Here is a 57671-nt window from a genome sequence, read left to right on the forward strand (position 1 = left end):
AGCATGCTAAAAGGTTTTAAATTAATGGTACCTGGGCAATAGACTAAACCGTCAATAACATCAGGAAGATCAACATCTGCAATTGAGTTTATAGTAGCGTCAAAAGGAATGTGTGTAATGGCTTCAGGCAAATCATCATTAGTTCTGGAAGCAATGATTACATGATGATCGTTCATTAACTGCTTGGCAATTTCAGCACCAATACCGTAGGATCCACCTATTAAAAGTATATTTTTCATAGTTTTTTAATTAAAAAGTGAGGTGATATGTTTTGTTCTGTATTCAAAAATTTTAGCCAATTTAGGCTTGATAATTACTGGATGAAGCAAACGCCCTAAAACTCCAAATGGTACTTGATAATGAACAATATCGGTAACTAATGTGCCATTAGGTATTGCTTCTAAATAGTGTTTATGATGCCAAAGTTTGTAAGGCCCCTCTAGTTGAGTGTCAACAAAAAAATTGGGCTTTTGGATATAATTAATTTCAGATAACCAAGTGGTATTAAAAAAAGGTAACGGAGTTACTGTGTACTGAATTACCTGGCCACAATATAATGGCAGGGTAGCTCCATCAATCACCTTAAATTTCATGCTCTTAGGCATAATTTTAGAAAGATTGTTTGGATTTGAAAAAAAATCCCAAGCTTCATCGATTGGAATAGGTAATTCTAACTTTGCTTCTAATTTATATGTTTTCATCAATTCAAAAATACTTTTATTTTGTTTAATTATTTAATCTTTTTTGTTAAACAAAATAAAAATAGTCAAAATGATGGTAGCATTTTCATTGAAAAAAAGTATTTATTAATGAATTTGCGTCATTTAACTACAAGTTTTTGATGGTAGTTATTTTTTCCATTAGTTATTTTAAGCAAATAAAGTCCACTTCGCAAATCATCAATTGGGTGCGTTTGTGTTTTGGATTTTGTTAAAGAAATAGTCTTAACTAAATTTCCAGTAGTATTATAAAACTCAATAGTAAAATCGGAATTGAAATTTTTAGTGGTTACAATTAATTGAGCAAAAGCAGGATTAGGAGCAATTTTAATTTCGGCTTGATTTTTAGCTATGGATGGTGTATTTATAGAGGTAAACTTTAAGTTAAAATCTTTAAGAATAATCAAATTTTCGGCTTCAGTTGATGCAATAGTGAGTTTCCAGTTCCCTTTGGGGGAACTATTGATTAGTTTTATTAAAGATTGATGTGGTGCTCTAAGTCCCATCACTTTATCATCACAAACACCATTTCCAAGTCGCAGTGGATCCATTGGGATTTTTTGTTCATCATCTTTAAAAGTAAGATCAATATGTTGTTCATTGGAGCAATTACGATTCCATAACAATATTTTTTGTTTGCTAGGATTTTCAAGACTAATAGTAAGGTTTCCAATTTTAGAATGTGTTAATGACAATGCTACCTCAAGGTTTTCAACAGTAAAATGATCATCAACTACAATAGTTTTTTCTATAATTCCTTTATCTTTTATTAGAGAAGACATGTTGGGAGTAAATTTTTTTATGCTTACGTCTTGATTTATAGAAAAAGGCGTGGTGTTTAGTGCATAAAAAATATTGCCTATAGCTTTTATTTTTATTCGGCATTGGTTTGATGATATGTTTGCAGGAACACTAATGGTTGCTTCTCCGGTATTGGGAGTGCTTTTTACAAGTGTTTGAAATGTTTTACCGTTATCTGAAGAAAGTAGTATTGCAACTTTTTTGGTATGAATAGGGTAGGCTTTTGTATGCCCTACGTTCCATGTAATTTTTTCTAAATTAGTACTTTGCCAGCTTAAATTTTTGGTATTTTGGGAAGTCACTTCAAATTTAGGACTTTCCGTTACAGCTACTTCAAATTTTTGTATTGATGCTCCTAAGTTTTCGGGATCCGTACTTCTTGCGGAAGCAGCAAAAGAATAAGTACGCGGTACAGCTGCTAAAACACCTTGCTTGGAGGCGTTATTGTTGTTTATGACTAATTCTTTTTTGGGGAACGAAATCACTGCATCATTTTTCGGAAATTGCGAGGTGAATACAGGCCCTACTTTAGCATTCTTGTTTGGTGGAAAAACACCAATTTCAGTGTCAATTTGTTCACATGTAAAATATAAAAACTTATTTGATGGAATGGTAGTATGCAACGCTATTTCAAAAGGGGTGTTTAAAGGAATTGAATAGTTAGGAATTGACATTAAAATATTTTTTTGTTGGGGGAGTGTAGCTATTTTAGAAGATAAATACGTAGATATTTGTTCAATACTTTTACTATGGAAATAAGGTTTTGATGTATTGGAAACATTACTTTTTGGTAAATTACAAATACCTGCGTAACTCATTATAGTATGTCCGCTTCCAGGTTCAACGGCACTTTCGCTATTTCTGGAACAATTACTATTTTGAGTGTGCGAGGCACCAAGCTGATGAGCAATTTCATGGGCTAAATAATCAATATTAAAAACCTTACCTTCGGGAATAGGGTGGCCTGTAATTCCATTTGCTTTCCTGTTGGAAAATGCCACACTGCACGAACTTGTTCCTCCTTTAAAAGTACCTAGTGTTTGTGCAATATCATAACTATTTTGATCAATTAAAGATTTAATTTTTTGAGGAGCTTCATAAATTAGCTTTTTCAAATCATTATTGGTAAGTCCGTCTGAAACAGGGTCAATAAAAATAAGTTGTTCATTATTTTCAACAAGCTGAAGATGTATACCTAAGTCTCTATTGAAAATTTTATTAACACTTTGAAGGCTATTTTTAAGCGCATTTAACACCACTTTTTTTTGTTGATTAATTGGTAGTAAACTAGCCTTGTTTTTTTTATATGATATTGGGCATATTCCCCAGTGGTCATTAATGCAATTTTAACTTTGATTAAGGATGTAGCTGTTGCTTTAAATTTTTGATCAGAAGTTGTAGTGGGATTGATTTTTTGGTAATCAGGTTGCCTGATAATGACCTTTTTTTTATTCGAATTTGATTGACTTTTAAAAAGGAATTTGCTTTGAGTGATTTTTATTTTTTTAAATGCTTCTTCTGTAATACAATGGTATTCAAAATCTTGTATTTTATTTGTTATAAGTTCAAATTTATCAAGAGTTGTCCTTGTCCAGTTTTTAAGTAGCCCTGGATTATTTGCGCTTAACGCAAAAATGATAACCATGATATATTGAAGCATTTACCCCAGTTTATAAATGGAGATCTTTTTTAAGCGATGAATTCATAACATTCATCCATTATGTAGATTTCCATTTAACGTTATATTTCAATTTTATGGTGTTTCCTATTTCTAATTTGCTTTGTTAAAACATAAAAATCTAATGCTCTTTTTATTTTATATTAAAATAAAGATTAAAAATTTTGTGTAGGAACATTCATAAATATAAATAAAAGATTTAAAATTCTAACACAAAATTAATTTTTTTAATCTGTAAATCAATTAGTTATAAAAATTTGAAATATCGTTTATATGAAATAAGGCTTATTTTGGAGGGGGGATATAATAGAATTAATATGCATCTAGGTTTAAAATTAATTGGTTAAAGCCAGTAGTTAATAGGCTTCAGGCCGTAAATTAGTTATTTAAGCGCTAGGATTATGTTAGAAAAAATTTTTTTTAATCTGATTTTCAGTGAATTAATTATAAAAAATATAAATAAGTTATTTTTTAATGCTTAGAAATTGTAAGAAATATAGTTTTGTACGAAATTTATGCTTAAAATTTTGTGAATTTACTGAATTACAATTTTTCTAACTGCAATTTCACCATTTATAAATACACTTAAAATATAAAGTCCAGGGGATAAACTAGTCAAGTCAATAGACTCGATTTGAGTTAAAAATGAATACTCAAAAATAGGTTTACCGTCTAAATTATATAAAACAGCTTCGTAACCGTCGAGCGGAATAGTTAAAATTTCAAGGGTAATATTACCATCTGAAGGGTTAGGGTAAACAATAATATTCTCTTTAATATTCAATTGTTTTTTTGCAAGTGTACCTATGCTAGTCAGGTTGGGATTACTTACACCCTCAGGAATATTTAAAATAATCTTAATTTTATCAGCACCACCACTATCGGTATTTGAATCTACTAATGGAAGGGCTATAATAACTTCGTCATTATTTGCAGGAATGGTTACAAATTCTTCTATTGCAGTTGTGTAAGTATCCCCACCATCAATAGAAAAGGTTACCTTACCGCTAAAATCCAAAACTGCGCCCGAAGGTTCAGTTTCAAAAGAATAAAATACATTGGTATCATCTTTTACAGGTTCGGATGTTTTTACTCTAAAAATAAGTAAATTATCATTTTTCCTTTGTCTGCTAGACACTCTAGCTGCAGGAATCAATGGTAAAACAACATCACCAATATTAAAATTACTTTTATTTACCGCATAAAATATTTGTTTTAATGCACTTACTCTTATTCGCGCTTCTGATGTAGTGATGCCCTCAGGAATTCTAATACTTTCTGAACCATCGTTTGGTGTTTCTTCAATTAATACAGTAGGATAAGTTTCTCCACCATCAAAAGAAAGTTCAATTTTAACATTTTCTACATCTATATCATTAGCATCAGTACCTGCAACATTCCAAGTGACATCCTGTACACTATTTTGATCGTAACTAACGCTTGAACTTTGTGAGGTAACCTCAAAAAAACCTTCGCCAGTATCTATGGCATTTATTTTCACTTTTGAAAACGAAACTCCACCTGGTTTTCCATCTCGCACGGTATGGGCAAAATTCATTGTTCTTGGGACAGTAGGTAGTACTTCCCATTTTGTACTTACACCTAATTTAGCAGGAAAATCTCTTCTGGGCGATGCACTAGGAGGGAAGGATCTAAATAAAGGACCTACCTCAGAGGTAGATTCTGGAGGTGCTATAGCACGTTCATTATCAATTTGCTCCCAGGTATAAGTTAAGTCATCATTATCCCTATCATTTACAATAGTTTCTAAAGCAAATGCAGTACCCAAAGGAATGTTTAATTCGCGTAAAGGTTCAATTGAGGGTAGTTCATTTGTAACAGCCTCGGTAGGTATACAACTAGAATTAAATTCTAAAAATGCTTTCACTTCTAAAATACTCACGTAATGAAAATAAGCATCACTTGAAGGTTGAATGACAACACTAGGCACTCTACACGGTCCACCAGCATACCCCATTATAGTGGTTCCTTCACCAGCTTCAACAGCGGTTTCATCAAATCGTTGACAAGGGTAATTTTGAGTATGATTTGCACCTAATTGATGTCCTAATTCATGTGCAAAAAAAGTAATATCGAAAATATCACCCTCGGGTTCTCTAAATCCAGTAAAACCTTTACCTTTTCGATTACCACACAAACTTCCGATTAACGCTAATCCGCCATTAAAATGAGTAGTCAGTAAGTGTCCAATATCATAGTTGTCTTCGCCAACGATACGGTTGATATTTTGATTAGCTAAGTCACTCAATTCTTCAGAGTTTCTCGAATCAAAAGGATTAGCCTGTGATTCAAGAAAAATAAGCTCATCGTTGTTCGGAATTAGCTCAAGACGGATGCCTAAATCCCTTTCAAAAACACTATTTATACGATTTATTGATGCAACAATACCAGCCAAAGCTGCCCCTTTTTTTTCGGAATCAGTTCCTCTTATGACACCTGCTTTAATGCTAAAAAATCGGGTGTAGTTAGATGAAACTGCTATTGCCGCACGTAATATTCGGAGTTGATTGTCACCAACTGCGGCTTCGCTACGTAATTGTCTTTTGCTAGACTGATATGATTTTAATCCACTGGTACTAGTGGTATGCTTATGGTCAGTTGAAGTGCATTCAAAAAAAGAATCTACGGGAATTTGATCTTTATTGGCTACAATTTTATATTGATTTTTTGGGGTATCTAGGGAGGAGTCTAGATGCCAGCTTTGGTTGTTTTTAAGCAGCGTAGCGTTAATTCCGTTTGCAGCGCATGTAAAAATTACCGAAAAATTAGGGTCGTTGATGGCTACACCTTTATAAGAATGTATTTGAGGAAATTTTTGCTGTAATTCCTTAGGAAGTATGGCATTGTCCTTGATTTTGAAATCAATTAATTCTCCAGTAGGGGAAGGAAAATTGATGATTGTTGTAACTTTTGTATCTTTTGAAACGTCTTTTAAAGCTTGATTAAGTTTTTTTGTATTTAAAATAAAAATTCCTTCAGATTTTTTGGTCCAAACAATTTGTTGTGCATTTAAATTTACACCAAATGCAAATAAAAAGCAGGTAAGTATATATATTCTTATATTCATTCGAAGCAATTTTCTTTTTAATTTTAGCAGTTGTCGCAACAATTATCAGCCTTAACCCATTTACAACTTAAAACTGCTGTAAGTGCGCCTAAAATAGGTGCGATTAAATATAACCATAAGTTAGCAAAATTTGTACTAACCAACGCTGGAGCTAATGATCTTATAGGATTCATAGATGCATTTGTCATGGGGCCTGCAAAAAGCGCTTCTAACATAACAACACCTCCAATAGCCATTCCAGCCATAATTCCTGTTTCTTTTGATCCTGTTGAAACGTTTATAATGACTAACATTAAAAAAAATGTTAGTAAATACTCCAGTACAAACGCTTTAAACGGGGGTAAAATTGTTTGTGTACCTCCAAGTGTTTTGCTTTCAGGAAATAAATACCATACTAGCAAACTCGCTACAATGGCTCCAACAAATTGAAATGCGATATATTTTGGAACCTCTTTCCAAGGAAATTTTTTAGCATATGCAAATGCAATAGTTACGGCTGGGTTGAAATGTGCACCAGATATTTCGCCAAAGGCATAAATCATTGCAATGACAATAAACCCCCATGTAATTCCAACACCAACATGAGTAACAGCACCTTGGGTAATTTCATTTACCGCCATTGCTGCTGTTCCACAAAAAACTAATGAGAATGTGCCTAAAGCTTCTGAAATATAGTTTTTAGTATTCATTTAAATTTTTTTTCTAAAAGTTTTTCGTTCTTTATGTTGTTTGTGAACATAATCCTTCCAAAGTGCTTGAATAGCTTTATTTTCTATCAGTTCAGGGTTAGTCTCCACTTTTTTAATTCCATTACGAAGAAATATTTCATTCATTTCTTTAAAAATTAAAGCAGCAACTCCTTTGTTTTGATATTCAGGATCTACACCAATCAAATAAAATGCAGCAGTATCGTTAATACGTTGAGCCTTTAAAATATGTAAAAACCCAAAAGGGAATAATTTTCCGCCTGCTTTTTGGAGTGCTTTAGAAAATGAGGGCATGATAATTGAAAATGCAATGACCTCATTATGTTCATTTGCCACACAAGTTATGTAATCAGGATTTACAAAAGGCAAATATTTTTTTTTGTAATGGTCAATTTGATATTGTTGTATGGGTACAAATGTTTGTAAGGAATCGTATGTTTTATTCAATAGTTCAAACATCCGATTTACATAAGGCAAAATTTCTTTATTTTTTTTAAATTTAATGATTTTGAGTTTGTAGCGTGTTTGTATAATATTAGCAACTTTAACTACCTTTGGTCTGGTTTCTGTTGGAATATCAATTTTAAATTCCACCCATGTAGCAGCTTCTTCAAAACCAAGTTGTTTTAGGTGTTCGCTATAGTAGGGGGCATTGTACCAAGTGATCATTGTATTTAGTTCATCAAACCCTTTTGTTAACATTCCTGCTTTATCCATATTAGAAAATCCTACAGGACCTTCAATAGTACTAAGGTTGTGTTTTTTTCCGTAAGTAACAACCGTTTCAATTAAAGCTTTTGTTACATTAATATCATCAATAAAGTCAAACCAACCAAACCGTACTTTAGGCTTATTGAGTTCTTTGATTTCTATCCAATTTGCTATTGCAGCAATCCGACCAACAATTTTATCATTTTTATAAGCTAAATAAAAAGCAGCATCGGCATTATTATAAACGGGGTTTTCCTCTTTTTTAATAGCGTTTAGTTCCTCCTTTGTAATGGCAGGAACGTAACAAGGATGGTCTTTATATAGTGTATTTGGGAAGTTTACAAAGTCTAAAAATTGTTTTTTAGATGCTACTTCAATTATTTTAATCATATTATAATTAAACTACGGATAAAAAAAATTTTATCAAAAATACCAAAATTATGTGTAGTAAGGTAAATAAAATAGAGAGTAACTAATTAGTTACTCTCTATTTTTAATGATACGTTTTATTACCAATCTTCATCGTCATCTTTCTTTTTCTTCTTTTTTTTGCCTTTTTTCTTTTTCTTGTCTTTTTTTCTCTTCTTTTTAGGTTTTTCTTCTTGTTCTTCTTGAACTTGTTTTTCTAAAAGTTCAATTTCAGCTTCAAGGGCTTTAAGTTCCTCAGCTTCTTTTTTGAGACGTTCTTTTTCTTCTTTTTCAGCATCAGATGAAATATCATCAAATAAATTGTCGATGTTATTTTCTTCTTTTTTAGAATTGCCATCATTTGAAAGGTCGTTTTGATCAAAACCATTGTCTAAACCTTTAGATGCATCTCCTTTATTTTTGTTTTTCTTATTCTTTTTACGAGCTTCTTTTTCCAGTCGTTTTTGTTCCCTCTTTTTATCCCTGGCAGACTGTTCTGCTTCAATTTCATTTTCAAGATCAGAAATTTCATCTTCAAAGCTTCGTAAAAGTTTTTCTTGTTTTTTAGCCGCTTTTCTTTCTTTTTTAGTCATTCCCGTATAATCAGGTTCAGGATAGGGTTCACCTGTTTCAGGATCAATTCTTGGCTCATTCTTTTTACGCCTTTTCTTTCTTTTCTTTTTAGAATTGCGTTCTTCAATTTCAGCTAATTCTTCTTCCGTTCTTTCTTCAGGCGTAATTTCTTCTTGTTTGGATTGAATAAACTCGTCATCCACAAAGTCGCTCATCCTGCCGCCTGAACCTAAAACAGGTTTGGATGAAACTGTAGTTGAAGTGGAATCATTTAACTCCTCTTTGCTTCTTCTTTTAGCATCACGACGAGCTTTGCGCTTGCCGCTACCTTTCCAAAATTGGAACCATTTTTTCTTTTTAGGAATTTCAACATCCTCAGAATCTTCAAAATCTTCATCAAAATCTTCTTCCTCTTCAACTTCTTCTTCAACATACTCTTCCAAATCAACTTTACCATCAAGTTTTCCAGTCATGGTTTCAGGAGGGAGGAAGCCCTCTTCTATATCTTTTTTAATTTGCTCAATGGTTTTGTCTAAATCTCTTTGTTCGGCAGTCTGTATACGTTCATAATCTTCTAGTTTATGATAGTCTAATCGATATGAAGCTCCTATGTTTACTGCAAATAAAGACGGTGTATCTTTTACATTATTTACTGCATGTGCATCAATTGCAAAGTCCTTACTAATTAAAAAAGATCCTCCAATTTTAAGTAAGTGATCTTTATAAATTTTGCTATTTGCAGCTTCATATTCTCCAAATATGGACCACTTGTCGTTTAAATTATAGGTAGACGTTAATATAAATCGATAATCAGGAAATTCCGAAGTGATACGATCAGCAACAATATTAGCAACAAAAACCCAATTATATGCCCAATTATTTTGAGCTGCAATAATTACTTTTGGAGTGATGTTGGCTTGTGGTTCTGTAGCTCGGTTATCGGGATTATTTTGAAAAGCAAAATCACTAGATGATGAAGAAAAATTGGCTCCCACATAAGCGGATACAGCAGGAATCAATTTTTTCCATTGAAAACTGTTATTTTTTTTCCAACTGTATAAATTTTCGCTTTTTTCACGCTGATATTTATAAGGATCGTAAACTAAATACTTAGCACCAATAACATTTGAAGGAAAACCCTTATCAACAAAAGAGGTTTGATCCCCCACTAATTCCGAAACATTATTGTTCAAATAGCTTCCCTGAATGCTAAATTCAAGCTGTTCTTTAAATAATCCTGCTCTAAAATTATATTCAAAAGCTGTAGATCGAGTTTTATTATTAAAAATACGGTGCCTTAATCTGCCAAAAGTTAGACCACCTTCTATTTGTATTACATTTTTTCCTACAGAAAAAGCGCCTTGCGAAGTACCAGGCCTGTAGGTGTTTATAATTTCTGTATGTTGTGATTTAACACAAATACTTACAAAAAATAGGATTAAAAATGTTAGTATTTGGGGATACTTCATTCGTAATTGATTTATGCCAAATATAGCGGATTTTATCATTTTTTTTATTTAGCAATCAAATAATCTTGTGAGTTCCTTATTTTTGGTTCAAGTTATTACTTAAACAAAAATGAAAACACTTCTCATTATAATAGCAATTATATACCTCCTAAAGCTATTAACGAGGTATTTGGGTCCCTTATTGCTTTTATTTATTTCAAAAAAAATAGCAGCAAAATTTGGGGCGCAATTTGAAACCAAATTTAATCAGCAAGGTACAGAAAATCAAAATAATAATACAAATTCTACGACTGAAATCCCAAAATCAAAAAAAGTTGTAGGGGAGTATATTGATTTTGAAGAAATAGATTAAACGCAATAAAAACCTATAAAAAACACTATCTGGTGAGCATTAACTTAAAAAAAATAGTCCCGTATTTTGCAGCTATAATTGGCTTCATTTTAATTTCTCTAGCGTACTTTTCACCCGTTTTGCAAGGTAAAAAAATTGTTCAGAGTGATATTGTACAATATATCGGAATGGCAAAACAGCAAATTGATATTCGGGAGCAAACAGGCGAAGAAATGTACTGGAATGATCGTGCATTTGGAGGGATGCCTACTTATCAGTTAGGGGCCAAATATCCACACAATTATATAAAACAGTTAGATCTTTTTTTACGTTTTTTACCTAGACCTGCTGACTATTTATTTTTATATTTTGTTGGATTTTTTGTGTTGTTACTTTGTTTAAAAGTGAAACCATTGTTAGCCTTTTTTGGAAGTTTAGCATTTGGCTTTTCTACCTATTTAATTATAATCATAGGAGTGGGGCATAATGCTAAAGCTCATGCTATTGGGTACATGCCTTTTGTATTATCAGGTTTTTTATTGGTGTATGATAAAAAATACATTAAAGGTGGGTTGCTTTTTTGTATTGCCATGGCGTTGGAGTTGGTAGCCAATCACTTTCAAATGACCTATTACCTAATGTTATTACTGCTTGTAATTGCCATAGTTTATTTAAAAGAAGCTATTATTACAAATACTACCGCAACATTTTTCAAGTCATCAGGAGTACTTTTAGCTGGAATAGTATTGGCGGTTGCGTTAAATGCTACTTCAATTTTAGCCACGCAGGAATATTCAAAGTTTTCTACGCGAAGTAAATCAGAAATTTCTATTACTCCTGAAGGAAATAAAATAGAAAGAAAAGGATTAGACAAAGACTATATTTTAAGCTACAGTTATGGTTTTGCCGAAACATTCAATTTGTTAGTACCTCGATTTATGGGCGGTTCCAGTGCCGAAAATGCGGGCAAAAATGCTGCAATTGTAAAAGAGTTGGTGCGTATGGGATATCCACTCAAGGAGGCTAGAAATGTTGCTAAAAACGCACCTACTTATTGGGGCGAGCAACCCATTGTAGGCGCACCGGCATATATAGGAGCGGGCGTTATTTTTCTTTTTGTACTAGGGTTATTTTTAATTGATCATAAACTGAAATGGGGGATTATTTCAGCAATTATTTTGGCACTTTTCCTTTCGTGGGGAAGCAATATGGAGTGGTTTTCGGAATTGTTTATAAACTATTTTCCGTTATATAATAAATTTAGGGCAGTAACTTCTATTCAGGTAATTATTGAATTGTGTTTTCCTTTAATAGCTATATGGACGCTTCATTTGTTTTTTAAAGGGAATTATACTAAAGTTATTCAACAACAAGCGTTATTAAAAGCTACCGTAATCACAGGAGGATTACTTTTAATATTTGTATTGTTTAAAAAGATATTGTTTTCATTTTCTACTTCAAATGACGCACAATTAATCGAAAGTGCAGGAATGCGTTTTGTGAGGGCTTTACGCGAAGATCGTGTCCGTATGTTTACAACGGATACGTTGCGAAGTTTATTTTTTGTTTTAGCTGTTGCTGGAATTTTGTATGCTTTTACTAAAGATAAATTATCAAAAAAGCTGAGTGTTGTAGTAATTGGTGTGTTATTAACAATAGATTTGGTGAGTGTTGCTTGGCGTTACGTAAATACAAGTGATTTTGCACCCAAAATTACTATGGAAAAACCATTTTCGCCAACTGATGCGGATAAACAGATTTTGAAGGACACTTCCCACTATCGAGTATATGATCTTACGGGAAGTCCGTTCAATTCAGCTCGGGCTTCCTATTTTCATAATGCTATTGGTGGGTATCACGGGGCAAAACCAGCAAGAATTCAAGATTTATTTGATTTTTACATCGCTAAAGGGGAACAATCTATTTTAGATATGTTAAACGTTAAGTATTTTATTTTTAGTGACAAAGAAGGACCTAAAGTACAAGAAAACCCAAAAGCGTTAGGAAATGCTTGGTTTGTATCAACAATTGAAAAAGTACCTACTGCTAATGATGAAATTTTGAAACTGAAAGATTTAAAAGTTGCCACTACTGCTGTTGTTAATGAACAAACGGAAATAGAAGCTACTCATTTTGCATTAGATAGTTTGGCTACAATAAAATTGATTTCTCAAAAACCAGATGAGCTGGTATATATTTCAGAAAATTCAAACGCTGGTTTCGCCGTTTTTTCCGAAATGTATTATAAAAACGGCTGGAAAGCATATATTGATGACGTAGAAACACCAATTTATAAAACAAATTACGCGTTAAGGGGTATACAAATACCTAAAGGAAAGCATCGAGTTGAGTTTGTATTTAAGCCTCAGGTAGTAAAAACAGGAAGTACCATTGCGCTTTCAGCCTCATTATTATTTGTACTATTATTTGGATTCGGTATTTGGCAATCCATCAAAAAGGATTCAATAAGCATTTGAAAAAGGTACTCATAATATCATATTATTGGCCACCAGCAGGTGGTCCTGGTGTACAGCGTTGGTTAAAATTTGTAACTTATTTACGTGATTTTGACGTGGAACCCATTGTTTATGTTCCCGAAAATCCTACTTACCCAATTGTTGATGATGCGTTATTAGGTGAATTGCCTAAAGGGATTCAGGTTTTAAAACATCAAATTTTTGAACCCTATGCCTTAGCAGCAACATTAGGAGGTAAGTCCACCAAAACCATAAGTAAAGGAATTATACCGCCGGAACAAAATCAAAGCAGTATTCAAAAATTACTGCTTTGGATTCGTGGCAATTTGTTTATTCCGGATGCACGTAAATTTTGGATTGCGCCTTCAGTAAAATTTCTCACTAAAGTAATACAACAGGAAAATATTGATACCATTATCACCACAGGGCCACCACACAGTCTCCATTTAATTGGTAGGCAGTTAAAAACAGATTTAAATATTACATGGTTGGCCGATTTAGAGATCCTTGGATTAGTATTGGATATCATAAAAAGTTATTACTTTCTGGCTGGGCACAAAAAAAGCACGAACACCTGGAGCTTAGTGTATTGCAGCAAGCTGACAAAATAATTGTAACTAGTAAAGGGACTAAAAACGAATTTAAACAAAAAACGGTGCAGCCAATTTATGTGGTTACAAACGGTTTTGATACAGTTGAATTTGAAAATGTAATATTGGATGAAAAGTTTAGTGTTGCGCATATTGGTTCATTATTATCTGAACGTAATCCAATAAATTTATGGAAGGCTATTGCCAGTTTAATTGAAGAAAATAAAGATTTTGAAACAGCTTTTGAATTAAAATTAGCTGGGACAATTAGCGAAACTATTTTAGGTAGTTTGTACAGTTTGGGTTTAAAAAAGTATACCAATATACTGGGCTATGTTTCCCATAAAAAAGCACAAGTTTTACAGCGTCAGTCACAATTATTATTACTTATTGAAATTAATAGTGCCGAAACAAACATGATTATTCCAGGTAAATTGTTTGAATATTTGCAATCAAACAGACCTATATTGGCAGTAGGACCAAAGGGTGCAGATTTTAAAGCTATATTAGAGGAAACTGAAACTGGTGTATTTTACGAATATCATGAGGTAGAACTTATAAAAACACATCTTTTACATTGCTTTAATCTTTTTAAAAAAGGAAATTTAATAGTAACCCCAAAAAATATTAATCAATTTACACGTAAGTCGTTGACAGGACAATTAGCCGCAATTATTAAAGAATAACTCTCGCATGGGCATTGTAGCAAAACAATCAATTATAAATACTTTAATTACCTATGCTGGATTCGCTTTTGGTGCGGCAAATACTCTTTTTTTATTCACCAACATACTTGGCGAAGCGGAGTATGGAGTAGTTTCCTATTTACTGGCTTCATCAAATTTATTGTGGCCACTATTAGCTTTTGGTTTGCCAAATACGCTAATAAAATTTTATAATCAGTATAATTCTAAATCAAATTCAGATAATTTTTTTAGTTGGTTGCTGCTGGTTCCTTTAGTATTAGTAGTTTTTGTTTCGTTACTATATACATTGTTTTATGAGCATTTGATGGAAAAATTTACCCAAACCAATCCAATAGTAATACCTTATTTATGGATGGTAATTTTTTTAGGGTTGACTTCAGCTTATTTCGAGTTATTTTATGCCTGGGTTAAAGTGCATTTACAAACAGTAAAAGGGAATTTGATTAAAGAATTTTTCAGTAGAGTATGTATTACTTTACTGTTAATACTAGTGTATTTTAACGATATTACTCCCGATCAATTTATTTATAGCTTAACTATGGTCTTTTTAATTAGAACTTTGTTAATGATTTGGATCGCATTTGGAGTTTCAAAGCCCAAATTTTCATTTCAAAAGCTTGCAAACGTACGATCCGTTGTTTTGTATTCATGTTTGATACTTATTTCAGCAACCGTATCGGTGTTTTTATTGGATTTAGACAAGGTAATGATTGAACGTTTGGCACCGCCAATTTCAAATGTGGCCAAATACAGTATTTGTGTTTATATCGCTTCGGTTATAGGAGTACCCATACGTGCTATGTTGCAAATAACGAATCCTTTAACGGCACAATTGCTTGCAAAAAAGGATATTAAAGCATTGTACCAATTGAATAAAAAAAGTAGTTTAACTGCTTTAATTGCAACACTTTGGGTAGGTTTGGTAGTAGTGTGTAATGTACATTCAATTTTTGAAATGGTCCCTTCAAATTATCAATTGTACATCGAAATTGTATTTTTAATCGGTTTTGTAAAATTATTCGATGCCAGTTTGGGCGTAACCAATGCTATTTTATTTAATTCCGACAGTTACAAATGGATTTTATTTTTTGGTATAGCCATTTTGGTTTTGGCATACATATTCAATACTTTTTTTATTCCTACTGAAGGTATTATTGGTGCTGCTTTTGCTACATTTTTAGCTTATACACTTTATAACGTTGCTAAATTACTATTTGTGTTTTATAACTATAAAATTCAACCCTACAGTAAGCAGTTATTAGTTGTTATGGGAGTGGCTGTCTTAATTTGGATTATTTTTTATTTTTGGTACATACCAAGGGTTCACGCAATAGTTAGTATTGGGATAAAGGGTAGTTTAATTACATTAGTATATTTTATAATTATTTATATGTTTAGGCTTTCGCCAGAAGTGAATTCGGCAATCAATAGCATTATAAAAAGGAAAAAATAACATCACTTGCAGTAAATTTAAAAGAAAAACACTCTTAAATTTCGAATTTAAAAGTGTTTCAAATTTAATAAGCAGGTATTTTTAATTTCCCATACTGGTAGCATTTATTATTTAATACTGTTACCTTCTGCGGTAAGCGCCACCAGAAGTCCTTGTTGAAGCAACTACCTTTTTGTTTTGTGTAGTTTTTCGGTAGGCTGAATTGCTATTATTTTGTGCCCTAGATGTATAAACCCGACTACTTTGACTACGACTATTTGTAGTGTAGTTCCTATTTGATGAATTTGATCTTGGTATATAAGTTCTTGTATTGTTTTTGGAAGTAGTTCTTGGTGTATAACTTCGGTTAGATATATTTGTTTTTGGAGTATAAGTCCTTGTGTTTGCTACGGGTCTTCGAATAGTATTGTTGCGCGTTTTACCACTATTTGTTCTATTGCTGTAGTAATAATTTTTGTTTTGGTACCTCTTATCAGTATACCTAGTATTAAGATCCTTACCGTAATAGTGCGTTGAGGCTATACGTGTACCAGGTTTGCGATATGAGCGAAACTTGTAAGGACGGGTATAATATCCTGGGTAATAGCTACGTTGATGCGTAGTATAACTACAGCGATTAGGATTGTAAAATTGACGGTATGGATTTCCATATACAATACAATGATTTGCTGGAGGAACCCTATAATAGCGATGATGGGGTCTATATCCATAATTGATATTATAAGCATTTACGTAACCAGAACAATGATCAAATACACCATAATTAGTATAACTAATATTTAAATTTCCAATACGGTAGGCCAAACCTATTTGATTGTAATATAAACGAATATCACCTATCCGATTTACTCGACCGTAGTAATCATAATAAACGGGAGTGTTTTCAATTTGCACCACAGCACCATAATGATCATACTGTACAAAAGCATCGTAATTGTGTCCTGAGTTAAAACTGAAATTGATATTTCTGGTATTTATTTGAATTCCTACATTTGGTTGAATGACATTAAAATCAAATTGTCCATTTTTAAAAACAGCAAACTCAATACCTGATTCTACAAAAACAAAAGGGACATTATTACTAGCGTAATATTTTGAATTTGAAGCAAGTATTCCAAAGTTAATCAGCATTGTGGCTAATGTAAATAATATAAACTTCTTCATAATCATAAATTTAAAGTGAATCTTCAATCATTAAATAACCAAAGAGTATGCCATAAAAATAGTAGTATTTGCAAATACAGATGAATTTAAGGATATTTTGTTTGTAAGTATCAGGTTACAATATTTATATGTTAATTTTAATCGTTAAAGTACCATATAAATTATTTATTATGTAGTATTGAATGATTTATTAAATATAAAATTCTATTATACAGCCTGTTGAGATCAAAATTTATTATTTCAAATGGTTTTAAATACATTATTTCTTATTACAGGCTTTACAGTTTTGAAGATGTCACTTTTATAAAAGTTTTATACTATGTAAGAATAAAACTGTAGTATAACAATGATCAAAAGCAACTCATCGAAAATAATATGCAATTGGCAATATGTACTTAGTTTAAATTGTTTTATAATGTACAAAAAACAACTAAAATTAATTATAATGTTTAAAATTGACACAACGAAAAAACTGCTCTGTCTGATAGCATTTTTTACTTTTTCAGCTTCCTCTATATTTTCTCAGACCTATTGGGAGGATAATTTTGATAGCGCCGACTGGAAGAAGAATTACAATTTGGGATCAGGTAAGCAAAATATGAAATTTTTACCCTCAGGAGGATATTCAAAAGGTGGTATTCAAGTTACTGTTAAAAAAGGTTCACACCACGGGGGGTCTATCAAATATATGCTTAAAGAAAATTTGGGCTTTGAACCAGAAGAACTATATGCAGAATATAGGGTAAAATATGATAGAAGTATGGATAAATTTGGAGGTAAAGCGCCAGGTTTTGATGGTACTTATGGGAAAGCAGGATGGGGAAACCGCCCAGGAAAAGGAACAAACGGTTGGTCAGCCAGAGGAACACTAAACACATCCAGACAATCTAATATCAGAAATTCATTTTATGTTTATCATACCAATACAGGTAACAATGGTAAAACGTGGGGTGATGCAGTTTGGTGGGAACGTGGAGGTAATATGGATTATGATAAATGGTACCACGTAAAACAATATATCAAATTAAACACACCAGGTAAAAAGAATGGTATTTTGAAAGCTTGGGTAAATGGAAAATTGGTATATGAAAGATCAAATTGGAATTTTAGAACAGTTGATCGTTTAAAAATATATGCATATTGGTTCAATTATTACAACGGAGGTAGAGATACAGCAAAAAAAACAGGAACACTTATTTTAGACGACTTTAAATTATATGGCCCCAATGGATTGACAGGAGGTAATGTTAAGCCAGTTGGACCAAAACCAGTTCCTGCTCCAGCTCCGAGTAAACCAGTTGCATCTACAAGCAATGTTAGTTTTAATCAACCAAAGAATAATCAAAATTTTAAGGTTGGAGAAACAGCTAATGTGTTGGTAAAAATGTCTAATAACAATGATGTTAAAGAGATTAAGCTTTATGTTAATAATGCTTACGCAGGAAGACAAGGAAGAGCCCCTTATCGTTGGATGGGAATAAACCAACTAAAAAATTTGAAAAAAGGGAGTTATACCTTAAAAGCCGAAGCTACCTTAAAAAATAACAGGAAAGTTGAGAGTACCATCACTATAAATGTTGGCGATACCAAACCAAGTAATTCATCAAATAGTAATGATTCGGTGATTAGAGGTACATATTACATTCAAAATGTAGCTAATAATCAAAACGTCATTTCACCAAAATGGGATAATTACAATGTGCGCATGTACAACCAAGGTAAATACAAAGACCAACAATGGAGTTTTGAGCATATTGGAAATAATATTTATAAAATCAAAAATGTTGGTACAGGTAGGTATTTAGAAGTTACTAAAGGTCAGTGTGCTAACAGGGCTAATGTAAAAACATGGGCAAGTGCTGGTTCAAAACATCAGCAGTGGATTGTTAAAAAGCAAGGGGATATTTTTCAATTCATACCGTCGTATTGTACAAATAAAGCCTTAGATAAATCAGGAAAAAATAGCGATAATGTATATTTATGGAGCTATTCAAAAACTAACAAAAACCAACAATTTAGATTAGTTGGAGTGAGTGGAAGCAAGGAACTTGATTCTTTTAACGATGCATCATTAGTACTTTATCCTAATCCAGCTAAAGACTTGACTAATTTAGACCTTACCAAGTATTTAGATCAGTCGGTAGCTTACAAAATACATTCGCTTGATGGTAAAGAAATTTTATCAGGTGATTTTGGATCGAATCATAGTTCATTAGAAACAATTGATGTATCAGGATTAACTTCGGGAGTTTATTTATTAGAGCTAGTGATTGATGGCACTTACTCATTCGTAGAAAAATTAGTTGTAGACAACTAGTTTTTTGATACCGGATTGTATGTTAAATTATTCAACCAAAAAGAATCATTTTTAATGGAAAATTTAATATCGAAACAAGAGGTATATGAATTGCAATAAAGCAGTTCGTAAAAAAGCATTGTTTCTAAAAAAGTTTTAAAAAAAGATCGTCTAGAAAATATATTTCTAGGCGATTTTTTATATCTATTTTAAACTTATGTTTTTAAGTTCGTTTTCCGATTGAGTTTTGGCTAAGATAGTAAAGGCTATTCACGTTTATTATCCAAACCTTACCTTTTAATGCTAATCAATTTACCTTGTGTTTACATATTCTGAAAATTTATGATAAAGATAAAGTCTATACTCGTAGATTTGTAAAACAATAATTCATTTTTAATTTTACAAAAAATGTCAGACGATAAGAAGATCATTTTCTCCATGTCGGGGGTTACAAAAACGTACAAAAGTGCCAATACACCGGTACTGAAAAATATATACCTAAGCTTTTTTTACGGAGCTAAAATTGGAATTTTAGGGCTTAACGGTTCCGGGAAGTCCACTTTATTAAAAATTATTGCAGGTCAAGATACCAATTACCAAGGTGATGTTGTTTTTTCGCAAGGTTATAATGTAGGGTATTTGGAACAAGAACCGCAGCTTGATCCCGAAAAAACAGTATTAGAAGTTGTTAAGGAAGGTGCTGCTGCTACGGTGGCTATTCTTGACGAGTATAATAAAATCAATGATCTTTTTGGTTTGCCAGAATATTATGAAGACGCTGATAAAATGCAAAAGTTGATGGACCGTCAGGCGGAATTGCAAGATGAAATTGATGCTGCTGGTGCATGGGAATTGGATACTAAGCTTGAAATTGCTATGGATGCGCTTCGTACCCCCGATGGCGATAAAAAAATTGGAGTGCTTTCAGGAGGGGAAAAACGTCGTGTAGCTTTATGTCGTTTATTATTACAAGAACCTGATGTATTGCTATTGGATGAACCTACCAACCATTTAGATGCAGAGTCCGTGCATTGGTTGGAGCACCATTTAGCGCAATATAAAGGAACAGTAATTGCTGTAACACACGATAGGTACTTTTTGGATAATATTGCAGGTTGGATTTTAGAATTGGATAGAGGCGAAGGAATTCCTTGGAAAGGAAATTACTCTTCATGGTTGGATCAAAAATCCAAACGTATGGCTCAGGAATCCAAAACAGCATCAAAGCGTCAAAAAACACTGGAACGAGAGTTGGAGTGGGTGCGCCAAGGAGCAAAAGGACGTCAAACCAAGCAAAAGGCACGTTTGAAAAACTATGATAAGTTGATGAGTCAGGATCAGAAACAGGTAGACGAAAAACTAGAAATTTATATTCCTAACGGACCACGTTTAGGAACTAATGTTATTGAAGCGGCTGGAGTTAGTAAAGCGTTTGGAGATAAATTACTTTATGAGGATTTGAATTTTAATTTACCGCAAGCCGGAATTGTTGGAATTATAGGTCCTAATGGAGCGGGTAAAACCACTATTTTTAAAATGATTATGGGCGAGGAGCAGCCAGATAAAGGAGCCTTTAATGTAGGCGAAACAGCTCAAATTGCTTATGTAGACCAATCACACAGTAACATTGACCCTGAAAAAACTATATGGCAAAATTTTTCAGATGAACAGGAACTTGTAATGATGGGAGGGAGACAGGTAAATTCCAGAGCCTATTTAAGTCGTTTTAACTTCAGCGGAAGCGAGCAAAATAAAAAAGTATCCACCTTATCTGGTGGGGAGCGTAACCGTTTACACTTAGCCATGACGCTAAAAGAAGAAGGGAACGTATTACTATTGGATGAACCTACCAATGATTTGGACGTAAATACACTGAGGGCGTTGGAAGAAGGTTTGGAAAATTTTGCGGGTTGTGCCGTAGTCATTAGTCACGACCGCTGGTTTTTAGATCGTATTTGTACTCATATTTTAGCTTTTGAGGGCGATTCACAAGTATATTTCTTTGAAGGAAGTTTTTCTGATTATGAGGAAAATAAAAAGAAACGCTTAGGGGGTGATCTTATGCCAAAACGTATTAAATACAAAAAATTAGTTCGCTAAATTGCAGTGCTAAATTGATATTTAAAGTATAATTCAATAAATAAGTCTCTGCATCTTTCAGGGACTTATTTATTGGTAATATTTTCAATTTGTTTGAATATATTCAGGATTCGTGTAAATATTCAAACTATTTTTTTTAACAAAACCAATCAAACAAATTCCAGCTTTTTTTGCAATATCAATAGCCAAGCTGGTAGGTGCTCCAATGGCTACTATTACTGGAATGCCTGCTTTAGCAGCTTTTTGAGCCATTTCGTAACCAATACGACCGCTTAGTACAGCTATAGTATTTGCAAACGATGCTCTTTTTGTAAGTTGGTCACCTATCAGTTTATCAAAGGCATTATGCCTACCAATATCCTCTTTTACGGTTAGGATACCTCCTTTAAAGGCAACTAAGGCGCAGGCGTGAATTCCTCCAGTGTGTTTAAAAAGTAATTGTGCTGCTTTTAAATGATCAGGAAGGTTTAAAATTTTTGCTATCGGTATTTTTTCTGAAGGAATTTGAACGGGTTGTATATTTTCAAAAAATTGCTCTAATAATTGTTTCCCGCAAATACCACAGCTGGAATTACTTAAAAAACTTCGTTGAATATTTGCAATATTGACATCAATAGTTGGCTTTAGCGTTATTTTAAGTTTATTTTGGCGATTGGCTTCATCAACCAGAGCGCAATACCTAATGTTCGCAATATCGTCAATAGTTTGTATGATCCCTTCGCTGTAAAGCAGCCCAATAGCCAAGTCAAAATCATTTCCTGGACTACGCATTGTAATAGTCAATGGAGCTTCCTTTTCATCTCCTTTGTGTATAATAACAATTTGCAGTGGTTCTTCTACAGCAATTAAATCATCAAGATTTTGAGTTTTTGTGTCAGCATATTTGGTAATCTGATAATTTTTTTAAAGCAACAATCGACATTCAATTTTAAGTTTTGAAATGTAAAATTACTCTTTTTGCTCAATAGTCAATATTTTAATGCTGTGAGGATTTCTTAAAATAGGAAGAAACTGATGTTGAAAACTAGTCAGAAGCTTGTGCTGAAAGCTTTTACCTACATATGTATTCTTAAAATGATCATTTATTATATATATACTATATTTGTAGCTAAAAACCTCGCTTTATGAAAAAAATTTTACTATTTTATATCTTTGTAATTAATTTAGCTTCTTATGCTCAGCTAGCTAATGCAGATCCTTTAATGGTTAATGCTTCTATTTTAAGAAGAACCTTAAAAAATGATACCCTAAAAAAAGATGAATTTAAGCGGACAAAGAAAGCAATTCCTGTCCAAAAGGTTGTTTTGGAAGATGTGGTGAAAGCTAAGAAAGAATTACCAAAAGCAACAGCGGAAAAGAAGGAAAAAGTAGTTAAAGAAGAAATAGTTGCCAAGACAGATAAAGAAATACGCCCGTTAATTATTGAAAATGAAAAAGATGAAGACTTTTATAGCGTTCAAATAGCAGCCTCTAAAGTCCGTATTAAAAAAGACTTTTTTCAGAAAGTTCCAACTTTTTACACCAATGTAGGGGATGGGTTTTACCGCTATTTTTCAGAACAATTTGCTTCAATTTCAGAAGCGAAAGCATACTCAAAAAAAATTCATGCTACAACAAAATTTAATAAAGCTTTTTTAGTTAGACTTAAAAATGGAACTAAAGTGCCATTAAAATAAGTTTACATGTACACCGAAACGTTAGTTGCTTACCTGGAAAGCTTTTTAACCGAAAGACGCCAGCAAAATAATCACAGAGTTTTAAGCCAGCGTACCCGCCATTTTACCGTGGCCATTGAAGACGTGTATCAATTGCATAATACAAGTGCGGTAATGCGTAGTTGTGATGTTTTTGGAGTACAGGACGTTCATGTTATTGAAGAGCGGAATGTGCGTAAAATTGATCGCGAAATTGCTATGGGAGCCCAAAAATGGGTTGATATTCACCGGTATCATTCCACCAAATCATGTGTAAGTTCGCTAAAAGAAAAAGGGTATCAAATTGTAGCTACTTCACCGCATGGAAACAATTGCGTAACGTTGGCTGATTTTGATATTTCCAAGCCTTCCGTATTTTTTTTCGGAAAAGAAGATACTGGGTTAAGTGATTATGTGTTGGAGCAGTCCGACGTACAATTAAACATACCAATGTTTGGCTTTACCGAAAGTTTGAATATTTCGGTTTGTGCTGCAATTATTTTGCAACACGTTACCCAAGAGCTACGTAAATCTACCTTAAATTGGAGACTTACCCCCCAGGAGGTATTAGAAAAACGTTACGATTGGGTTTGTAAAGTACTAAAAAGCCACCAACGTATTATTGAACGCTACCATGCGGAGCATACTAGTGTTGGCGAGCATGGAAATGGATAGTTTGATAAGTTAGAATAGCTATTTGTTAAGATTTTTAATACAAATAAGGAAAGAGTTATTGTGCATTTACGGTATAATTCTTATCTACAAACAACCAATAAATGTATTACGAATATCTCTTCTGTTTGTAAACTACGCACTTTTCTTATTGTAAAATTTGTCATTAACAAAACAAAACTACACTTTTTTAATCACGTAAGTAACTATACCCCAAATAAGGAGTTCAGTACCTTCAGTAATTTCAATTTTTTCATAAGCATCATTTTCAGGAACAAGAGTTATCTTTTTATTTTGAATAGCCAGGCGTTTTACTGTAAACTCATTATTCAAATAGCAAATGGCAATGTGGTTGTTTTGTGGCGTAATACTTCGATCTATTACTAATAAATCACCATCTCCCAAACCTGCATTAATCATGGACACCCCTTGTACTCGGGCATAAAAGGTAGCTTCTTTGTTTTGGATTAGCTTATCATCCAAACTCAATTTTTTTTGTGCAAAATCTTGAGCAGGAGAGGGAAAACCGGCAGATATACCCGTATCAACAAATGTAATTTTTGGTTGTTTTCCTTTTTGGGGTTGGTATAAAGTAACCTTCATTTTACAATTAAAATATCATTCCAATTAGTGGTGTAACAAGGGGAGAGGCGTTCTTGTTTCATTTTCCATTTTTTTCCTAAATCCTGAGACCCTAACCGAATAGCATCATCGTATTTTTTATTCATGGCATCCATTGCTTTCATCAGCGTAATATGTTTGGCATCTCCACCACAAAATAAATTAAGTTGCCTGTGGGTATTGGAAGTAATTCCCATAACAATAACTCCTAGTTTTTTGTAATAGTAATTAGGTTTAAAAATATGTTGTAAAGCTTTTATAGCATATTCTGAAATAACTAAACTGGAATCCGTAGCATACGGAATATTAATAGCAATGCTATTAGCATATTGTTTCAAATAGGGTCGATTTTTATTTGTTTTTATAAATACGTACACCACATTAGCTACAGAATTTTGTGCCCTTAGTTTTTCAGCACAAGTAATGGCAAAAGTAGAAACCCGCTCTTTGACCAATTCCCAGTCATTGGAAATAAATTTTAGGCTACGTGTAGTTGCAATGGCTTTTTTGTTTTTTATAACATCTAATTGTAAGGTAGGTTCACCACATAAATCTTTATACAGCCGTAACCCTACGATACTAAATTCTTTTTGTACATAAGTTTTAGGAAGTTGCGTAAATGCATAAGCATAGTTAACATTTTGCAACTTTAGGCGAGCAGCAATTCGGCTTCCAATGCCCCAAACTGCATCAATTTTTGTCCATTTTAAAGCTTTGATCCGTTTTTCTTCGGTATCAATAACGTATACTTCCTGTGTATGATTTTTAAATTTTTTAGCAATTTTATTGGCTATTTTAGCTAAGGCTTTAGTTGGTGCCACACCAATACTAATGGGCATGCCTAAGTTTTTAAACACCTCTTTTTTTAATTTTTGACAATAGACATTCAAGTCATAATTTTGGTAGCCCGAAAAGTGTACAAATGCCTCGTCAATAGAATAAATTTCTACATGAGGACTATAGTTTTCAATAATCCGCATTACACGTTGGCTTATATCGCCATACAGCGCATAATTTGAAGAAAAAACATGGATGTTGTGTTGTTTAAAAATTGCTTCGTATTTATGTGCTGAAGCTCCCATGGGTACAAAGGGCTTAGCTTCATCGCTACGTGCAATAACACAACCATCATTGTTGGAAAGCACCGCAATTGGTTTTCCTATTAGTGCTGGATTAAATGCCCGCTCGCAGCTGGCATAAAAATTATTACAATCAATTAAAGCAAACATGATACAAATTTATGGAAATAATACCATTAAATTAGGTATTATTTCCTATAATTTGTGATATTATTTTTTGGTAAGACAAGTCTCTACGGTTTCTTCTTCAAAAGCATTTACAATATGGTTGCTAATGTGTTTAGCATCTTGTGCCACGTGTGAAAACCTTCCTGATCCCCAGGTGTGTAACCAAGGTAAACCTATAAAATAAAGTCCTGGCTCTTCGGTAACACCACGTTTGTAAGTTGGATAACCGCGTTGGTCGTAAACTTTAGGGAAATCTACCCATTTAAAATCAACCTTAAATCCCGTACACCATATTATCGATGTAATCCCTTCGGCCTTATAATCAATCGGTTGTTCATTTGCTGCACTTGGTTCCCACAAGGACTCATAACGGGTAGGGGCAGAAGCCTCAATGCCATTAATTTCAATGTACTTATCAATGCTATTCTGGATACGCTCATAAGTAGCATCAGCCGCATCTAGGTTTTCTTTTAGGTCGTTTCCAAAGGCAATAGTTCCATTTGTAACAGTGCCTATTTGACCACGTAGTTCAACACCCTCCGAGGCAAGCTTTCGTAAATCAATATCACGCCCGCCATCTCTTCCGGTTAGGTAATGATTAGTTTTATGACGTGCTTCCTCTGGATCAGGATGCATTTCAATAGGCTGATCATAGTACCCCATATCCTCCAGCCATTCCACGGCATCCTTACCACGATACGTTCTTGGCGCTCTTGGTGCAGTCCCTACACTTAAGTATACCTTTTTACCTGCAATATGTAAATCTTCAGCAATTTGTGCGCCTGATTGACCTGAACCCACTACAAGTGTGGCTCCCTTGGCAAATTGTTCAGGGTTTTTGTAATCCGCTGAGTGAATCTGCTTTATACTTGAGTCAAACCCTTTGGACATTGGCAGTATATTAGGTATATGATAAGCACCAGTAGCAATTATTACTTTGTCAGCAGTAAAATTACCAATGGAAGTATCCACATTAAACACTGTATTTGTCCTTTCTTTATATACTTTATAAACTTCTACATTTCCTTTAATTGGTGGATTAAATGATTCAGCGTACCGTTTCACGTAATCTACAATTTCATCTTTAAGCATAAAGCCCTTAGGGTCATTGCCATCGTAATCAAATCCAGGCAATCTACATTGCCAGTTAGGAGTAACTAAACAGAATGAATCCCACCTTCGTTTTCCCCAAGAGTCGCCAATTTCTCCTCGATCTAATACCAAATGATTAATATTTTCTCTTTTTAAGCAATAGCTTGCTGACAAGCCGGCCTGACCTCCTCCAACAATAATAACTTGATAGTGACTCATACTTTTTCTATTTAATTGATACAATTTTTATTTTTTTTGAATGGTCATAGGTTTGACACAATTCATGTATTCTGTGCGATTCCGCTTGCGCAGAAGTGCAGGCGTAACCGTATTTTTGACGTACACGCTCGCTTGCTTCACCTAAAGCCGTGTTGCAGGTACTAAGAAATTCTTCAACAGTAATTTCCTGACCCGATTTAAAGTATTCTTCCACAACACTTGAGGGGCTGTATACCTGATCGGTTTTATCATCGGGCCACTTTATATTTACGTAAGTTACTGGCATGTACTAAAATTTAATTTTTTGTTCTTTATAATTTATAATAAGTTCTTTTGGAGTGGTAATAGTTCCAATTTCGTCACAATTGATTCCTTTTTCAGAAAAAATGGTTTGAATTTCGGCTATATGCTCTTCGCGACAGCTAAACAAATACCCGTAACTAGGAAAGCTTACTAACCATTTTTCCCACAATACATCTTTAGGTTTAGTAATTTTTTCTAAATCAATTTCTACTCCAACATCTGATGTATTCATTAGCATACAAATGGTACCAATAATTCCCCCCATACTTACATCTTTGCACACTTGGCTTAGTTTTTTATTGGCAATTTTATAGGGTAATTGCACCAATTCCTGTAACCTATTTGCATCAGCGGTTGTGCTGGCGTTCCAAAAGGGATATGCTTTGTAATAAGCACCATTTTGATCAATAGCTAATATTAGTTTTTCATTAGGCTTAGCATCAAAACTAGTGAGTAGGTTTTCAGTTGCTTTACCTAAAATAGAAACACTTAAGGCTTTATTTTTGGAATGGTAACAGGTATGCCCGCCAACAATTGGAACACCGTACTTTTCCGAAGCAGCAATCATACCTTCCCAAATATGGGTACTATCCTCAGAATTTTTAGCGTAAATAGTATCCGTAACCGCAATGGGCAATCCACCCATGGCACAAATGTCACTGATATTTACCATAACTGCGGAGTAACCAGCAAACCAAGGATCGGCAGTTAAAAAACTATCGATAATTCCTTCAGCAGCAAATAGCAAATGACTTCCATCAGCTTGCGGTATAGCAGCCGTATCATCGCCTATTTTAATGGTCGTTTTTTGCTGTGCTGTGTCTTTAAAATAGCTGCTACTGAGTACTGAATTGCCGATACTTTTATGAGTTTCCCCAATAGTTTGTTTGTCCAAAATACTTTGGTAACTCCTCAATTTATCAATACAAGCTTGTATGTTTTCTAATTCAGTAACCATAAATTCTTTAAATATTAAGCAGCTTTTAAAAGTTTTGCTAAAGCTTCAATATTAGCAACTGTTGATGTGTAAATTGGTGTGGCAGGGTAAGCATTTAAATCGGCCTCCATTAAAAAATGTTTTACACCATGTAAATTAACTTCCTTTACCACTGTCCAATGCAAACGTTTAAATAGTTTTACGTTTTGCTCCTGTACATGCGCTGAAAATTTATTGCAACCAATATAATTTGCTAAGGATACCGCTCTGTAGATTAATCCAGCTGCAATAGACATTTGGTATAACGGAGATACTTTTCTTTCTCTAAATAAATTAGGACACACAAATTTTGAAAATATGCGATAATCTTTAATTACTCCAAGTCGTCCGCCGAACCATTCACGCTCTTTAGTTTCAAAAATACGTACTACACCAACTACCTTGTCTGGAGCGCCCAAATAATGATTAAGGGCAATAATTGGAATAGAGCAGTAATCATTTTCGTCATAATCCGTTTCTTCAAAAAGTTGTTGTTCTTCGCAAAAAATTGCTTTTCTGGTTTCGTAATAAGCATTTAACTGTGCATTATCGTTAGGGATATTGATATCAATAAAATCTAAGCCTACATCTTTTTTTTAGTTTGAAAGTATATCATGCGCTATGTTTTTTCTCAAAAGTTGCTAATGTAGAGCAGGCACCACATTTGGCACAGCCTGACTCAAGTGTATCGGAGGTCATTTTAGCATTTACTAAAGCTTCTGCCAAAGGATCTAAAATACCATGCATATAGTCCTTGTCTGGAGATATATGATTTTCTAAAGGGGTATTCCTGATAGGTACAAAAGGTACCACAAACGGATATACTCCAATGGCAATTAATTTTTGTGACATATCTAGAATTTCCTCCTGAGTATCACCCAAACCAGCTAGTATATAGGTACTAACATTTCCTTTGCCAAAAATTTTAACAGCTTCTTTAAATGCTTTAAAATAAAAATCAAGAGATACACTTGCTTTACCGGGCATAATTTTATTTCTAACCCGATCGGTTACCGCTTCTAAATGCATGCCTATGGAGCTTGCTCCAGCATTTTTTAATTTTGTAAACCAATTAAAATCATCGGGCGGCTCACATTGTACCTGAATGGGAATGTTTACTACTTCGCGCACAGCGGTAACGCTTTCAAATAGTATTTTTGCACCACGATCACTACTTGCTGGGGTTCCTGTGGTCAATATAAATTGCGAAATTCCATCTAGTTCTACTGCTCTTTTGGCTACTTCAGCCAAATGTTGTGGTTTTTTGTAAGCAATTGTGGTATCATATTTTAATGATTCGCCAATGGCACAAAATTGACACGAAGTTTCTTTTTCCTTGTAGCGGATACAGTTTTGTAGCACAGTAGTTGCTAAAACATCTTTACTATGTAAGCGCGCAATCTTCCAAAAAGGGATTCCGTCGGAACTTTCTTCTTTATAAAATTTGGGTTCGCCAACAAAGCGAATAGTAGTGAGTATTTCGCCATCCTTTTTTAAGGAAGCGTACCCCATTTTTGATGGGGAAGTAACTGTAAACGGTGAATTTTTAGCTGCTTGACTAAAAACAGGAATCATAATAGTGGTATTAAAAATTGTTACCGCCTTATGATCTGTTGGTCCCGCACCACCTTGTCGCGTGGTAAGGTCTTCCAAGCCTTCTAACCGAATGCCTTGTACTTGAATATCGTTCAGTAATGTATGATTGTCTTTTATTGCAATTGTAGTGTTCATAGTTACTGTATTTAATCACTCAGTGAGTGCATTACTTTATTTTGATCCTCAAATGAATTATAAACTATTTTCTGAAAGTATGTCCTGAGGACTTACTTCAGAATTACCAGTGCTAATTTGAGGTTCGTACATTAAATTTTTGGGTCTTTTATCAATATTTAAGGATAAAAGTTCAGGTCTGGAATAATGACCTACGGAGTCCATCATTCGTTTTCTTTTGGTAATTAAAGACATGTCCAAATCGGCATAAACAATACCTTCACCTTCGGTTAATACGTCTGATATAATTACCCCTTCTGGAGAAATAATAGCAGTAAAGCAACCTTTATTAAGCGCTTTTTGCATGTTTTTGTCTCCTGTAATTTCTTGTACTTGTTCTGGATGTAAAAATCCAGTGGAGTTGATTACAAAACATCCAGATTCCAAGGCGTGGTGACGCATAGTTACCTCCATTTGATCGGCAAAAATTTGACCTACCATGGATCCAGGAAATTGACTACAGTGAATTTGTTCATTATCCTTCATTAAAGCAAAACGCGCTAAAGGATTGTAATGCTCCCAACAAGCTAAAGCACCAATTCTTCCAACAGAGGTGTCCACAGCTTTTAAGCCACTACCATCACCTTGTCCCCATATCATACGTTCATGATACGTTGGGGTGATTTTTCTACGTTTAAGCACCAATTCACCAGTGGTATCAAAAACAAGTTGCGTATTGTAAAGGGTGCCTTTGTCTCTTTCATTTACTCCTAAAACGACTACCATATTATGCTCTTTGGCTAAGCTTCCTATAAAATCAGTTTCTTCGCTTGGCACAACTACACTTTCTTCATAAAGTTTAGTATGATCCTTGCGGATGCTCACTGCGGGTTTTATAAATGAAAAATAAGGATAGTTAGGTACCAATGTTTCAGGAAAAACGATAATATCAGTGTTTTGTCTACTGGCCTTTACAATGGCGTCGGCTACTTTACCTAAAGTTCCTGACCTACTTTCGAGTACAGGAGCTATTTGAACAGCTGCTGCTTTAACTATAGATTTTTTAAACATCATATTTTTTAATCTTTTACTTTTTGTTCGGTAGGTTTTAAGAATTGTGCTTTAGGGATAAAATTTAAGACATAAGAAAACCAAATTTTCGTAATGTAGTTACCTGTTTACTTGATCATCCTATGTCCTAATTTTTACCTTATACTTTTTAAAAAACAAATTAAAAAACAAATAAATTACATGGTCCAAGTATGCAATACAAAAGCATTTTCGTTTCTGTGTACTAATTGAATGTCCATAACATCTAACGGGCTAATTGGTTGGATGCCTGGTAACAATGATGGCTCTCCGTGACCGTAAAGTGCTTGTAATGCAAAACGACAAGCATAAATTTTACCTCCTTCGTCCATAAATTTCTTTAAACGAGCAGCATAATTTAAATGTCCAGGGAATGCTTCGCTACCCAATGTAGGGAAACCACGTTGAATACCTAAAGTAACTCCAGGTCCGTATAATAAAATTGACGTTTCAAAACCTTTACGTTGTAAACGAGTAGCAGATAAAATGTTTACTAAACCTATGGATCCTTCAAAAGCAACGGTATGAAATGTTACTAATGCTTTCTCGCCTGGTTTTGCTTTAACATCTTCAAATACTTTGTCTTCATAGTCTACAAAAAAGTCTCCATCTTTGTGCATTGCTTTTTTTACTTTTGGCATAATCTGTATTTTTTATAAATTGATTATACAAACATAATATACTTAAGTATTACTTAAGTGGTACGAAATCGACAAAGAATGGTACTTATTAAACTTTTTAACTAAATTGATTATTTATTGCATAAAAACTAATATTATTGCGTTTTTTGTTAAATAAAAATTAATTAAATCGTAAAATAGTGTGTATAATGTAATGTGCGTAGGTACGTATTTTTACTTATTTGTTAAGTTTGGAATAATTATTACGACCTAAATTACGTTTGCCATAAATAAAACAATAAAAAACTATTAGATATATAATAATGAGTAAAAGTCTACCTGTTTTTAATATTTCCAATTTTGATGACTACAATAATTGTATGCAGTTCGAAAGCAATTTTTATATAAGGAAATTTTCGGAACATGTTAAAGAAAATTTATTTATTGAAAAACCGCACGGACATGATTTTTATTTGATTTTATTGGTAACAAAAGGTTTTGGAAATCATACTATTGACTTTTTGGAATATGAAGTAAGTGAAGGTGCAATGTTTGTAGTTTCTCCTGGCCAAATTCATCAATGGAATGTATCGGAAGATGTGGATGGCTACATTCTTTTTTTTACTAAAGACTTTTTTTTACATGATTTTAATACGGATCGGCTTATAAATTTTCCCTTTTTTAATTCTACTTTTAGTTCTCCTTACGTACAATTGAATAATGAAGAACGAGAAGAAATAGCATTGAAATACAAATTGATTTACAAGGAATATCAACATAGATCACTCAAATATCAGGAAATGATAAGGATGTATTTGAATGCGATGTTTATTGAATTATCCCGAATTTATCCAGAAATAGAAGGTAAAGGAAAGTTATACGGTTATGATTTATTACAGTTACATCGTTATGAAGCTTTAGTAGACAAGTATTTTAAAATGCATCGTCCTATTTCGTGTTACTCAAAAAAAATGAATATTACGGATAGGCAATTAAATTATTTATGTAAAAAAACAGTAGGGAAAAAGCCATCTGAGATTATGACGGATCGGATCATTCTTGAGGCTAAACGTTTAATTATTCATTCGGATCTTTCTATAGCTTCTATTGCCGAGGAATTAAATTATAAGGATAATTCTTATTTCATCCGATTGTTTAAGCGTATTACAAAACAAACTCCAGAACAATTCAGGAATGAACAATATAGTCGTTACGAAAAGTATTGGTTGTATCGTTCAGATGATTAATACCATTACCTACATTGGATTTACCGAATTAAATGCGCCTTTAGAAACTCTATGTCAACATAAAAAAGAACCGTAACACATGCTGGTTTATTGTTTAACGGCAGTACTGTTAGTAATTTATCTTAATGTTCTGTAAGGTAGCTACTTAGAGTAACCTTATCCCATTAAGTATGCCTTTTATCAAGTTTGTGTTCCTCGGCGAAAAGATTAGCCGACGGCTTCTTTCAAATTCCACCTCACAATGACACCCTTGTCTAAAGCTAGTGGTTGGCGATTATAAACCCCTATAGTGGACTTTCATCACGTAGATAATTACAATTGCACGGAACAAAAAAAAGCCCTTACAGATTTTTAAATCTATAAGAGCTTTACAGGATAAGCTTATTTAATATTATTATTTTACTAATAATTTTAAAACAGGACCAGATCCGTTGGAGCTTATTACTCGTACCAAATAAAATCCAGTAGATACATCAGCGATGTCAAAGTCAACGTTTGTGGTACTTTCAGTTACATTTAAAGACTTTATTTGTTTACCAGCTAAATCTGTAATAATTATTTGACTATTAATTAAGTCATTTGTACTTATTAAAGAAAAGTTTGTAGTTGCTGGATTAGGATATACAGAAATGCTAAGTATATCTGCAGCTTCTTTTGCACCAGTGTCATTACAATCAGGTGCTGTGGTAGCATTACTGAAATATATTGAGTACTCATCAGCAACTAAAACAAAACTATCACCATCTACAGCTGCATAATACTGACCATCTAAACCAGGAATACCAGTATCTGACAATGTTATTGCAGGATTAGCTTCATTAAAGTTTTGGGTGGCATTTGAAAAATCAATATACCATGGAGCGCTATTTAAATTAAATGAAAATTGATACAAACCATTGTTTCGTAAATCCCAATTTATTGTAAATTGAATGACACTATCCAAATTAGGACCACCGTTCCCAAGTATGTAACTATATTTGTAGGAATGTATACGAGTTGGTATTGAAGTATCACTTGGAGCTCCAAAACTACAGTTATCAGGAGCAGGTGTTATTACAATAGGAGTATCTTCTTCCTCATCATCACCATCGTCTTCTTCATCTTGTGTAACTGAAATACTTACTGAAGCAGTATCAGAACCTCCGTTACCATCAGTTACGGTTACTATAGCGTTATAATTTCCAACGGTATAAGTATGTGTTGATGTGGCTGTAGTTCCTGTTGTACCGTCGCCGTAATCAATGGTATAACTAAGGCTATCGCCATCTGCATCAGTTGATCCAGAAGCATCAAAAGTGACAACTAAAGGACTAGTACCAGATGTTACATTACTTGTTAAAACGGCTACAGGATCAGTGTTAGTAGGAGTAGGATCAACTGGTGTTGTTGGAGCTGAGCCATCGCAATCAGGTTCAGTTTCAGTATTACTAAAGTAGATGGTAAAACCAAATTGAGTGGATACCAAAACAAAATTATCTCCGTCAGTACCTACAAAATATGATCCATCCAGTCCATCAATATTTGATCCACTAATGGTTATTTGTGGTTCTGCACTACCAAAGTTTTGGGTAGCATCGGAATTTAAATCCACATACCAACTTGGGAAACCGTTATTGGTGTTAAAAGCAAACTGATACAGTCCACTGTTTCCTAAATCCCAGTGCACATTAAATTTATCAACATTACTTAAGCTTGGACCGTTTTCTCCAATAACATAAATATTAGTATAACTTTCATTAATAGTAGGTAAGGCGCTAGCTAGTGGGGTATTAAATGTACAAACAGGTTCAGTACAATTAATATCGGGGGTTAAGTCAATAGTTTCAACCGAAGCTGTACTAAATTGCCCGTCACTTACTGTTAAAGTCACAGATGCAGTATCTGATCCTGAAAATTCATGAGAAACTTCTACTCCTTCAGCAGTAGTTCCGTCACCGAAATCCCAAGAGTATGTCAATGAGTCTCCATTCGGGTCTGAAGAACCTGATGCATTGAAAGTTACATTTGATCCTCCACAGCGTCCATTATCCGTTGTAAATGTTGCTACAGGAGGTAAACTTTCTAATGCATTAGCACCAAAGTCCACATCACTAGTTGAGTAAAAAGCTTCAGGAGTTAACGATCGTTGCCATACACTAAATATGATATGTTTACCTGATCTTTGTGGTAAAACTACGTCAATGTTATCCGTTGCTGCAGCTGGTCTTGGATCAGTACGCACTAGTCTTTCTAAACTGTCCCAAGTTAATGGTTGATCTGGAGTCCAATCAGCTTTGGTAATATAAACATCGTAGTAAAGCGTTTGATGTGGTGCAGAATTAGTCCAAGTAACTGTAAAAGGTCCTGGACTTACTTGCGTAGTTACCCAATCATCTCTTACTTGATCAAGCCCTCCATATTTATCAGGCCTACCAGCACTAGCCAAATTTCCATCAGGTAAAATTAATCGGTGCATGCCGCCAGCATCCATTCTTGCTACTTCACTCCAGTCATAAAATGCTTGAGTTCCATACCCCATAATTGCTGCTTCACATGCTGGGGAGTCTGGGCTTTCTGGGTTTTCCTGAAAGCAAATCCAAACACGACTAGGAGGGCTTGTTACCGTTCCGTGTGCGAAAACTAATTGCGATACCATTAAAAACAAAGCCATTGCAAAGACTTTGTTCACATGAGTAATCAATACTTTGAAAGATTTCATAATGATTTGTTGTTTTTAGTTAATTTGTTAATTAAAACTGTTCAACTTAATCTTAATACCAAACGCTATAAACTCAAATAATTTTAAAATCAAATTACAAAGCATTATAAAAACTTTTGAGCACAAGCTTTTCGTTAAAGACTAAATTTCGTCGATTTGGCTGTTTATCAAATGCAGCAATCCTAGAGTTAATGAAATGAAGCTATTAAACACAATATCAACAAATTAAATTTAAAATATTTATATTTATTAAAATCATAAAATTGAAAAAACTTACAAATGATTTACAAGGTTAAGTAGTTTTTTTTAACCACCGATAGGGTATGGTAATTGGATTAATGGTATTCAATATGAATACTATATGGTTTACAGAATTTTACATGTAATAATTAGAAGCTAGATATTTATAGGAAAGGAATTATATATTGTAGTTTTATCTAGTAATTTGATAACTTAATCCTAATTAAAAATTTAAATTCCTTTAAAAAATAGGTGTAATTATAAAATTTTAACAAAATTAACATTGCTAATTTAGGCTAAATGGACAGGGATATTCTAAATATATATAAGAATTGACAATTTTTTTGTTTTTTTACCGCTATTAACTATTAAATTAGGGTTACTCTTTTTTCAATAAATTGATGTGTCTTTGCAGCCGTTTAATTTCTTCAGGTTTTGTTCCGCTATACACACCACGAATGTGACTATTTTTATCAACAAGAAGTAAATTTTCGGTATGTATAAAACGATTGGGATCATTAGTTTCTTTATAAAGATCATCGGCAAAATAGGCTTCTCTTGCTAGCTCGTATATCTTTTCTTTTTTTCCTGTTAGTAAATGCCATTTTTCAGGATTTACATTTTGTCGTTCTCCGTATTCTTTTAAAACTTTAACCGTATCAACACTAGGCCAAACGGTATGAGATAGTAGTTTTATTTCATCGTCATTTGCGTAAATAGTTTGAATTTTACGCATATTATTAGTCAACTGAATGCAAACATTAGGGCAGGTGGTAAAAAAGAAATTAGCTATGTAAATTTTACCTTCTAAATCTTTGTTGGTTACTGTATTTCCCAATTGATTTGTGAAACTGAATTCAGGAATTTTATGAATTTTTTTTAATTCAATATGATCTGGTGCCCAAGTGGGCGTAAAATCAGGAGTATTAAAATAGGGGAGCTTTTTAACTTTAGCAACAGCCTTAACCGTGTTGGTTTGATCTTTAATTGGTGATTTTTCTGTTTTTTCTTTACAGGAAGTTAAGCAGCTAAGTACAATAACAAGAATTTTTATTATATGATTATTCAACATTAGTAACAGGTTTACATTTTTTATATTCAACTAAGCCATAGCGTTCTCCATCTATTACCGAATAATTAGCTATAATTCGTCCTTTAGGATCCCACATTTTTTGTGTTCCAACTTCCTCTCCATTTACGTAATGGTATTCTTTAAGCAACTGTCCATTGCCATACCATTCGCGCACTACACCATGGTATTTGCCTTTTTTATTAAATTGATATTCAGACTTTAGTTGCTTTTTATTCCACCATGATCGATGTATCCCTTGTTTTTTTCCATTAGCATAAAATTTTGAGGCAGCTAAATCGCCATTAAAAAAAAACTTTTCTTCCTTACCGTCTTTTTTCCCTTCTACGTAAGTGGATTTATAGGTAATTAAGGTATCAATTTTGGAAATTAATATGCCGGAGTAGGGTTTATCCTTGTAAAGCATAAGTCCATTTACTAACGCTAAATTAGTGTCATTAATAGTTAGCTCGTTTGGCTTGCTTTTGCAGGCTAGTAACAAACCGACCAGCATAAAATATTTAAGTTGAGAAAAATTAAACATGTTAGCTTTATTATTTTTTTGAAAAAGAATAGTAAATCGTAAGGCGACATACTACCGTTGTCCAAGTGAAAATGAATAATTGTCAATTAAATTTAAGGTTATTCGTATGGATATGCTACACTTAAACAAAATGAATACACAAAAATTCAGTAATTTATATGCACATAACCTTTAAATACTATAAATAACGATAAATGTTTAATAATTAGTATTGAAATTCACTACATAAAAAAAGCTTCTTAAAAATTTTTAAGAAGCTTTTACACAATTAATATGATTTTTATTTATTTGGACGCTGAGGTTGCTTTTTTCATACCATCTTCAATCATGTCATAAAACTGATCTAATTTTGGCAAGACTACAATGCGCGTACGTCTGTTTGCGGCTCTATTTTCAGCGGTAGTATTGTCTTTCAAAGGAATGTAATGACTACGTCCAGCGGCTGTTATACGAGCAGGATCTACATTAAATTGATCTTGTAATACTCTAACTACTGCAGTTGCTCTTTTAACACTTAAGTCCCAATTGTCCACTAAAACACCTCGTTTGTATGGGATGTTGTCAGTATGGCCTTCAACCATAAAATCAATATCCTTTTTATCATTTACCACTTTAGCTACTTTACCAAGTACCACTTTGGCCTTGCTACTCACATTATAACTTCCGCTAGTAAATAATAATTTGTCAGAAATTGATATAAAAACAACACCTTTTTCCACATTTACTTCAATATCCTCATCATTAAGGTTTCCTAAAGCTCCTTTTAAACTTGTTACCAAAGCTAGAGTAACAGAATCCTTTTTATTAATAGCATCACGCATTGTTTTAATTTGCATGTCTTTTTCTTTAATACTTTCCAAAGAACGCTCTAAATTTTCAGCTTCTTTTTTTGAAAGTGTTGCCAAATCACCAACATTATTTAATAGGGATGAATTTGTATTTTTTAGTAAGTCAACTTTATCTTTATAAACTTTTAAAGAGCTATCTGCAGCTGCTTTTTCTTCATTACAAATATTAAGTTTAACAGTTGCCTTATCTAACAGTTCTTTTGTACGCTTTTGTTTTGCTTCAAGTTCAGCAAATTTCTTTTTAGCTACACATGATGAGAACAGTAAGGGGATACATGTTCCAATAATCAATAATTTCTTCATAAATAACATTTTAATTTCTCTACAAAAATAGAAACACTTAGTAATAATAACGACTGACGTAGTTAATAATTACGTTTTTTTTAACAAAATAATCAAACACGATACTGGTAATAAAATAAGGTCGCGGTTTTTTTTTAGCGTTCTCTCTTTTTTTCAATATCTGCGGTAAATGTACATAAAAAGATAGATGTGCTTTAAGAATTGTTAAGCTTAGTTTAAAGTTTTTTTGAAATAAAAAACGAACCGCCGCCACTCCGTCCAGTAACATGCGGATAAACAGTATGTAAATTACTGAAACACCTTTATGATTTTTTAAAATTGAGAAAAGAGAGTTTCTAAAATTTAAAAACAACTTTTTGGGATTTGTATAGGAAAGCGAAGCGCCACCTACGTGATATACGGTTGATTTTCCCGTGTAAAACACCTTTCTATTTAAATTATGAAGCCTCCAACATAAATCAATTTCTTCTTGATGCGCAAAATAATCCTTATCCAAACCACCCGCTTGCCAATAATCTTTTTTTCGTACAAAAAGACAAGCTCCTGAAGCCCAAAATACAGGTATTTCATCGTTATATTGGCCTTTATCTTGTTCAATATGATCAAATATCCTACCCCGGCAGTAAGGGTAGCCAAATTTGTCTATAAAACCACCTCCAGCACCCGCATATTCAAAATAATCTCGCTTTTTATAGTCCAATATTTTAGGTTGAATTGCGGCTATTTCTTGGTGGTTGTCGAACAGTTTTTTTATTGGCTTCAACCAGTCTTTAGTCACTTCAACATCGCTGTTAAGTAAGCAATAATAGTCTTCATGTATTACTTTAAGTCCTTTTTGGTAACCGCCAGCATATCCGAGGTTTTTAGTTAATTTTACAACGGATATTTTAGGAAAGTTTGCGGCAAGCCATTCAACTGAGTTATCGGTGGAGGCATTATCAATCACATAAATTTTAGCATCCTGACTAAAGGATAGTACACTTGGCAAAAATTGTGCTAAAAATTCTTGTCCGTTCCAATTGAGTATGACTATAGCAAAGTTTGCAAAACTGTGAGAAATTGGTTTTGTTGCCATACTAACTAACGATTATTTTTATTGGATTTTTGTTCGGAAAAATGTTTTTCCATAACAACGTACTGCAAGTTATTTTTTACAAATTTATGGGGAGTTTGTTGCCATCCAAATTTTTCGTAAAATGAACATTTTTCTGTTCTAGCATTACACCAAATTTTATTTATATTCATATTGCTTGCTTGTTGCATTACGTGCACTAATAATTTTGATCCGTATCCTTTTCCTTGCTCACTTTGCAAAGTAGCAAATTTCCTAAACTGAGCTGTATTTTCTTTTTTATCAATAAATAAGGAAGCTACAGCAATTAAACTATCTTGCAAAAACAATCCGTAATGCAGTCCTTTCGGATCATGGGGTAATTTTATGTAATCCAAAGGCATGTTTGGCCACATCACCTTATGCCTAATTTTCCACGTTTGTTGAAATGCTATTTCCTTAAAAAAAATTAAGCTCATGTGTCCAAAATTTTTGAGGAATAAGGAGGAAGTTCAGGAATAAAATGATAAGCTTCATTTTCATAATCAATTTGGCAAAAATAATGTTCTAATCCATTGGTTACCATTTGATAATTTCCCTTTAAAGTCAGATTATAACGAGCAACTTGATCAAAAGTTTGCTGCGTTATTTTTATTTTGGGTGCTTTACACTCAACCAAAATATGGATACTTCCGCTAGGGTTATATACTACAATATCATAGCGTTTGCGGGTATTATTCACTTTAATTTCTTTTTCTACATTAATTAAGGTTAATGGATACTTTTTATCGAAAATAAATTGATGTAATACATGCTGTCGTACCCATTCTTCGGGCGTCAAAACCACAAATTTTTTGCGTACTATATCAAAAATAGTAGTTTTATTTTCGCTATTTTTGACTCGGAAGGTGTAGGCAGGAAACGCTAATTGTTGCATGCCGTAATATTAGTAATTTTAGTACAAATAAGCTTTAAAGTAGGTTAAGATTTTAAGCTTAAATAAATAACGTGGACGAAGCAAAACGAATTATAACCGATATTAAAGCAGGGAATATAAAACCTATCTATTTTTTAATGGGTGATGAACCTTATTTTATTGATCGGGTTGCTGAATATATTCAAAACAATATTTTAGCGGAGCACGAGCGCGATTTTAATCAAACTGTGGTTTACGGAAAGGATACTACGGTGCCAGATGTAGTTTCCATGGCAAAACGCTTTCCTATGATGGCCGAGCGTCAGGTGGTTATTGTAAAGGAAGCGCAGGATTTAGCAAGAACGATCGATAAGCTTGAAAGCTATGCTGAAAATCCTTTAAGTACCACCGTTTTAGTTTTTTGCTACAAATACAAAAAGCTAGATAAACGCAAGAAAATAACAAAGGTGATTGCCAAAAATGGTGTAGTGTTCGAAAGTAAAAAATTATACGAAAATCAAGTAGTCGATTGGATTCAACGCGTGCTAAAAGCTAAAAGCTTCAGTATCGATCCCAAAGCGGCGCATATGTTGGTAGAATTTTTAGGAACTGATTTGGGTAAAATAAGTAATGAGTTGACAAAACTCCAATTAATATTGCCTAAGGGAACCACTATAACTCCTCAGGCTATTGAGCAAAATATAGGAATTAGTAAAGATTTTAATGTATTTGAACTAACCAAAGCGCTAGGAGCTAAGGATGCCATTAAAGCATATAGAATTTGTAATTATTTTATACAAAACCCTAAGGAAAAACCATTGGTTGTCACCATAACCTTGTTATTTAATTATTTTTCAAAAGTAATGCAATATCACGGTTTGATTGATAAAAGCGAAGGATATGCGGCTTCTCAATTAAAAGTGAACAAGTTTTTTGTAAAAGATTATGTGGCTGCAGCCAGAAATTATCCTATGCGAAAAATCAGCTATATTATTGATAAAATAAGAACTGCCGATGTGAAAAGCAAAGGAGTTGGAGCAAGTCCTTTAGCTCAAGGTGATATTTTAAAGGAATTACTTATGCAAATATTGAATTAGTGTATTTATAGCTGGAGTAAAGTAGTGAGTAACGAGTAGAGAATACTATGTATTGATGGCGAAGTTTATAATTTAAAGTGCAAAGTATTAGTAAGTCCTCGTTGAGTAATCGAATTTGTGGCACTAACAATATAGTATGGATTAAAAATTAGAATAATTTCGGTTATTTTTTAAAGAATTCAAAAAAATAACCGAAACCAGAAACCAGAAACCTGAATGAATAAAACTACTAAAGCTTGGTTTCAAGCAGCTCGATTACGTACGCTTCCTTTATCCGTATCAGGTATTATTACTGGTACTGTTGTTGCGGCATATCAAGGCTTTTTTGATGTTTCTATTTTTATTGGTGCTTTAATTACTACTGTTGGTTTGCAAGTATTATCAAATTTTGCAAACGATTACGGAGATGGAGTTAAAGGTACTGATAATAATGATCGTATTGGTCCCAAGCGCGCTTTACAAAGCGGAGCTATTTCAGCAAAAACTATGAAAAAAGGGATTATTATAACCGCTTTAATTACCTTAGCAGCAGCACTCATATTAATTTATGTGGCTTTCAAAAATACAAATTTGGGATATTCGTTACTGTTTGTGGCGCTAGGAGTAAGTTCTATAATTGCAGCTATAAAATACACCGTTGGTAAATCTGCCTACGGATATAATGGCTTAGGTGATATTTTTGTATTTCTATTTTTTGGCTTGTTAAGCGTTATGGGTAGTTATTTTTTATACGCAAAACAGCTTTATTGGCCATTATGGTTTCCTGCTGTTAGTATTGGTTTACTAAGTACTGCCGTACTCAATTTAAATAATATGCGTGACCGCGAAGGGGATCAAAAAGCAGGTAAAAATACGTTGGTAGTAGCTATGGGATTTGCCAAGGCAAAAAAATACCATTACAGTTTACTTATTGTAGCCATGTTTTGCATGCTTATTTACACAATTATTACCTACACCGAAATTAGTCATTGGATTTACATTGTTTGTTTTGCCCCTTTAATAAAACATTTGCGATTTGTACAACAGACCAATGCTCCAATAGCACTAGATCCAGAACTTAAAAAAGTGGCGCTTACCACATTTTCATTATCATTACTATTTGGATTAAGCTTACTAGTTTGGGCATAGCATAACACGATTTATTTGACGATTTTTTAAAAAATGGAAGCAACTTATTTTAAACATATTTTAAAATTTAAGCGCCCAAGCGGAACCTCTCGTGGGGTTTTAAAAACTAAAGAGACTTGGTTTATTAAGCTTACACAAGAAGGTAAAATTGGTATTGGTGAATGTGGAATTTTAAGAACTTTAAGTATTGATGACACGCCTGAATATGAAAGCACCTTGAAATGGGCATGTGCAAATATCCATATGGGCGAAAAAGTGTTGTATGATAAACTCAAAAAATTTCCAAGCATCCAATTTGGAATAGAGCAAGCTTTTTTATCCCTAAAATCAGATAGTCCTTTTGAATTATTTCCTTCTGATTTTACACAAAATAAAGTACCCATACCAATTAATGGTTTGGTTTGGATGGGAGCAAAAGATTTTATGAAGCAACAAATACTTGAAAAACTTAATCAAGGTTTCAATTGTATCAAACTTAAAATTGGTGCTATTGATTTTGAGTCTGAATTGGCATTATTAAAATATATCCGATCTCAATTTTCTGAAAATGAAATAGAAATCAGGGTGGATGCAAACGGTGCATTTTCTTCTGCGGAAGCATTACAAAAGCTTAAAGCTTTAAGCAGCTACAAATTGCACAGTATTGAACAGCCTATTGGAGTAAACCAACCTTATGAAATGGCTGAACTTTGCAAAAAAACACCTTTACCCATTGCTTTGGATGAAGAGTTAATTGGTGTTATCGATTTTGAAGCTAAAACTACATTGCTCGAAAAAATTAATCCGCAGTATATTATTTTAAAGCCTAGTTTAATTGGAGGGTTTAAAGGGAGTTTGGACTGGATTCGTATTGCCAAAGCCAATTCAATTGATTGGTGGATTACTAGCGCTTTGGAAAGTAATGTGGGTTTAAATGCGATTTCGCAATTTACTTTTACGTTAAATAACCCACTGCCACAAGGTTTAGGTACTGGCAGTTTGTATACAAACAATATATCTAGCCCTTTGGTGGTAGAGAATGGTACTATTTTTTTACGATACTGACATAAATTGGGATGTTACTTTATTTAAAATCTAACTCAAGTGTGTTTTTGTTCGTAAAGGAAGTTTAAATTATCCTACCTTAAATTGAGGAATGATAACAATTTAAAAAATCATCTTAAGTTATAAATACATTTAGCATTGAATGTTAAGTGTAAATAAACTAAATTATCAAATAATTAATAAAATACGATTGAAATGTTTTTAGCACAAGTGAAATCTTTTCCCAGAACAGAATTTTGGAGGTATATTTTAGGGTTTCTTGTAATTGCGCTTTTTTATTTTTTGGGTCAGGCACCAATAACTTTTGCTTGGCTATTTAAACTAGGGCTAACAGAATTACAAAATACACCACAAAATGAATTGTATTTTATTTTTGATTCCAATACAACTCTATTTTTAATGCTACTCATGTTTGTGATTACCTTGTTTGGGATCATTTTAGTTATAAAAAAAATACATAAACAGACTTTTAAAACCTTGGTGACTAGCAGAATAAGAATTGACTGGAAGCGAGTGCTGTTTGCATTTTCGTTATTAGCTATTTTTATTGGAGTAACTACATTTATAGGCTATAAAGCTGCTCCACAGGATTTTGAATGGAATTTTAATTTACCAAAATTTTTAGGATTGTTTATTATAGCAGTACTGCTTTTGCCCATACAAACTAGTGTCGAGGAATTAATTTTTAGAGGGTATTTAATGCAAGGATTTGCAAAGTTAAGTAATAGTAGATTGTTTGCATTAGCCTTTACTTCTATCATTTTTGGAGCAATGCATTTAGCTAATCCTGAGGTACGCGAATTAGGCTACATTACCATGGTGTTTTACATTGGTACAGGCTTGTTTTTAGGTATTATTACGCTAATGGATGAAGGTATGGAATTGGCGTTAGGATTTCATGCCGCAAATAATTTAGTAACTGCTCTTTTGGTGACATCGGATTGGTCAGTTTTACAAACAAATTCAGTTCTAAAAGATATATCACAACCTTCTGTTGGTTTAGAAATTTTAACCCCTGTATTGGTTTTATATCCAATTTATTTATTGGTATTTGCCAAGCGTTATCGTTGGAGTAATTGGAAGGAAAAATTAATAGGTAAAGTTTAGAGTAATCTGTTAATTTACGATAATTTAACATCTAAATCATTTTTTATAATAATCAATTCTTAATTTTTTTTAGTTTTAATAATAATTGTAGGCTAAACATATTCATAATACAAATTTAACAGTCTGTAAAACTGTATATATTACTTTTAAAAGCAAAATTGCTTTTAAATTACAGTAACCAATAGTTTTATTGAAACAATTTGTGAGCGTGGTAGTTTTGGCTTAAGTATTTGTTTGATTTTATGAATTGAGCAAAATAGAATCTGTCAAAAATGTAATTTAATGAGTAGAAACGGTATCACACATGTCATTTGAAGAAAAATTTATTACGCCAGACCTACATGCTTCGTTTTTGTTAAATAATAAGCGATACACAAATTCCTCGTTGGAAGCTTATGCCCACCATTTAGTACGAACAGGAGAGGAGTTTGAAGTTGAGATCGGTGATTTTCTATTGGACTGGCTTGATGATTCCGATATTATTGAAGTAAAAACATCGGGCTCAACAGGGCCTCCAAAAACTATTGAGGTTTATAAAACTCAAATGATAAATAGTGCTAAAGCCACAGGTACTTTTTTTAAAATACCTGAAGAATCTAATGCGCTTTTGTGTTTGTCAGCAAAATATATTGCAGGTAAAATGATGCTGGTTAGGGCTATGATTTTAGGTTGGAAATTGGATGTGTTAGCGCCCAAGTCAAATCCATTAGATAATTTGTACAAGCAGTACGATTTTTGTGCCATGGTTCCCTTACAATTGGATAATTCCATAAATCGATTACACCTATTAAAAAAACTTATTGTTGGCGGTGGGGCTATACCCGAACATTTAATAGCGCTAGTACAAGGGTTAAACACCAAAATTTACGAAACCTATGGAATGACTGAAACAGTTACACATGTTGCTGCGCGGAGGGTAAATTCTAAAAAGAAAGAAATTAAAGATTGCTGCTTTAAAGCCTTGCCCCAAGTAGCATTTTCAACAGATGAGCGTAATTGTTTGGTAATAAAAGCACCTATGCTTAGTAAAGAAGCAATAGTTACTAATGATATTGTGGATTTAATTACTTTTAAAAAATTCTTTTGGAAGGGGCGTTTTGATAATGTAATTAATAGCGGTGGAATAAAATTACACCCCGAGGAAATTGAAAAAAAATTACAACTAGTCATTAGAGAGCGTTTTTTTGTAACCTCAAGAGACGATAAAAAATTAGGGCAACGACTGATATTGATAATTGAAAATGTAAATGATGCGTATACTATTGATACTTATTTTTTTAAAATCAATAACCTAGATACGTTGGATAAATATGAGGTTCCAAAAGAAATTTATTTTCTTGAAAACTTTATAGAAACCAATACAGGTAAAATTCACAGATCAAATAATGTAGCACAACTTTTTGCTCCATTACGAAAAGCTTAATTTATTTTTTTAGCTTATATTTATTAGTAAAATTTAAAACAAGCATAGTATTAAAGTAACATTTTAACTATTTTTGTGATCATCCAAATTTGGAAACACATGCTAATTTTATGAGTCAAAAAGTACTACTTACAGGAAAAGAGGTGAATATTATACTGCATCGTTTGGCTTGTCAACTTATTGAAAATCATACTCATTTTAACGATACTGTACTCATTGGTTTACAACCAAGAGGAAGCTTTGTGGCAGAACGTTTAAAACAAATTCTTATTGAAGAATATGGAATTAAAAATTTAAAGCTTGGCTTGCTTGATATTACATTTTTCAGAGATGATTTTAGAAGAAGCACACAGCCTTTAGAAGCCAACAAAACTACTATTGATTTTGTGGTGGAGAATAAGCGAGTTGTATTTATTGACGATGTGTTGTATACCGGAAGAAGCATTAGAGCGGCATTAACTGCCATCCAATCCTTTGGCAGGCCATCCGAAGTTGAGTTGTTAACATTAATTGACCGACGATTTAGCAGGCATTTACCTATTCAACCCAATTACAGGGGGAGGCAAGTGGATGCTATTAATGAGGAGCGTGTAAAAGTAAATTGGAAAGAAAACCAAGGAGAAGACGTAGTTTATCTGATAAAATAATAGTTGTATGAGCGAATTAAGTGTAAATCACTTATTAGGAATAAAGTATATCAATGAAAAAGATATACAACTTATTTTTGAAACTGCTGACCATTTTAAAGAGGTTATTAACCGACCTATTAAAAAAGTACCATCATTACGCGATATTACCATTGCTAATTTATTTTTTGAAAATAGTACCCGTACTAGGTTATCTTTTGAGTTAGCCGAAAAAAGGTTGTCTGCCGATGTAGTAAATTTTTCAGCGGCATCATCCTCAGTTAAAAAAGGAGAGACGCTAATTGATACCGTAAATAATATACTGGCAATGAAAGTGGATATGGTTGTCATGAGGCATCCAAATCCTGGAGCAGGAGTATTCCTTTCAAAACACATTGATGCTTCAATTGTAAATGCAGGAGATGGGGCGCATGAGCATCCAACTCAAGCCTTATTGGATTCATATTCTATAAGAGAAAAACTTGGCGATGTAGCAGGTAAAAAAGTAGTTATTGTGGGGGATATTTTACATTCGCGCGTGGCATTGTCAAATATTTATGCGTTGCAACTTCAAGGTGCTGAAGTAATGGTTTGCGGTCCAAAAACTTTAATTCCTAAATATATTGATAGTTTGGGCGTTAAAGTAGAAACCAATCTAATAAAAGCGCTGGAATGGTGCGATGTAGCCAACATGCTACGCGTACAGAACGAACGTATGGAAATTTCTTATTTTCCGTCTACCAGGGAATATACGCAACAATATGGTGTAACAAAACCATTACTAGATAGTTTAAATAAAGAAATTGTTATTATGCACCCAGGGCCTATAAATCGAGGTGTTGAAATAACGAGTGAAGTGGCCGACTCTAACCAAGCTATTATATTAGATCAGGTTGAAAATGGCGTTGCTATTCGAATGGCTGTAATCTATTTACTGGCTTCTAAAATCAAACAATTATGATTATTGAACATATAAAAAGTACAACTGTAATTACTCAGGAAAAGTTAACGTTGGAAAAATTTGTTTCTCGATTAAACGAAGTTTATCAAGAATTGAGCAAAAATAACATTGTTATCAATCTGTTTTCATTAACCTCCTTAAAAGCATCTGATTTAAAGGAATTTAGTTTACTTTCTGAAAAGCACAAAGCCGATAATCATTCATTTGTACTAGTTACTGATGCTGTACCGTACGAAGACATTCCCGAAGCCCTAACTGTTGCTCCAACCTTACAGGAAGCGCATGATTTGATTGAAATGGAAGAAATTGAACGTGATTTAGGCATATAAAAAAGTAATTTTTTTGTGAGTTCAATATAAAGCGAGACTTAGATTATAGAAAATAGAAGAAAGATTCTAGTTTCATATATCCTTTTTTAATAGCTTATATATTCTATTTTCTTTACTCTTAAATGTAATTATGAAATTGACCATTTTAGGTTGTTATTCAGCAACACCTCGTATGCTTACCAATCCAACATCGCAGGTTTTGGATATTAATAATCATTTATTTTTAATTGATTGCGGGGAGGGTACGCAAGTACAACTTCGTAAATTTAAAATCAAATTTTTTAGAATTAAGCACATATTTATTTCCCATTTGCATGGGGATCATGTGTACGGCTTGGTAGGTTTGATTTCTACTTTTAAAATGCTGAAACGCGAGGCTCCATTGCATGTTTATGGTCCTAAAGGAATAAAAGAAATGATTACGATACAATTAAAATTATCCAATTCGTGGACTGATTTTCCGTTGCATTTTCATGAGTTAGAAAGTAATGAATCGGAGCTCATTTACGAAGATGAAAAAGTAACCGTTAGGACAATTCCTTTACAACACAGGATTTATTGTAATGGCTTTTTATTTACTGAAAAGCCTAAAGATCGAAATTTAAATTTAGGAGTGGTGCTTAATTATAATATAGATGTAGCCTACTACAATTCTATAAAAAAAGGAAAAGATATTACTTTAGAGTCGGGCGAGGTAATACCCAATGCAACCCTTACATTTGATCCTGAACCAGTAAAAAGCTATGCGTTTTGTAGTGATACCAAGTATGATGAGCTAAAAATAGAATTAATTAAGAACGCTACTGTATTATATCATGAATCCACTTTTTTAGAAAGCCATGAACACCTTTGTGAGTACACTGGGCATAGCACTGCTAAACAAGCAGCTACTATGGCAAAAAAAGCAGGGGTTAAAAACTTAATTTTAGGACATTACAGCACACGTTACGGCAATATTTCTGACTTTAAAGAAGAAGCTAAAAACATTTTTGAAAATACGGCACTTGCTGATGATGGAAAAGTTTTTGAATGGAGCTAACATTTTTACAAATTGCTAACAAAAAGACTTGATATAAATGTTAAATTGCATTAAAAACAAACTATGAATTCTGATTTGTCAGACTACAGAAAGTCGTATGAAAAAAGTGCCTTGTTAGAAGGTAATTTACCTGAAAACCCTTTAATTTTATTTGAAGAATGGTTTACTGAAGTTGATAATACAGCAGGAGTAGATGAAGTGAATGCGATGACAATTGCTACTATTGAACCTGATGGTTTTCCTAAAAGTAGAGTAGTATTATTAAAACATTTTGATAATCACGGTTTCATATTTTATACAAATTACAATTCCGAAAAAGGTAAGGCAATACTTCAAAACCCTAAGGTTTGTATTTCATTTTTTTGGCCAAATTTAGAGCGTCAGGTAATTATTAAAGGAAAAGCTCAAAAACAATCCGAAGAAAAAAGTACCACTTATTTTCATTCACGTCCACGTGGGAGCCAATTAGGTGCCTGGGCATCAGATCAAAGTACTGAAATAAATTCAAGGAACGTTCTCACTAAAAAATTACAAGATTTAGAGGAAATTTATAAAAATAAAGAAATTCCTAAACCACCACATTGGGGAGGTTTTGTTATTGTTCCTGAAACTATTGAATTTTGGCAGGGTAGGCCTAATCGGTTACATGATAGAATGCTTTATAAAAAAATAAATACTAACAACTGGAATCATAAGCGTTTAGCTCCATAACTACTAGCGTAAACAAATGAAAAAAATATATTTTATTAGGCATGCAAAATCATCTTGGGAAGAGCAAGTGGAAGATCATGACAGACCACTAAGTGACCGTGGATTTGATGATGCTATACTTATTAGTAATGAATTAATTAAAAAAGAAATTAGTGCGCATATTCAAATGGTATTTTCCAGTACAGCTAAAAGAGCTAAAACAACAGCTCAAATTGTAACTGATATACTAAAAATTCCTGAAGAAAAAGTTAATTATATGAACGATTTATATAGTTTTAACGGAATCTCAGTAAGTAAATTTTTAAAAGAGCTTCCTCAGGAATTAGATACCATACTTGTTTTTGGTCACAATCCAGCATTTACAATTTTAGTGAATAGTTTAGGAAGTCAGTTTTTTGCAAATATCCCTACCAGTGGTACAGTAGCAATATCATTTGATTGCGATAATTGGACTGATTTACAAAACGGCAAAACACTTTTTCATATATTTCCTAAAGACCTTAAATAACACATTTTTAATTTCCAATATTAAATACCATGGTTAAAAATAACAATCAATATATTAATAGAGAAATTAGTTGGTTAAACTTTAATGCCCGTGTGTTACAGGAAGCAAAAGATGAAAGCGTTCCGTTGTTAGAACGATTACGTTTTATAGGTATTTTTTCCAACAATTTGGACGAGTTTTTTAAAGTACGGTATGCTACGGTACAACATATTGATATTGCTGGAAAATCGGGAAAAAGAGCACTACGTGGTATGGATGCGCGCCAGTTACTAGAGCAAATTACAAATATAGTGATTGAGCAGCAGTCCGAGAGTTTGTTGATTATTCGTAAAATACAGGAAGAACTTCAGGATCATAACATTTATGTAATTAAAGAACATCAGGTAAATTGCGAACAAGGAATATTTTTACGATCTTATTTTTTAAATAAAGTAAGTCCTGCTTTAATGACTTTTATGTTGGACGATTTAGAGGAATTTCCACATTTAAAAGACAGTGCCGCCTATTTAGCCGTAAAATTAACTTTAGACTCAAAATCAAAAACTAAAAATAATATTGGCGACAAATTATATGCCTTAATTGAAATTCCAAGGACAATTGAACGCTTTGTAGTGTTACCAATTGGTAAAGATAATAAGGAGTATATTATTTTTTTGGATGACTTAATTCGGTATTGTATAGATCAGTTATTTAGTATTTTCGATTATACTTCGGTGTCCGCACACATGGTAAAAATTACGCGAGATGCCAAATTAGATATTGATAACGATTTCAAAAAAAGTTTTATTGAAAAAATTTCCAAAAGTGTTCAGCTAAGGAGAGATGGTGATCCCGTTCGTTTTGTATACGACAAAACTATTGATGATGATACACTGGCTTTTCTTATGGACAAAATGAATATTGAGGATACGGATAGTATTATTCCTGGAGGCAGGTATCATAACCGTAGGGACTATATGAAATTTCCTGTTTTAGGGCATAAAGATTTAGCATACCAACCAATAAAAGCGTTGGCTATAAAAGGATTGGATTTAAACTCCAGCTTATTTAAAGCAATTGCTGCTAAAGACTATTTGTTGTATACGCCATATCAAAGTTTTTCATACGTTATTAAATTTTTGCGCGAAGCCGCTCTGGATCCTAAAGTAACTTCAATAAAAATAACCATATACCGATTATCAAGTGTATCACATATTGCGAGTTCGCTTATAAATGCAGCAAAAAATGGAAAAGAAGTAGTTGTTCAAATTGAACTGCAAGCACGTTTTGATGAAGAAAATAACATTAAATATGCTGAAAATTTACAGCGCGAGGGTGTAAAACTCATTTTTGGTGTTCCTGGGTTAAAAGTGCATTGTAAAACTTGCTTAGTTGAGCGTACCGAAAACGGAAAGTCAAAAAGATATGGGTTTATTAGTACTGGTAATTTTAACGAATCCACAGCTAAAATTTATACTGACTATACACTTTTCACTAGCGATTCAGCTCTTTTAAAGGATTTAAATAAAGTCTTTGGTTTCTTTAAAATTAATTACAAAGTAAATCGGTATAAGCATTTAATTGTGTCACCACATTATACACGCAAAAAAATGTGTGAGTTTATTGATACTGAAATAAAGAACGCAAAAAATGGGAAAGAGGCATTTATTCGTTTAAAATTAAATAGTTTAAGCGATTATGATATGATTGATAAGCTTTATGAAGCCAGCAATGCAGGCGTAAAAATAGATTTAATCATTCGGGGGATTTGCTGCTTGATTCCTGGTGTTAAAGGGATGAGTGCTAACATAAAAGCAATTAGTGTGGTTGATAAATTTTTAGAACATCCAAGATTGTATATTTTTGCTAACGGAGGCGATGAAAAAATATACATTTCCTCGGCTGATTGGATGACCAGAAATTTAGACAGAAGGGTAGAGGTTACTTGTCCTATTTATGATACAGAAATAAAGCAAGAATTAATTGATACTTTTGATATTTGCTGGACCGATAATGTAAAAGCACGCGTCATAAATGAAACTCAGGATAATACTTACGTAAGAAATGAGTTACCCAAAAACAGATCTCAAATCAGCTTATACGAGTATTATGAAAACAGACTAAAGTAAAAGCCTAGTGATTGAAATTAAAAAATACGGAGCCATTGATATAGGTTCAAATGCAGTACGATTGTTAATTGGATCTGTAACCACTATGGATGGTATTAATCCCCGTTTTAAAAAAACAAGTTTAGTCCGTGTTCCTATACGATTAGGAGCGGACGTTTTTGTTAAAAATAAAGTATCCGATCTTAACGTGGGACGCTTAATTGATACTATGAAATCGTATCAATTGCTCATGCAAACTCATAATGTATCGCGTTACAGGGCCTGTGCTACTTCGGCCATGCGCGATGCTGAAAATGGGGCTTCCGTAGTAAAAAAAATCAAAGAAGCCTCGGGTATTCAAATTGAAATAATTGATGGTAAAGATGAAGCTGCAATTATTGCCATGACGGATTTAACTGAATTAACAAGTTCAAATAGCTCATATTTATATGTTGATGTGGGTGGTGGTAGTACTGAATTTACGGTGTATCATAAAGGAAAAATTATAGCTTCAAAATCATTTAAATTAGGAACCGTTCGGTTATTAAATAATTTAGTTTCAGAAGATAAATGGAATAACGTAGAGAAATGGATTAAAAAGCATACCAAAAATTTTGAAGCACTATCCCTTATTGGATCAGGAGGGAATATTAATAATATTTTTAAAAATAGTGGTAAAAGTACAGGCAAGCCATTAAGTTATATGTATTTAGTTTCATATTATCAATTACTAAAGTCCTTAACTTATGATGAGCGTGTTTGGGAATTAAATTTAAATCATGATCGAGCCGATGTAATTGTGCCTGCTGCAAAAATATTTTTATCAGCTATGAAATGGAGTAATGCACAACATATTTACGTTCCAAAAATAGGGCTGGCAGATGGTATTATTAAATCGTTATATAATGAAGATAAAAAAATAATTACGTAATAAACTGATTTTTTGTACATTAGATCTGATTTTAGGGCTTAAAATTAACTTATTTATAAGTTTTTTCTTTTTAAAAACTTTACTTTGTTTTAAATTACAATAATTAAAAAACATTTAGATATGAATAAAAGGATACTTTTACCTATAATTTCCTTTATATTAGGAGTAATAGCTGTGCAAGCTCAACAAAGTGAATACGGTTTTAGGTTAGGACTAAATTATAGTGAAATTGACTTTGACGATAATGCTACAGGAGTTTTTGGTGGCGACGATGGTGCTAGGATAGGCTTTGCAGCAGGTTTTTTTGCTAAGTATTATCTGTCAGAAAAATTTAGTTTTCAGCCCGAAATTCAATATTCATCTCAAGGAGAAAAATCTGAGGTTTTAAATAAAGAATCTGTAAATGCACCAACAGGAGCACCATTATCTTTTGATCGCTTAAACTTTGGTGTATTGCAATTACCATTATTATTCAATTATCATTTTACAACTAATTTTTACATTTCAGCGGGTCCTCAAGTGGGTATTCTTATCTGGGAATGGGAGCGCGCAGGGAACTATGAATTGTTTCAATTTTCCGGACTTGGCGGAATCGGGTATTACATCAACGATAATTTAGGAGTTGATCTAAGAGCTGCTTACGGTTTTACTGATGTTATTAAAACCAATACATCAAGTACTTTTGATGCTACAGGTGTAAATCATTATTTACAATTAACACTGTCTTATCGTTTATAAAAACTTGATTATTTTAAATAATTTAACGCCTGAGCTTTGTTCAGGCGTTTTTTATTTGTGGTTTTGTAACATTAAGCCGAACTTTGTAAATTCATTATAACATGATCTACACCCATGGAAATTGATTTTTCTAAAAATAACGACGGATTAGTTCCAGTAATTATTCAGGACTATAAAACCAGAAAAGTACTTATGTTAGGCTACATGAACTATGAAGCTTATAACAAAACTGTAGATACAAAAAAGGTCACTTTTTACAGTAGAACTAAAAAAAGACTTTGGACAAAAGGAGAAGAAAGTGGTCATTATTTAAATTTAGTATCCATAAAAAATGATTGTGATAAAGATACACTATTAATTGAAGTCTCTCCTGTAGGTCCAACATGTCATAAGGGTACTGGTACTTGTTGGGCTGAAGAAAATGATGCTAATTACGGGTTTTTATCCAATTTGGAAGATATTATCAGTGACAGAATAGCCACTGCTGACTCAAAAAAAAGCTATGTTGCCTCATTATTAGCTAATGGAATTAATAAAGTAGCTCAAAAAGTAGGGGAGGAAGCTGTAGAAGTAGTCATTGAAGCGAAAGATAATGACGAGGAATTATTTTTAAATGAAAGTGCTGACTTATTATTTCATTATTTGATTTTGCTTCATGCTAAGGGATATAAGCTACAAGATGTTGTTGATGTTTTAGAAAAAAGACAGAAATAGACTACAAAATTTAACTTTTAAAATGAAAATGTAGTTTTTTTTGATAATTTTTAGATTTATCGATCTACCTATTCAAAAGTTTTGTATTTTGGCTTAATCTTTGAATACCCAGAGATAATAATTAAAATACATTACAATGAGTAAAGGAACAGTAAAATTCTTCAACGATTCAAAAGGATTCGGATTTATTACAGAAGAAGGTTCAAACAAAGATCATTTTGTTCACATTTCAGGTTTAATTGACGAAGTACGCGAAGGCGACGAAGTTGAATTTGAATTAACAGAAGGTCGTAAAGGATTAAATGCAATAAACGTAAAAGTTATCTAAACATATACGCTTAAAGTTTTTTCGAAACCCATCACAAACTGTTGATGGGTTTTTTAATGGGGTATGTTAGCGTTTTTTTATTATAGATAGTCAATAATTGTAAATAATTTTGCATTTTGACGTCTATTTTGCTATAAATATGAACTATGAAAAGTAATTTTAAAGATATAATCAATTCAAAAACCCCTGTTTTAGTTGATTTTTTTTGGAGAGAGGTGTGGCCCCTGCCAAACACTAATGCCTATTTTAAAAGAGGTTAAAGACGAACTTGGCGATGCGATAAAAATAGTTAAAATTGATATTGATAAAAATCAAGCTTTAGCTCAAAACTTTCAGGTACGTAGTGTACCCACTTTAATTTTATTTAAAGAAGGAAAAGCCCATTGGCGGAAGTCAGGAGCTTTACCTAAAAATGCAATTATTGATGTTATTAAAACGCATGCCTAATTAGTAATGAGTAAAATAGTTTTAATAACAGGAGCAAGTAGAGGAATTGGTTTTGCTTTGGTTAAAAAAATGCTGAAAGACAATTTTATTTGACTATATAAAATAACCTATATTTGGTTTAAAACTAAGCATTAACCAAATGACGCACGCCTATCTTTATTTAGATGATAAAAAATACCGGCTACTAAATTTTAACTTTAGTTTTAATCAACGTACAGGAATAAATAACAAGCCTATTGGTATAACTACAGGAGGGCAAATAAATATTACTTTAGAAACTTCCAAAGATGTAACTATGTTTGAGTGGACTGCTCATCACAATATGCAAAAAAACGGGCGTATTGAACTCATGAGTAGGGATGGAATGCAAATTGATTTTAAATTGGAATTTGCCAATGCTTATGCTACTTCTGCTACTAATTTTTATACGGCAGACACTTCGCAACCTATGCACCACACGGTGCTAATTACCCCGGGAATACTACGTTTTAACGGCGATAATGATATTATATTTAAACAAACCTGGGACGATGGTACTGCATTTAATGAGCAACCCAAACCAATTAGTAGTAGTAATAATACGACCCCTGAAATCAAAAGCATACAATGGGTTAACAGCGATACTGAAGAACAGAATATAAAAGAAATCGGTTACAAAGAAAACCTAAGTTTACTCGCTGCCATTGATAACCCTGAGGGCAGTAGCGTTACCATTACTTTAGAAAAAGAGGACGGTACCGAGTTTAGTGAAGGCCAAAAAGTATTAACGTTTACCGAAATCTTAGATGATGATGGTATCGTTGAACTCACCCCAACCGAAATCAAAGAACAGTGGGAAGCCTTTAAGGCCAATGATATTGATAAATTGGTTGCCAAAGTTACTCACGCAGAGGTTAGCAAAAAAAGTAGTGCGCTAACAATAACTCCAATTCCAAAAGCTATTGTAGATTTCAGACCTTCAAAAAATTACAATGGAGAATACGGTTTCGATTATTTAAGAGACAAAAAACAAAAGAAAGACAAACTTAATTACAAGAAAATTTTAGGCACTAATACTGAAGTTATTGATCCTGCAACTGGACTAGAAATAAATGAATTTGAAACTTATTCTACCGATACTAAATTCAAAAGCCTAAAATGCGATCATTATAATAGTATTGAATTAGACTGGCTTAAAGACAAAGAAGGACTTCCTTACGAATACGTGCAAAGTTGGTTAATGCTTTACCCTAACCAAAAAGCCACACTAAGTTTGCAAATAGAAACTTTGGAAAATGCTAATGAAAATGATTTTTCATTTGAGTACGACACTAATTATTTAAGTCTAAGCACCCAAACCATTCCCGCTCAAAAAAAAGGAAAAAACGTTTAGATGATTTTATTACGGTAGAGTGCTTAAAAGAATTTAATACCGATCAAATTATAAAGTAATCTATAAAGAAAGGCAGCTAGGGCAATTGAATATACTAGCCAACGCCAAAACAAAACGTAAAATTGCGAAGGTGGTTTTTGTAAAAGTTAAAACAAACCTTAAAGAAACAGGCAAAGGAAAAAAGGGAACCACTAAAAATAGAAGTAGCATTTGTGAAGATGAAGTACTTAATAAATTTTTAAAACAAGGCTATATTAGTTTAGAAAATGACGAAGTAGAATTTGACCTAACGCAACTAGACCCAAAAACCAATAAACCTAAATATTCTGATTTTAATAAAAATTTTTCTTTTAAGGATACTAGAGACCCTCAGCAAACAAAAATATTAAACAAATTTCACAACTCCGCCAATCAATCTTTAGTTGGTTTTGTAGAAACTGAATTTAACAAAGCACATCCAAAATATGCTAATCACTTTAAAGTATTCTTTTTTGGAGACCGTGGTGGTAAAAAGAATAAAAAAACTGGCAAAATTAAAGGTTTGGGCGGCTATGCTAAAGGCTTTAAAAAACAATCTGTAGTCGCTTTTTCAAGTAAAAGCGAGGCAACTGTAACCCATGAGTTATTACATGCCATAGGGCTCAGACATA

Annotated in this window: 53 protein-coding genes and 1 pseudogene (2 of these 54 cut by a window edge); 28 read left to right on the forward strand and 26 right to left on the reverse strand. The window is 33.0% G+C overall.

Translation table 11 applies throughout. From position 1 onward, the window contains the following. The 8 genes from GMC_RS0112645 to GMC_RS0112685 all read right to left on the reverse strand — a co-directional run. Window positions 1-239, reverse strand: the beginning of a protein-coding gene (locus GMC_RS0112645) for an SDR family NAD(P)-dependent oxidoreductase (protein WP_010522487.1). Its footprint begins 454 nt before the window's first position; the window shows 239 of its 693 coding nt (coding positions 1-239); its start codon is at window positions 237-239; its stop codon lies off the left edge, out of view. A 6-nt stretch (window positions 240-245) separates the two neighbouring features. Continuing rightward, window positions 246-701 (reverse strand): SRPBCC family protein, encoded by a 456-nt coding sequence (locus GMC_RS0112650; RefSeq protein ID WP_010522488.1) that lies wholly within the window; start codon window positions 699-701, stop codon window positions 246-248. A gap of 119 nt (window positions 702-820) precedes the next feature. Next, the gene (locus GMC_RS0112660; RefSeq protein WP_157998169.1) at window positions 821-2779 is read right to left on the reverse strand and encodes a zinc-dependent metalloprotease; all 1959 of its coding nucleotides are present in this window, start codon (window positions 2777-2779) and stop codon (window positions 821-823) included. Further along, window positions 2770-3180, reverse strand: coding sequence for a hypothetical protein (locus GMC_RS0112665; protein WP_029489761.1), 411 nt, complete (start codon window positions 3178-3180; stop codon window positions 2770-2772). Before GMC_RS0112665 ends, GMC_RS0112660 begins: the two co-directional genes overlap by 10 nt. Before the next feature lie 553 nt (window positions 3181-3733). After that, window positions 3734-6286, reverse strand: a complete 2553-nt coding sequence (locus tag GMC_RS0112670) for a zinc-dependent metalloprotease (RefSeq protein WP_010522491.1) — start codon at window positions 6284-6286, stop codon at window positions 3734-3736. Between the two features lie 23 nt (window positions 6287-6309). Continuing rightward, window positions 6310-6975: an MIP/aquaporin family protein gene (locus GMC_RS0112675; protein ID WP_010522492.1), complete on the reverse strand. Its 666-nt coding sequence runs from the start codon at window positions 6973-6975 to the stop codon at window positions 6310-6312. Then, on the reverse strand, window positions 6976-8094 hold the full coding sequence (locus GMC_RS0112680; protein ID WP_010522493.1) for a GNAT family N-acetyltransferase: 1119 nt from the start codon (window positions 8092-8094) through the stop codon (window positions 6976-6978). A 119-nt stretch (window positions 8095-8213) separates the two neighbouring features. Continuing rightward, the gene (locus GMC_RS0112685) at window positions 8214-10154 is read right to left on the reverse strand and encodes a transporter (RefSeq protein WP_238527995.1); all 1941 of its coding nucleotides are present in this window, start codon (window positions 10152-10154) and stop codon (window positions 8214-8216) included. A 109-nt stretch (window positions 10155-10263) separates the two neighbouring features. On the opposite strand from GMC_RS0112685, the gene GMC_RS0112690 reads away from it, so the two are divergent. The 4 genes from GMC_RS0112690 (at window position 10264) to GMC_RS0112705 (ending at window position 15712) form a co-directional block, all read left to right on the forward strand. After that, window positions 10264-10506, forward strand: coding sequence for a hypothetical protein (locus GMC_RS0112690; protein ID WP_238527996.1), 243 nt, complete (start codon window positions 10264-10266; stop codon window positions 10504-10506). A 32-nt stretch (window positions 10507-10538) separates the two neighbouring features. After that, window positions 10539-12962 carry a YfhO family protein gene (locus tag GMC_RS0112695; protein WP_010522496.1) on the forward strand — a complete coding sequence of 808 codons (2424 nt, stop codon included), beginning with the start codon at window positions 10539-10541 and terminating at the stop codon, window positions 12960-12962. 484 nt (window positions 12963-13446) lie between these two features. Further along, entirely contained in the window at window positions 13447-14238 is a 792-nt protein-coding gene (locus GMC_RS22800) for a glycosyltransferase family protein (RefSeq protein WP_316928977.1), read from the forward strand. A gap of 7 nt (window positions 14239-14245) precedes the next feature. Continuing rightward, a complete protein-coding gene (locus GMC_RS0112705) occupies window positions 14246-15712 on the forward strand; it encodes a lipopolysaccharide biosynthesis protein (RefSeq protein ID WP_010522497.1) in 1467 nt (488 codons plus the stop codon). 120 nt (window positions 15713-15832) lie between these two features. Here the strand turns inward: GMC_RS0112705 and GMC_RS0112710 are convergent, their stop codons facing one another. Continuing rightward, window positions 15833-16876, reverse strand: coding sequence for a hypothetical protein (locus tag GMC_RS0112710; RefSeq protein WP_010522498.1), 1044 nt, complete (start codon window positions 16874-16876; stop codon window positions 15833-15835). A 445-nt stretch (window positions 16877-17321) separates the two neighbouring features. Between GMC_RS0112710 and GMC_RS20810 the strand changes: the two genes are divergently transcribed. Together GMC_RS20810 and ettA are read left to right on the forward strand one after the other, a co-directional pair. Continuing rightward, window positions 17322-19193, forward strand: a complete 1872-nt coding sequence (locus GMC_RS20810; protein ID WP_010522499.1) for an RICIN domain-containing protein — start codon at window positions 17322-17324, stop codon at window positions 19191-19193. A gap of 387 nt (window positions 19194-19580) precedes the next feature. Continuing rightward, window positions 19581-21272, forward strand: coding sequence for an energy-dependent translational throttle protein EttA (gene ettA, locus GMC_RS0112720; protein WP_010522500.1), 1692 nt, complete (start codon window positions 19581-19583; stop codon window positions 21270-21272). Window positions 21273-21356: 84 nt separating this feature from the next. Here the strand turns inward: ettA and fdhD are convergent, their stop codons facing one another. Then, window positions 21357-22163: a formate dehydrogenase accessory sulfurtransferase FdhD gene (gene fdhD / locus GMC_RS0112725; RefSeq protein WP_029489763.1), complete on the reverse strand. Its 807-nt coding sequence runs from the start codon at window positions 22161-22163 to the stop codon at window positions 21357-21359. Between the two features lie 233 nt (window positions 22164-22396). On the opposite strand from fdhD, the gene GMC_RS0112730 reads away from it, so the two are divergent. Further along, window positions 22397-22948: a hypothetical protein gene (locus GMC_RS0112730; protein ID WP_010522502.1), complete on the forward strand. Its 552-nt coding sequence runs from the start codon at window positions 22397-22399 to the stop codon at window positions 22946-22948. A 6-nt stretch (window positions 22949-22954) separates the two neighbouring features. After that, window positions 22955-23641, forward strand: a complete 687-nt coding sequence (locus GMC_RS0112735; protein WP_010522503.1) for a TrmH family RNA methyltransferase — start codon at window positions 22955-22957, stop codon at window positions 23639-23641. A 177-nt stretch (window positions 23642-23818) separates the two neighbouring features. Here the strand turns inward: GMC_RS0112735 and GMC_RS0112740 are convergent, their stop codons facing one another. The 9 genes from GMC_RS0112740 to GMC_RS0112780 form a co-directional block, all read right to left on the reverse strand. Next, window positions 23819-24241, reverse strand: a complete 423-nt coding sequence (locus GMC_RS0112740; RefSeq protein ID WP_010522504.1) for a LexA family protein — start codon at window positions 24239-24241, stop codon at window positions 23819-23821. Then, entirely contained in the window at window positions 24238-25488 is a 1251-nt protein-coding gene (locus tag GMC_RS0112745; RefSeq protein WP_010522505.1) for a Y-family DNA polymerase, read from the reverse strand. The genes GMC_RS0112740 and GMC_RS0112745 overlap by 4 nt, the downstream gene beginning before the upstream one ends. A gap of 60 nt (window positions 25489-25548) precedes the next feature. Further along, entirely contained in the window at window positions 25549-26817 is a 1269-nt protein-coding gene (locus GMC_RS0112750) for an MSMEG_0569 family flavin-dependent oxidoreductase (RefSeq protein ID WP_238527998.1), read from the reverse strand. 7 nt (window positions 26818-26824) lie between these two features. After that, entirely contained in the window at window positions 26825-27103 is a 279-nt protein-coding gene (locus GMC_RS0112755) for an MSMEG_0570 family nitrogen starvation response protein (RefSeq protein ID WP_010522507.1), read from the reverse strand. A gap of 3 nt (window positions 27104-27106) precedes the next feature. Then, on the reverse strand, window positions 27107-28078 hold the full coding sequence (locus GMC_RS0112760; RefSeq protein ID WP_010522508.1) for a sll0787 family AIR synthase-like protein: 972 nt from the start codon (window positions 28076-28078) through the stop codon (window positions 27107-27109). Between the two features lie 14 nt (window positions 28079-28092). After that, window positions 28093-28668: an MSMEG_0567/Sll0786 family nitrogen starvation N-acetyltransferase gene (locus GMC_RS19915; RefSeq protein WP_094766297.1), complete on the reverse strand. Its 576-nt coding sequence runs from the start codon at window positions 28666-28668 to the stop codon at window positions 28093-28095. A 40-nt stretch (window positions 28669-28708) separates the two neighbouring features. Then, window positions 28709-29827, reverse strand: coding sequence for an MSMEG_0568 family radical SAM protein (locus tag GMC_RS0112770; protein ID WP_010522510.1), 1119 nt, complete (start codon window positions 29825-29827; stop codon window positions 28709-28711). Window positions 29828-29884: 57 nt separating this feature from the next. After that, complete coding sequence (locus tag GMC_RS0112775) at window positions 29885-30880, reverse strand: Nit6803 family nitrilase (protein ID WP_238527999.1); 996 nt, start codon at window positions 30878-30880, stop codon at window positions 29885-29887. Window positions 30881-31053: 173 nt separating this feature from the next. Then, window positions 31054-31536, reverse strand: a complete 483-nt coding sequence (locus tag GMC_RS0112780; RefSeq protein WP_010522512.1) for an MSMEG_0572/Sll0783 family nitrogen starvation response protein — start codon at window positions 31534-31536, stop codon at window positions 31054-31056. A 302-nt stretch (window positions 31537-31838) separates the two neighbouring features. On the opposite strand from GMC_RS0112780, the gene GMC_RS0112785 reads away from it, so the two are divergent. After that, window positions 31839-32762, forward strand: coding sequence for a helix-turn-helix domain-containing protein (locus GMC_RS0112785; RefSeq protein WP_010522513.1), 924 nt, complete (start codon window positions 31839-31841; stop codon window positions 32760-32762). A gap of 394 nt (window positions 32763-33156) precedes the next feature. On the opposite strand, the gene GMC_RS20815 is transcribed toward GMC_RS0112785, so the two are convergent. The 7 genes from GMC_RS20815 to GMC_RS0112820 all read right to left on the reverse strand — a co-directional run bounded on the left by GMC_RS20815 (window position 33157) and on the right by GMC_RS0112820 (window position 40452). Then, window positions 33157-35412 carry a lytic polysaccharide monooxygenase gene (locus GMC_RS20815; protein WP_238528000.1) on the reverse strand — a complete coding sequence of 752 codons (2256 nt, stop codon included), beginning with the start codon at window positions 35410-35412 and terminating at the stop codon, window positions 33157-33159. Window positions 35413-36079: 667 nt separating this feature from the next. Then, window positions 36080-36772, reverse strand: a complete 693-nt coding sequence (locus GMC_RS0112795; RefSeq protein WP_010522515.1) for an SCO family protein — start codon at window positions 36770-36772, stop codon at window positions 36080-36082. After that, window positions 36762-37313 carry a toxin-antitoxin system YwqK family antitoxin gene (locus tag GMC_RS0112800; RefSeq protein WP_010522516.1) on the reverse strand — a complete coding sequence of 184 codons (552 nt, stop codon included), beginning with the start codon at window positions 37311-37313 and terminating at the stop codon, window positions 36762-36764. Before GMC_RS0112800 ends, GMC_RS0112795 begins: the two co-directional genes overlap by 11 nt. Before the next feature lie 284 nt (window positions 37314-37597). Beyond that, the gene (locus GMC_RS0112805) at window positions 37598-38464 is read right to left on the reverse strand and encodes an OmpA/MotB family protein (RefSeq protein WP_010522517.1); all 867 of its coding nucleotides are present in this window, start codon (window positions 38462-38464) and stop codon (window positions 37598-37600) included. A gap of 37 nt (window positions 38465-38501) precedes the next feature. Further along, window positions 38502-39539 carry a glycosyltransferase family 2 protein gene (locus GMC_RS0112810; protein WP_010522518.1) on the reverse strand — a complete coding sequence of 346 codons (1038 nt, stop codon included), beginning with the start codon at window positions 39537-39539 and terminating at the stop codon, window positions 38502-38504. 5 nt (window positions 39540-39544) lie between these two features. Beyond that, complete coding sequence (locus GMC_RS0112815) at window positions 39545-39994, reverse strand: GNAT family N-acetyltransferase (RefSeq protein WP_010522519.1); 450 nt, start codon at window positions 39992-39994, stop codon at window positions 39545-39547. Next, window positions 39991-40452, reverse strand: coding sequence for a type I restriction enzyme HsdR N-terminal domain-containing protein (locus tag GMC_RS0112820; RefSeq protein ID WP_010522520.1), 462 nt, complete (start codon window positions 40450-40452; stop codon window positions 39991-39993). The genes GMC_RS0112815 and GMC_RS0112820 overlap by 4 nt, the downstream gene beginning before the upstream one ends. 71 nt (window positions 40453-40523) lie before the next feature. Here GMC_RS0112820 and holA point away from each other — a divergent pair, with 71 nt between their 5' ends. From holA to GMC_RS0112920, 19 genes and pseudogenes are all read left to right on the forward strand, one after another. Beyond that, window positions 40524-41528 carry a DNA polymerase III subunit delta gene (gene holA, locus GMC_RS0112825; protein ID WP_010522521.1) on the forward strand — a complete coding sequence of 335 codons (1005 nt, stop codon included), beginning with the start codon at window positions 40524-40526 and terminating at the stop codon, window positions 41526-41528. Window positions 41529-41744: 216 nt separating this feature from the next. Next, complete coding sequence (locus GMC_RS0112830) at window positions 41745-42656, forward strand: 1,4-dihydroxy-2-naphthoate polyprenyltransferase (RefSeq protein ID WP_010522522.1); 912 nt, start codon at window positions 41745-41747, stop codon at window positions 42654-42656. A gap of 33 nt (window positions 42657-42689) precedes the next feature. Further along, window positions 42690-43700: an o-succinylbenzoate synthase gene (locus tag GMC_RS19925; protein ID WP_010522523.1), complete on the forward strand. Its 1011-nt coding sequence runs from the start codon at window positions 42690-42692 to the stop codon at window positions 43698-43700. A gap of 195 nt (window positions 43701-43895) precedes the next feature. Continuing rightward, the gene (locus GMC_RS0112840; RefSeq protein WP_010522524.1) at window positions 43896-44807 is read left to right on the forward strand and encodes a CPBP family intramembrane glutamic endopeptidase; all 912 of its coding nucleotides are present in this window, start codon (window positions 43896-43898) and stop codon (window positions 44805-44807) included. A gap of 304 nt (window positions 44808-45111) precedes the next feature. Continuing rightward, window positions 45112-46230, forward strand: a complete 1119-nt coding sequence (locus GMC_RS0112845; RefSeq protein WP_010522525.1) for an AMP-binding protein — start codon at window positions 45112-45114, stop codon at window positions 46228-46230. A gap of 110 nt (window positions 46231-46340) precedes the next feature. Continuing rightward, window positions 46341-46877, forward strand: a complete 537-nt coding sequence (gene pyrR / locus GMC_RS0112850) for a bifunctional pyr operon transcriptional regulator/uracil phosphoribosyltransferase PyrR (protein ID WP_010522526.1) — start codon at window positions 46341-46343, stop codon at window positions 46875-46877. A 7-nt stretch (window positions 46878-46884) separates the two neighbouring features. Beyond that, window positions 46885-47817 (forward strand): aspartate carbamoyltransferase catalytic subunit, encoded by a 933-nt coding sequence (locus GMC_RS0112855; RefSeq protein WP_010522527.1) that lies wholly within the window; start codon window positions 46885-46887, stop codon window positions 47815-47817. After that, window positions 47814-48146 (forward strand): hypothetical protein, encoded by a 333-nt coding sequence (locus GMC_RS0112860; protein ID WP_010522528.1) that lies wholly within the window; start codon window positions 47814-47816, stop codon window positions 48144-48146. The genes GMC_RS0112855 and GMC_RS0112860 overlap by 4 nt, the downstream gene beginning before the upstream one ends. 130 nt (window positions 48147-48276) lie before the next feature. Further along, on the forward strand, window positions 48277-49185 hold the full coding sequence (locus tag GMC_RS0112865; RefSeq protein WP_010522529.1) for a ribonuclease Z: 909 nt from the start codon (window positions 48277-48279) through the stop codon (window positions 49183-49185). A gap of 63 nt (window positions 49186-49248) precedes the next feature. Continuing rightward, window positions 49249-49896, forward strand: coding sequence for a pyridoxamine 5'-phosphate oxidase (gene pdxH / locus GMC_RS0112870; RefSeq protein WP_010522530.1), 648 nt, complete (start codon window positions 49249-49251; stop codon window positions 49894-49896). A gap of 16 nt (window positions 49897-49912) precedes the next feature. Continuing rightward, on the forward strand, window positions 49913-50404 hold the full coding sequence (locus GMC_RS0112875) for a SixA phosphatase family protein (RefSeq protein ID WP_010522531.1): 492 nt from the start codon (window positions 49913-49915) through the stop codon (window positions 50402-50404). Window positions 50405-50433: 29 nt separating this feature from the next. Next, on the forward strand, window positions 50434-52512 hold the full coding sequence (gene ppk1, locus GMC_RS0112880) for a polyphosphate kinase 1 (RefSeq protein WP_010522532.1): 2079 nt from the start codon (window positions 50434-50436) through the stop codon (window positions 52510-52512). Between the two features lie 7 nt (window positions 52513-52519). Next, window positions 52520-53422, forward strand: a complete 903-nt coding sequence (locus GMC_RS0112885) for a Ppx/GppA phosphatase family protein (RefSeq protein ID WP_010522533.1) — start codon at window positions 52520-52522, stop codon at window positions 53420-53422. Window positions 53423-53542: 120 nt separating this feature from the next. Next, the gene (locus tag GMC_RS0112890; RefSeq protein ID WP_010522534.1) at window positions 53543-54160 is read left to right on the forward strand and encodes a porin family protein; all 618 of its coding nucleotides are present in this window, start codon (window positions 53543-53545) and stop codon (window positions 54158-54160) included. 114 nt (window positions 54161-54274) lie between these two features. Next, complete coding sequence (hisIE, locus tag GMC_RS0112895) at window positions 54275-54874, forward strand: bifunctional phosphoribosyl-AMP cyclohydrolase/phosphoribosyl-ATP diphosphatase HisIE (protein WP_010522535.1); 600 nt, start codon at window positions 54275-54277, stop codon at window positions 54872-54874. A gap of 136 nt (window positions 54875-55010) precedes the next feature. Continuing rightward, window positions 55011-55202, forward strand: a complete 192-nt coding sequence (locus GMC_RS0112900) for a cold-shock protein (protein WP_010179430.1) — start codon at window positions 55011-55013, stop codon at window positions 55200-55202. Window positions 55203-55348: 146 nt separating this feature from the next. After that, a pseudogene (gene trxA / locus GMC_RS19930) lies at window positions 55349-55649 on the forward strand (thioredoxin). A 139-nt stretch (window positions 55650-55788) separates the two neighbouring features. Further along, window positions 55789-57021, forward strand: coding sequence for a type VI secretion system tube protein TssD (gene tssD / locus GMC_RS19935; RefSeq protein WP_010522538.1), 1233 nt, complete (start codon window positions 55789-55791; stop codon window positions 57019-57021). A gap of 130 nt (window positions 57022-57151) precedes the next feature. Then, on the forward strand, window positions 57152-57671 hold the 5' portion of the coding sequence (locus GMC_RS0112920) for a zinc metalloprotease (RefSeq protein WP_238528001.1). The gene runs 158 nt beyond the window's last position; only the first 520 of its 678 coding nucleotides appear in the window; it begins with the start codon at window positions 57152-57154; the stop codon falls past the right edge of the window.

This window comes from Aquimarina agarivorans, assembly GCF_000218485.1.
Taxonomy (GTDB): domain Bacteria; phylum Bacteroidota; class Bacteroidia; order Flavobacteriales; family Flavobacteriaceae; genus Aquimarina; species Aquimarina agarivorans.

Coding starts and splice junctions, on each gene's coding strand:
- GMC_RS0112650 (WP_010522488.1), bottom strand. CDS start 701: ATGAAAACATATAAATTAGAAGCAAAGTTAGAATTACCTATTCCAATC.
- GMC_RS0112665 (WP_029489761.1), bottom strand. CDS start 3,180: ATGCTTCAATATATCATGGTTATCATTTTTGCGTTAAGCGCAAATAAT.
- GMC_RS0112670 (WP_010522491.1), bottom strand. CDS start 6,286: ATGAATATAAGAATATATATACTTACCTGCTTTTTATTTGCATTTGGT.
- GMC_RS0112675 (WP_010522492.1), bottom strand. CDS start 6,975: ATGAATACTAAAAACTATATTTCAGAAGCTTTAGGCACATTCTCATTA.
- GMC_RS0112680 (WP_010522493.1), bottom strand. CDS start 8,094: ATGATTAAAATAATTGAAGTAGCATCTAAAAAACAATTTTTAGACTTT.
- GMC_RS0112685 (WP_238527995.1), bottom strand. CDS start 10,154: ATGAAGTATCCCCAAATACTAACATTTTTAATCCTATTTTTTGTAAGT.
- GMC_RS0112690 (WP_238527996.1), top strand. CDS start 10,264: ATGAAAACACTTCTCATTATAATAGCAATTATATACCTCCTAAAGCTA.
- GMC_RS22800 (WP_316928977.1), top strand. CDS start 13,447: ATGGTTGGCCGATTTAGAGATCCTTGGATTAGTATTGGATATCATAAA.
- GMC_RS0112705 (WP_010522497.1), top strand. CDS start 14,246: ATGGGCATTGTAGCAAAACAATCAATTATAAATACTTTAATTACCTAT.
- GMC_RS0112710 (WP_010522498.1), bottom strand. CDS start 16,876: ATGAAGAAGTTTATATTATTTACATTAGCCACAATGCTGATTAACTTT.
- GMC_RS20810 (WP_010522499.1), top strand. CDS start 17,322: ATGTTTAAAATTGACACAACGAAAAAACTGCTCTGTCTGATAGCATTT.
- ettA (WP_010522500.1), top strand. CDS start 19,581: ATGTCAGACGATAAGAAGATCATTTTCTCCATGTCGGGGGTTACAAAA.
- GMC_RS0112730 (WP_010522502.1), top strand. CDS start 22,397: ATGAAAAAAATTTTACTATTTTATATCTTTGTAATTAATTTAGCTTCT.
- GMC_RS0112735 (WP_010522503.1), top strand. CDS start 22,955: ATGTACACCGAAACGTTAGTTGCTTACCTGGAAAGCTTTTTAACCGAA.
- GMC_RS0112740 (WP_010522504.1), bottom strand. CDS start 24,241: ATGAAGGTTACTTTATACCAACCCCAAAAAGGAAAACAACCAAAAATT.
- GMC_RS0112745 (WP_010522505.1), bottom strand. CDS start 25,488: ATGTTTGCTTTAATTGATTGTAATAATTTTTATGCCAGCTGCGAGCGG.
- GMC_RS0112750 (WP_238527998.1), bottom strand. CDS start 26,817: ATGAGTCACTATCAAGTTATTATTGTTGGAGGAGGTCAGGCCGGCTTG.
- GMC_RS0112755 (WP_010522507.1), bottom strand. CDS start 27,103: ATGCCAGTAACTTACGTAAATATAAAGTGGCCCGATGATAAAACCGAT.
- GMC_RS0112760 (WP_010522508.1), bottom strand. CDS start 28,078: ATGGTTACTGAATTAGAAAACATACAAGCTTGTATTGATAAATTGAGG.
- GMC_RS0112770 (WP_010522510.1), bottom strand. CDS start 29,827: ATGAACACTACAATTGCAATAAAAGACAATCATACATTACTGAACGAT.
- GMC_RS0112775 (WP_238527999.1), bottom strand. CDS start 30,880: ATGATGTTTAAAAAATCTATAGTTAAAGCAGCAGCTGTTCAAATAGCT.
- GMC_RS0112780 (WP_010522512.1), bottom strand. CDS start 31,536: ATGCCAAAAGTAAAAAAAGCAATGCACAAAGATGGAGACTTTTTTGTA.
- GMC_RS0112785 (WP_010522513.1), top strand. CDS start 31,839: ATGAGTAAAAGTCTACCTGTTTTTAATATTTCCAATTTTGATGACTAC.
- GMC_RS20815 (WP_238528000.1), bottom strand. CDS start 35,412: ATGGCTTTGTTTTTAATGGTATCGCAATTAGTTTTCGCACACGGAACG.
- GMC_RS0112795 (WP_010522515.1), bottom strand. CDS start 36,772: ATGTTGAATAATCATATAATAAAAATTCTTGTTATTGTACTTAGCTGC.
- GMC_RS0112800 (WP_010522516.1), bottom strand. CDS start 37,313: ATGTTTAATTTTTCTCAACTTAAATATTTTATGCTGGTCGGTTTGTTA.
- GMC_RS0112805 (WP_010522517.1), bottom strand. CDS start 38,464: ATGAAGAAATTATTGATTATTGGAACATGTATCCCCTTACTGTTCTCA.
- GMC_RS0112810 (WP_010522518.1), bottom strand. CDS start 39,539: ATGGCAACAAAACCAATTTCTCACAGTTTTGCAAACTTTGCTATAGTC.
- GMC_RS0112815 (WP_010522519.1), bottom strand. CDS start 39,994: ATGAGCTTAATTTTTTTTAAGGAAATAGCATTTCAACAAACGTGGAAA.
- GMC_RS0112820 (WP_010522520.1), bottom strand. CDS start 40,452: ATGCAACAATTAGCGTTTCCTGCCTACACCTTCCGAGTCAAAAATAGC.
- GMC_RS0112830 (WP_010522522.1), top strand. CDS start 41,745: ATGAATAAAACTACTAAAGCTTGGTTTCAAGCAGCTCGATTACGTACG.
- GMC_RS19925 (WP_010522523.1), top strand. CDS start 42,690: ATGGAAGCAACTTATTTTAAACATATTTTAAAATTTAAGCGCCCAAGC.
- GMC_RS0112840 (WP_010522524.1), top strand. CDS start 43,896: ATGTTTTTAGCACAAGTGAAATCTTTTCCCAGAACAGAATTTTGGAGG.
- GMC_RS0112845 (WP_010522525.1), top strand. CDS start 45,112: ATGTCATTTGAAGAAAAATTTATTACGCCAGACCTACATGCTTCGTTT.
- pyrR (WP_010522526.1), top strand. CDS start 46,341: ATGAGTCAAAAAGTACTACTTACAGGAAAAGAGGTGAATATTATACTG.
- GMC_RS0112855 (WP_010522527.1), top strand. CDS start 46,885: ATGAGCGAATTAAGTGTAAATCACTTATTAGGAATAAAGTATATCAAT.
- GMC_RS0112860 (WP_010522528.1), top strand. CDS start 47,814: ATGATTATTGAACATATAAAAAGTACAACTGTAATTACTCAGGAAAAG.
- GMC_RS0112865 (WP_010522529.1), top strand. CDS start 48,277: ATGAAATTGACCATTTTAGGTTGTTATTCAGCAACACCTCGTATGCTT.
- pdxH (WP_010522530.1), top strand. CDS start 49,249: ATGAATTCTGATTTGTCAGACTACAGAAAGTCGTATGAAAAAAGTGCC.
- GMC_RS0112875 (WP_010522531.1), top strand. CDS start 49,913: ATGAAAAAAATATATTTTATTAGGCATGCAAAATCATCTTGGGAAGAG.
- ppk1 (WP_010522532.1), top strand. CDS start 50,434: ATGGTTAAAAATAACAATCAATATATTAATAGAGAAATTAGTTGGTTA.
- GMC_RS0112890 (WP_010522534.1), top strand. CDS start 53,543: ATGAATAAAAGGATACTTTTACCTATAATTTCCTTTATATTAGGAGTA.
- hisIE (WP_010522535.1), top strand. CDS start 54,275: ATGGAAATTGATTTTTCTAAAAATAACGACGGATTAGTTCCAGTAATT.
- GMC_RS0112900 (WP_010179430.1), top strand. CDS start 55,011: ATGAGTAAAGGAACAGTAAAATTCTTCAACGATTCAAAAGGATTCGGA.
- tssD (WP_010522538.1), top strand. CDS start 55,789: ATGACGCACGCCTATCTTTATTTAGATGATAAAAAATACCGGCTACTA.